Source organism: Burkholderia sp. BKH01 (assembly GCF_025685725.1).
In the GTDB taxonomy this organism is placed as follows: Bacteria; Pseudomonadota; Gammaproteobacteria; order Burkholderiales; family Burkholderiaceae; genus Burkholderia; species Burkholderia pyrrocinia_C.
This window is the reverse complement of the sequence record NZ_JAOTQT010000006.1, coordinates 57,672-112,236: the sequence shown is the minus strand read 5'-3', so window position 1 is coordinate 112,236 and position 54,565 is coordinate 57,672. Positions and strand designations below refer to the sequence as shown.

The window sequence follows — 54,565 nt, the reverse complement described above, 5'->3', positions numbered from 1 at the left end:
CTCGTCACGTTCGCGGTGAACAGGCTCGCGGTGCCGGCGAGCACCGCGTTGGCGAGCGTGCCGTCGATCAGCGTGACGGTATCGGAGCCGAGCTCGTGCGCGCCGTTGCCGCCGCCCTTGTCGTTGTATGCGACCGCGCAGCCGCGCTTGAGCGCCCACTCGCCGGCCGCGGAGATCGCGCCGTACACGCCGCGCGAGCCCGACGACGTCGCGGTGACGATGCACGGCTGCGCGGGATCGAAGCTGGCGGGCACCTGCACGAGCAGCGTCACGTTCTTGCCGCCGCTGCCGTCGTCGGAATACGCGAGATATTCGGTGCCGGGGATCTTGCCTTCGCCGAGCGTGTCGTTGCCGGCGAGGTCGACGTTCGGCCCCCAGAAGCGGCCATAGCCACCGTTCGCGCTCATGTCGACGAGCGCGCGGTAGTTCGACCAGATCGCGAGACGGCGCAGCTCGGCGCTCGTCGGCCGGGACGGATTCGCAAAACCGGGTGCTGCCGCCGCGAGGCCCGTCTTGCCGAGGCCTGCCGTCAGCAGGTCGTCGCTCGCGCCGTCATAGGCCGTCGTGCGCACGCTGCCGGACACGAAGCCGGGCAGCCGGTTGCGCTCGCCCGGCTCGTCGCCGTTGCAGGCGCCGAGCATCGCAACCGCGGCCAGCGCCGCGCCGAAAACCATCCGCCTGCCCCACCCGAGCCTCGCCATCGCCGCCCTCTCGATATCGTTATCGGTCCGCCGCCGCGTCGCACGCGGCGTGTGGCCGGTGAAGCGCAAACGGGCCCCGGCATGCCGGGGCCCGCCCGAAAGCGGGCACCTGCGGCGCTCACGCGCCGCCGCCCGCCATCACTGCTGCTGGACCGTCAGCTTGTTCGTGACCGACGTCACGCCCTTCACGCCCTTGGCCGCAGCTTCGGCCTTGTCGATCTGATCCTGGGCCGGCATCGTGCCCTCCAGCGAGATCGCGCCGCCCTTCGAACGCACGACGAGGTTCGCCACGTCCACGCCGCTTTCCTTCGAAATCGCCTTGCGCACCGCGTAGCCGAGCTTGCGGTTCGCCTTCTTCGCGGTTTTCGCGGCGGCCTTCGGCGCGCTCGTCGCGGCCGCCGGCGCTTCGGTTGCCGCCGCATCGCTCGACTGCGCATACACGCTGCCCGACAAACAGGCCGCCACGGCGGCGACGCCCAACGCTCTCAACACGATCGACTTCATGCTATCTCCTTGTAACTCCGGAACGGCCGTGCACAGTACGGCCGGATACCCCCAAAGACAGCCGGCCCGCGCGCGAACGGGCGGGACAGCCGGTGATTTCCACGGCGATGCGAGAGAGGCGAGACGGGCCGGCAGCCGGCGCGCGCGATAGCGGGCCAGCCGGGCCGGGCAGCCGCCGGCCGGACGCGCCCGGTCTCATTGCGTGCCGGGTCGCGCGCGAATCGGGCGCGGCTGCGTCGCACAATGTAATCCAGCCCCCGCGGAAGCGCAAAGCTTTTGACGCGGCGCCGCCCGCCGCTGTCGCCGCGAAGCCGCGCCGAGGCGCCCGACTCGCGCATGCGCGGCGAAACCGGGTACCATCGCCGCGAGAATGTGCATCGTCCATGACGACCGTCATCGATGCGTCACGCCAGCGTCCTCCGCCGATCCCATGAAGCCTGCCCGCCCTCGCCCGCCTCGCCGCATCCTCGCCCGCTTCGTCGCGGTGTCGTGGCGCGACCTCGCGCTGTCGATCGGCCCGACCGTGCTGCTCGCGGGCGCGGCCGTCTGGCTCGCGGTCAGGCTGATCCAGCCGGCGCCGCCCTCCACGCTCGTGATCTCGGCCGGGCCGCCCGGCAGCACGTACTGGAACGCCGCGCAGAAATACAAGGCCATCCTCGCGAAGAACGGCGTCACGCTCGACGTCCAATCGTCCGAAGGGTCCGCGCAGAACCTCGCGCGGCTGTCGAACCCGAACGCGCCGGTCGACGTCGGCTTCGTGCAGAGCGGCATCGGCCCGAAGGAGCGCGACGAACGACTCGTATCGCTCGGCAGCATCGGCTACGTGCCGCTCGCGATCATGTATCGCGGCCCGGTCGTCGCGCGCCTGTCCGACTTCAAGGGCAAGCGGCTCGCGCTCGGCGCGGAAGGCAGCGGCGCGCGCGAGCTGAGCCTCGCGCTGCTGAAGATGAACGGCATCGTGCCCGGCGGCCCGACCGAGCTGCTGCCGACCGCCGGCGAGGACGCCGCGACCGCGCTGCTCGACGGCAAGATCGACGCCGCGTTCCTGTCCGGCGACTCGACGCAGATCCCCGTGATGGCGAAGCTGTTCCGCGCGCCCGGCGTGCACGTGTATTCGTTCACGCAGGCCGAAGCCTACGCGCGGCGCTTTCCGTACCTGACCGCGATCACGCTGCCGATGGGCGTCTACGATCTCGGCCGGAACCTGCCGCCCTCCGACATCCACACCGTCGCACCGACGATCGAGCTGGTCGCGCGCGACTCGCTGCACCCCGCGCTGTCCGACCTGCTGATCGAGGCCGCGCGCGAAGTGCACGGCCACGCGACGATCCTGCAGCACGCGGGCGAATTCCCGTCGTCCGTCACGCGCGGCTTCCCGCTGTCCGACGATGCCACCCGCTACTACAAGTCGGGCAAGACCTTCCTGTACCGGAGATTGCCGTTCTGGGTCGCGAGCCTCGTCGACCGGCTGCTCGTCGTGATCGTGCCGCTGATCGTCGTGCTGATCCCCGGGCTGCGGCTCGTACCGTCGCTGTACGGCTGGCGCGTGCGCTCGCGCATCTATCGCTGGTACGGCGCGCTGATCGCGCTCGAGCGCAGCGCGCTCGGCGAGCACACGGCCGAGGATCGCGTCCGGCTGCTCGACGAGCTCGACGACATCGAGGAAGCCGTGAACCGGATGAAAATGCCGCTCGCCTACGCCGGGCAGTTCTACGTGCTGCGCGAGCACATCGGCTTCGTGCGCGAACGGCTCACCGCGCACGACCAGGAAACGCCGGCGGGGCCGCCCGGCGCCGGCGGCCAGCCGCACGCACGCACCGATGCCGCGACGCCGGCCGGCGATTCCCCCCGGGCGACTCCCGGTTCCGCGTGAGCGAACGATCCGCGATCATTGCTGCATGCGCGCACCGCCGCGTACCATGGAGGCCGCCGTACGCCCCACCCTCTGGAGATCGTCATGACAACCGGCCTCGACACCGCCCAGCCCGCCTGGTTCTTCGACTTCGTGTCGCCGTTCTCCTATCTGCTGCTCGAACAGCATGACAAATGGCCTGACGTGCCGTTCGAACCGGTCGCCGTGTCGCTCATCGACCTGCAGCGCCACTGGGGGCAGCGCCCGAGCGCCGACGTGCCGGCCAAGCGCGTGTTCACGTACCGTCACGCGCTGTTTCGCGCGGAACAGCTCGGCATCCGCTTCAAGATGCCGCCCGCGCACCCGTTCGATTCCGACAAGGTGTTGCGCCTCGCGATCGCGCTGCGCGCCGATATCGCGACCGTGCTGGAGATGTACCGCTTCATCTGGCGCGACGGCAACGATCCGTCGACGCCGGAAGGCTTCGCGGCGCTGTGCGAACGCGTCGGCGTCGGCCACGGCGACGAGCTGATCGAATTCGAGGAGACGAGTGCGCAACTGGCCCGCAACAACGCCGACGCGATCGCGCTCGGCGTGTTCGGCGTGCCGACGTTCTGGATGAACCAGCAACTGTTCTGGGGTGAAGACGCGCTGCCGATGGTGCTGTACTGCGCGCGCACGCCGACCTGGCTCGAATCGAGCGAGGTCAAGCGGATCAGCACGCTGCCGAAGGGTCGCGCGTGATGGCCGGTATCACGCACGGCAACGCGCGGCTGCGGTAAGGTTACGCTTCGCCCGAATCACCCCGCACCGATGGAAGACGACGACCGTACCGCCTCGCTCGACATCTGGCTCGTGCGCGTATTGCGCACGCTGCTGCTCGAGCGCAGCGTCACGCAGGCCGCGCTGCGGCTGAACCAGACCCAGCCCGCGATCAGCACCGCGCTGCGCAAGCTGCGCGAGACGCTGAACGACCCGATCCTCGTGCGCGGCAAATCCGGGATGGTGCCCACCGAATACGGTGCGTCGCTGCTCGAAGCCGCGCAGCGCGCGCTGCGTGAGGTCGACTTCATCGCGACGCCGCACGGCGACTTCGACCCTTCGTCCGCGCGCCGCACGTTCCGCGTCGCCGCGCCCGACTATCTGAACGATTTCTTCATGCCGACGCTGATCGAGCGCTTTCGCGACGCGGCGCCGCATGCGCACCTGGAAATCGATTCGCTGAATCCCGCGCTCGACCACGCGGGCGCGCTCGAATCGGGCGCGCTCGATCTCGTGATCGGCAACTGGCCGAAGCCCGACCCGCTGTTCGCGCGCCAGGACCTGTTCTCCGACACGATCGTGTGCCTGATGCGCGAAGCGCATCCGCTCGCGCACGTGCCGCTCACGCGCGAAGCCTATGCGTCGGCCGCGCACGTCGCGCCCACGCCGTATACCGGCGACAAGCGCAACGCGATCGAGATCGGCCTCGCGCGCGCGCGCCTCACGCGGCGCATCGTGACGACGCTGCCTTACTTCGGGATCGTGCCGCAGGTGTTGCTGCAGTCGGACCTGATCTTCACGACGACGCGCCGCTTCGCGACGCACTATGCGCAGCTGCTGCCGCTCGTCGTCGTCTCGCCGCCCGTGCCGTTCCCGCGCATCAAGAGCTACCTGCTCACGCATCCGCAGCCCGACCGCCCGACCGACATCGCATGGCTGTGCGCGCTGATGCAGAGCGTGTCCGACGAGCTGACGGTCGCCCGCAGTCGCAAGCGCTGACGCGAGGCGCGGCCGCTCAGGCCGCGCAGAAGGTTTCCTGCAGATGGGTCCAGCGCACGACGCCCGCCGCGTCGCGTTCGAACACCGCGGTCGCGCGCCGCGCGGGCAGCTCGCCCGATGTCGCGTGCTGCGCTTCGAGATAGGTGATCACCGCATGCGATGCGCCGGCCGCAAGCACGTGGATCTCCGACAACGTGATGCGCAGCCCCGGCTTCGCGCCGGCGAGCTTCGCGAACAGCGCGCGCGCGCCGTCGCGGTCGACTACGCGGCCGTCGGTCAGGATCATCGTGAAATCGGTGGAGAACGGCGCGAGCAGCGCGTCGAGCGCCGCTGGCGCGGTATCGACGCCGGACAGCCAGCGCTCGATGGCGACGAGGCTCGCATCGAGCGCGTCGAGATAGATCGGATGATCGGACATGGCGCCTGCACGGAAAGGCGCGGCCCGATGCCGCGCGTTGCCGTGCAGTGTATGCAAAAACGCGCGGCCGTGCGCCGTTACCGCGCGCAGGATACGTCATCGCGCGCACGCCCCGACGCGGCCGCCTTCGCGTCGGCCACCGGCATGCCCGAGCGCACCTGCAGCAGTTCCGCGCACACGGCCACCGCGATCGCGCCCGGCGTCTTGTCGACGATGCCCGCGACGCCGATCGGGCACACCATTTCCACGAGCCGCGCCGGATCGACGCCGCGCGCGGCGAGCCGGCGCTCGAACTTCACGCGCTTGGTGCGCGAGCCGATCATCCCGAAGTACGCGTAGTCGCGCCGCCGCATGATCTGCACGGCGAGCGAAAAGTCGAGCGCGTGGTTATGCGTCATCACGAGGTAGTACGCGCCGGGCGGCGCCGCGTCGACGACGGCCTCCGGCGTGTCGGTCGGCTCCGGCTGCACGTTCGGCGGACATTCGTCCGGGAACAGCTCGTCGCGCGTGTCGACCCACTGCACGACGCACGGCAGCGCACCGAGCAGCGTGACGAGCGCGTGACCGACGTGCCCGGCGCCGAACAGCACGACGTGCATCGGCGCCGGCGCGCCGGTCGCGCGGTTGCGCCGGCCGGTGCCCGGCGCGAACGTCGGAGTCGACGCGGTGCGAAGCGAACGTGCGGGCCCGTTCATGTCAGCCTCCGCCGGGCCGCCCCAAGGAGGCTGACCGCCCCCTCGGAGGGCAACGAACGAAGTAAGCGTGGCGGTCGTTTCATGTCAGCCTGCCTGAACCGCGCGGGCCGCACGCACCGCATTCACCGCGCGCAGGATCGACTCGCCGGTGGCCGGCGCGTCGAGCGGCGGGTTCACCTTGTAGTCGCCGACCGCAGCTACCGCGTCGCGCACTGCGAAGAACACCGAGAACGGCAGCAGCAGCGGCGGCTCGCCGACGGCCTTCGACCGGTGGATGCTGTCCTCGACGTTGCGGTTCTCGAACAGCCGCACGTTGAATTCGGGCGGCGTGTCGTTCACGGTCGGGATCTTGTACGTGGACGGCGCATGCGTCATCAGCTTGCCGCCCTTGTTCCACCACAGCTCCTCGGTCGTCAGCCAGCCCATCCCCTGGATGAACGCGCCTTCGACCTGGCCGATGTCGAGTGCCGGGTTCAGCGACGCGCCCACGTCGTGCAGCGCATCGACGCGCAGCGTGCGCATCTCGCCCGTGAGCGTGTCGATCACGACTTCGGACACGGCCGCGCCGTACGAGTAGTAGTAGAACGGCCGGCCCTGCAGCTTCGACTGATCCCAGTACAGCTTCGGCGTCGCGTAGAAGCCGTCGGACCAGAGCTGCACACGTGCAAGGTAGGCCTTCGCGATCACTTCGCCGAACGGCACGCCCTGGCCGCCGACCCACACGACGTCGTTGCCGAACTTCACGTCGGCCGCATCGGCCTTGCCGTCGCCGAACTGCTTCGCCGCGAACACCGCGAGCCGTTCGCGCAACTGGCGCGCCGCATCCTGCGCGGCCTTGCCGTTCAGGTCCGAGCCCGTCGACGCAGCCGTCGCGGACGTGTTCGCGACCTTGCTCGTGTCGGTCGCCGTCACGCGGATCCGGCCGAAACGGATGCCGAGCTCATGCGCGACGACCTGCGCGACCTTCGTGTTGAGCCCCTGCCCCATCTCCGTGCCGCCGTGGTTCACGAGCACCGAGCCGTCGGTGTAGATATGCACCAGCGCGCCGGCCTGGTTGAAGTGCGTGACGTTGAACGCGATCCCGAACTTCACCGGCGTGAGCGCGATGCCCTTCTTCAGCACCGTGTTGCGCGCATTGAATGCGCGCACGCCCGCGCGCCGCGCGCGGTAGTCGCTCGTCGTCTCGAGCTCGCCGAGCAGCTCCTGCAGCACGTTGTCCTCGACCGTCTGGCCGTACGGCGTCACGTTGCGCTCGGTCTTGCCGTACAGGTTCGCGTAGCGGACGTCGAGCGGATCGCGGTCGAGCGAGCGCGCGACGTCGTCGAGGATGTACTCGATCGCGAACGCGCCCTGCGGGCCGCCGAAGCCGCGGAACGCGGTGTTCGACTGCGTGTTGGTCCTGCCGCAGTAGCCGGCGATGTCGACGTCGCCCAGCCAGTACGCGTTGTCGAAGTGGCACACCGCGCGCGTCATCACCGGGCCCGACAAGTCGGCCGAGAAACCGCAGCGCGACGTCATCTCGAGCGCCACGCCGTCGAGGCGGCCGTCGTCGTCGTAGCCGACGTCGAAGCGGTAATGGAAGTCGTGCCGCTTGCCGGTGATCATCATGTCGTCGTCGCGGTCCGGGCGCAGCTTCACCGGGCACAGCAGCTTCCACGCGGCGAGCGCCGCGCAGCACGCGAACAGGCCCGACTGCGATTCCTTGCCGCCGAACCCGCCGCCCATCCGGCGGCATTCGACCAGCACGTTGTGCGACGCGACGCCGAGCACGTGCGCGACGAGGTGCTGCATCTCGCTCGGGTGCTGCGTCGAACAGTACACGTGCATTCCGTCGTCGTCCTTCGGCACCGCGTACGCGATCTGCCCTTCCAGGTAGAACTGCTCCTGGCCGCCGAGCAGCATTTCGCCCGACTCGCGGTGCGGCGCGGCGGCGAGCCGCGCGGCCGCGTCGCCGCGCGCGAGCTTCAGCGGCGGGATCACGTAGGTTTCGGCCTGACGCGCTTCCTGCGCGGTCAGGATCGCGGGCAGTTCCTCGTAGTCGACCTGCGCGCGGCGCGCGGCGAGCCGCGCGGTTTCATGCGACGTCGCGACGACGATGAACATCGGCTGGCCGACGAACTGCACGATGCCCTTGGCGAGCACCGGATCGTCGTGGATGATCGGGCCGCAATCGTTGACGCCCGGGATATCGTCGGCCGTGAACACGGCGACTACGCCCGGCGTCGCGCGCACCGCGTCGAAGTTCATCGACACGATCTTCGCGTGCGGCTTCGCCGACAATCCGAGCGCCGCGTGCAGCGTGCCCGCGACGACCGGAATGTCGTCGGTGTAGGTGGCACGCCCGCTCACGTGCAGGTGCGCGGATTCGTGCGCACGCGATACGTGCACCTGCGCGGCATCGGCTTGCGGGTCGAGGGTACTCAGGAACGGTTCTGCTTGCTGGTTCATCTTCGATGTTCTCCGTCTTCAGACGCGCGCCGCGTCGGCGCCGGCTTCGGCGGCCACTTCACGCACATTCAGGGCTTGCGGCGGCAGCGGGTCGTGCGGGCGCGTCTCCAGCCAGAAGCGATACATCAGGTTCTTCGCGGTATCGAGGCGATACGTGCTCGTCGCGCGCATGTCGGACAGCGGCTGGTAGTCGCGCTCGAGCGCCTGCATCGCGGCCTGCGCGGTGGCTTCGTGCCACAGCGCGCCGTCGAGCACGGCTTCGGTGTGCGTCGCACGCTTCGGCGTCGCGGCCATCCCGCCGAACGCGATGCGCGGCTCGCGGATCGTGTCGCCGTCCGCGATGAACGCGAACGCCGCGCACACGGCCGAGATGTCGGAGTCGAACCGCTTCGACAGCTTGTACGTGCGGAACTGCAGCTTCTCGCGCGCGCCGGTGCGGGTCGGCACCTTCACGCCGACGACGAATTCGTGCGGCGCCATGTCCTTCTGCTGGTAGCCCGTGTAGAGCGCCTCGAGCGGCAGCTCGCGCACCGTGTCGCCGCCGCGCAGCACGACGCGCGCACCGAGCGCGATCAGGCCGGGCATCGCATCGCCGATCGGCGAGCCGTTCGCGACGTTGCCGCCGAGCGTGCCCGCGTTGCGGATCGGCAGCGACGCGAAGCGCTTCCACATCTCGGTCAGCTCCGGATAGGTGCCGGCCAGTGCCGCATACGCGTTCTCGACCGTCACGCCCGCACCGATCTCGATCCAGTCGCCGCGCTCCACGACACGCTGCAGTTCGGCGATCTGGCCGACGTAGATCAGGTCGTCGAGCCGCCGCATCTGCTTCGTGACCCACAGGCCGATGTCGGTGCTGCCCGCGAGGATCCGCGCGTCGGGCCGTTCGACCTTCAGCGCGGCCAGCGCGTCGAGCGTGCGCGGCGCCGCGAAGCGCGCGCCGTTGGGCGTCGTGTAGTCGAACGTGTCGTCGCGCTTGAGCGACGCGAGCGTGCGGGCGAGCGCGGCCGAGTCGACCGGTGCCGACGGCGCCGGCGCGCCTTCGCCGGTCGCATCGAACATCTGCACGGCGGCATCGACGATCGGGCGATAACCGGTGCAGCGGCACAGGTTGCCCGTCAGCGCGTCTGCGATCTCGGTGCGCGTCGGCACGTCCTTCGCCTTCGCGCACGCGCTGCCGCAGCCTTCGTGGCCGTGCTTCTCGTACAGCGCCCACATCGACATCACGAAGCCGGGCGTGCAGAACCCGCATTGCGAACCGTGGCAGTCGACCATCGCCTGCTGCACCGGATGCAGCGCGCCGTCCGGCTGGCGCAGGTCCTCGACCGTCAGCAGCGCCTTCCCGTCGAGCGTCGGCAGGAACTGGATGCACGCGTTGACGGCCTTGAACTCGACCGCGCCGGCGTCGGTCAGCTCGCCGACGACGACCGTGCACGCGCCGCAGTCGCCTTCCGCGCAGCCTTCCTTGGTGCCGGTGCAATGCGCGTCCTCGCGCAGGTACTGCAGCACGGTGCGGGTAACGTCCGCGCCGCTGACCTCGCGGATCGCGTGACGATGGTAGAAGCGGATCGGCTCACTCATGTCTCGATGATTCTTCAAATGGGGGGCAAGGCGGCCTGCGCGGAGCGCTCGACCGACGTCTTTCTGACAGTTTGCACGCTATCACCGTCAAATTTCGCAACCCATAGCCCATCACGCATGGGGCCCATATAACTGCCGCGATATGAGCGCCGGGGCCGCCCGGCACCCTTTCCGCACGGCCTTCCCGGCGTGCTCGCACCGATCCGTTGCGCGCGAAAACGGGTCGCGATTAACTAAATGGTACCTGCGTGAAAACCGGTTCCATGGGAAAATCCGGATTCCCTTTTGTGCCGTCTTCCGTGTCGTCACGCTCCGTTTCGCTCATTCGTTCCGACCCCATGTCTACCGACTCCGCCACACCACCGCGCAGCGGGTTCGCGGTCACGCTGCAAATCGTGTCCGTCGTCTGCTTCACGTTCATCTGCTACCTGACCATCGGCCTGCCGCTCGCGGTGCTGCCGGGCTTCGTCCATGACGACCTCGGCTTTTCCGCGATCGTCGCGGGCGGTGCAATCAGCGTCCAGTACTTCGCGACGCTCGCGTCGCGGCCGCTCGCCGGGCGCTTCGCCGATACGCTCGGCCCGAAGCAGACGGTGCTGCGCGGGCTGGTCGGCTGCGGCGTGTCGGGTGTGCTGCTGCTCGTCGCGCTGCTGCTCGCGCACTGGCCGGTCGCGAGCCTCGTGCTGCTGGTCGCGAGCCGGCTCGTGCTCGGCGTCGGCGAGAGCCTGTGCGGCACCGGCGCGATCCTGTGGGGCATCGGGCGGGTCGGCGTCGCGCACAACGCGAAGGTGATCTCGTGGAACGGCATCGCGACCTACGGCGCGCTCGCGCTCGGCGCGCCGGTCGGCGTCGCGATCGCGCATACACTGAATCCGGCGCTGATCGGCGTGATCGTGATCGCGCTCGCCGCGATCGGCTTCTACCTCGCGCGCCTGATCGATTCCGTGCCGCTCGTGCACGGCGAGCGGATGTCGTATGCGAGCGTGTTCACGCGCGTGCTGCCGCACGGCCTCGGCCTCGCGCTCGGCTCGGCCGGCTTCGGCTCGATCGCGACCTTCGTCACGCTGTACTACGCGGCGCGCCACTGGCCGAACGCCGCGCTGTCGCTGACCGTGTTCGGCACGCTGTTCATCGGCGCGCGCCTGCTGTTCGCGAACACGATCAAGACCTACGGCGGCTTCCGCGTCGCAATCGTGTCGTTCGCGTTCGAATGCTCGGGCCTCGTGCTGCTGTGGCTCGCGCCGGTGCCGCACGTCGCGCTCGTCGGCGCGGCGCTGACGGGCTTCGGCTTCGCGCTGATCTTCCCGGCACTCGGCGTCGAGGCCGTCGCGCTCGTGCCGCCTGCGAGCCGCGGCGCGGCGCTGTCCGCCTACTCGGTGTTCCTCGACCTGTCGCTCGGCATCACGGGCCCGCTCGCCGGTTATGTCGCGGGTGCGTTCGGCTATCCGCAGGTGTTCCTGTTCGCGGCGGTCGCGGCCGCCGCGGGCGTCGCGCTGTCGATGGTGCTGTACCAGCGGCAGGCGCGTGTAGCGGGGAGCGGCGCGACCGCATGAACGGGCCGCGAGGAATCGCGCGCGCCGTCCCTTCTGGCGGAATGCCGTCCGAAGCCGCCCGTCGGGCGGCCGGCGATACGCGGCTTAACGCGGCAATATGTTGAAGTCCAGCAGCACGCGGGCAGCCTCGGTGTGGTGCCGGAACGGAACGACGCGCCCGAGCTTGAGTTTGGGTTCGGCACGATCGAAGAGCACGAGCGCTTCCGAAGTGTTGAGATGACGTGACATATACAGAAAGCCGTCGACCCGACGACCATGCCCGTGTACGGCGAGCGACCATTGCTGCGGGATATCGTACGGTACGACGGTCGACAGCGCCCCGTCGCCGCCGAGGTTTTTCAGCGGCAGGCCGTGCAGGACGGCCACCGTCAGCGGCGAGCCGGTGAACGAAAGTACGAAGCGCTCAAGCTCGGTCGTCACGAGCGGGAAGCCACCGACTGCGAGATCCGCGACTTCGTCGTGCAGCACCGTCTCGGCAAACGCGCAGTGCAGGTCGAAACCGAAATAGCTGGTGCCATACCGGCGCCGCTGGCGCGGGTCGTCGAAACGGTTGCCGCCCGACTTGCCGAAGTATGGCTCGCCTGTCTCGTATCGGGAGACGCGCACCAGCGCCGACGGCGCAATCTCCCGCGTAACCAGCGTCGCATTCGCGAAGTGTTCGCTCGGTGGCCTCAACGTCGACCGCACCTCCTAGCGCTCCGCGAACGCCGCTGCGGCACGCTCCACCTCTTCGCGCCTTCCTTGCGACAGCGCTTTCAGCGGCGTGACGTTGCCAAGGGACGCCTTGGGCGTCGTCAAGAACTGCCATTTACTCCATCCCGGCAAACCACCCAGGCGTTGCGTCACCTTTCCTAGCGTCTTGCGATCGATATCACCCGTCAGATAAAAGGCCGGGTAGTACTGCAGCGCCCCCACGTCGACCGTGAAGATGCGCCCGGACACGACCGCCTTGCTGAGGGCCTGCCGCGTCATGCCGAGCCTTGCCCAGATCTCCGCGGCCGGCAGCAGCGCGCCCTGCGCGACGAGCGCCCGCCGTTCGGCCAGCGCGCGCCGCTCAAAATCAGCGGCCGCAGCATCCGCGCGTGCCGCCGGCTTCGCATGCTGCTTCGTGCGGCCGGAAGGTTGCCTGTCGCGGGTCGCAGCGGCAGCGATGCCGAACGTGATCGTGCCCGCCAGATCGATGACCTGGGCGATGCCGATCTTGAACAGGTGCCCGAGCTGTTCGTCCGACAGCTTGAGCAGCGCACGCGCCCGATCGGGACCGAGCATGGTCGCGGCACCAACGGCGCTGCGCAACGCCTCCTCGGTCTCGACATCGAGAATCGCAGCCGCGCTTTCAAGTGCATGAGCCTGCCTGACCATCTCCGCCTCCTTACCCAACCGGAGGTTCAAGCCTAGCCCCGAATCGAAACCAAGTCAACCAAGTCAACCGGATACCCGGTCGCGCCATGCAGCGCGTCACCCGTCCGGCCGTCGTCACGCCGTCCGGAGAAACAGCTTCCGCGTCAGGTCGAACGCGACGAGATTGCCGGCCACCACCAAAAGCAGCCCGATCACCGCGAGCGGCGACCACTGGTAGCCCTCGAACACCGTCGACACGGCCAGCGCGACGATCGGGAACAGCACCGTGCAGTACGCGGCGCGCTCCGGCCCGATCCGGCCGACGAGGGTCAGGTACGCGGTGAAGCCGATCACCGAGCCCGGCACGGCCAGGTAGACGAGCGCGCCGAGATAACGCGGGCTCATGTCCAGCGTGAACGGCATCCCGGACACCGCGCTGCCGACGGTCAGGATCGCCGCACCGATCAGCATCGCCCAGCCGTTGGTCGCGAGCGGGTGCAGCCCCATCGACTGCATCCGGCTCGACAGCAGGTTGCCGGCCGAGAAGCACATCGTGCCGGCGAACGCGATCGCAAGCCCGATCCAGGTCGCGTGGTCGTCGAGATGGCCGGCCATCTGCTGCCAGAACAGGCACGCGATGCCGACCAGGCCGAGCAGCGCGCCCGCAATCGCCGACGGCCGCAGCGGGCGGCCCATGAACAGCCGGCCGTTGATCGAGTTCAGCAGCGGCGCGGTCGAGAAAATCACCGCGACGAGCCCGCTCGGCACGACCTGCTCCGCGTAGTAGAAGCACAGGAAATTCAGGCAGAACAGCGCGAAGCCCTGCGCGACGAGGTAGCGCCATGCTTCGCGCGGCGGGCGAACCGGCCGGCGCATCACGCGCAGCAGCGCGAACAGCACGGCGGCCGCGAGCCAGAAGCGCCACGCGATCGACACGGGCGGCGGCACGGAGCCGAGCTGCCATTTGATCGCGATCCAGGTGGTGCCCCAGATCAGCACGGTGACGAAATAAAGCGACAGGTTCATGGCGGCGATGGTCCAGGAATCGGATGAAACGGGATCCCGACTATGCCGCCGCGCGGCGCACGCCGATTGTCCGGAATTGCGGTCTTTTTCCGGTCGCCGCACCCGGTGCGGCGCGCCCGCTTATACTCGCCAAATCATGAGCTTCTCCCTCTCCGCCCCGCCCGTCGACCGCGCCGCCACCCTGGCCGGCGGCGATTTGCCGTTCGGCCTGCAGTCGGTCTGCCGCACGCTCGCCGACGCGAACGCGACGCTCGAGCGCTTCGCGTGGCTCGGCGACCATCTCGCGATCGCCGAATGGACGCGGATCACCGACGAAAGCGAGACGATCTACGAGCAGCCCGGCCACCACACGCTGTCGTGCTACCTCGACGGCGGCTACCGGACCGAGCGCGAACGCGTGCCGCGCTACGGCGCGCCGAGCCTGCTGTGCGCGCTGCCGGGTGACCACGAATCGCGCTGGTGGGTGCGCGGCGAGATGCACTTCATCCATCTGTATTTCCTGCCCGAGCACTTCACGCAGCGCGCGATCCGCGAACTCGACCGCGAGCCGCGCGAGCTGAAGCTCGCCGACCGCACCTATTTCGAGGATGCGCGCGTCGCCGCGCTGCTGCGCTCGCTCGCGCTGGACGGCTGGGACGATGCCGACGAGCGGCTGCGCGTGAACGAGACCGCGCACGAGGTGCTGAGCCTGCTGCTGCGCGGGCAGAGCACGACGCGCACCGACGTGTCGTTCCGCGGCGGACTTGCACCGGCCGTGCGTCGCCGTGTGCGCGACTACATCGACACGTACCTGACGCAGCCGCTGACGCTCGGCGAACTGGCCGACGTCGCCGCGCTGTCCGAATACCACTTCTCGCGAATGTTCCGGCTGTCGTTCGGCCGCGCGCCGCACGCGTGGGTCGCCGAACAGCGGCTCGCGCGGGCGCGCGAACTGCTGCGCACGACGTCGCTGCCGCTCGCGCAGGTCGCGGCCGACTGCGGCTACGCGAACGCCGGCCACTTCAGCCATCGCTTTCGCGACGCGCACGGCACGACGCCGAATACGTACCGGCGCGCGATGCAGGGCCGCTGAGCGCGATCGACCGATCGCGCTCAGCCGGCCGGGCCACCAGGGCCGGTTGCCGCCTGCGGCGTTACGCGCCGCGTTGCGACAGTTCCTGTTCGAGCGCCGCGACGCCGGCCGGCAGGTCGACCGGCACCTTCAGGTCGACCATCGTGCGGCCGAACGCATGCAGCGTGCGGAACAGGTTGTGTTCGCGGCACTGCTCGCCCATCTGCCCGATCCGCACGATCGGCAACCCGAACGAGCCCGAAATCTCGACCTGGTACTGCTTCGAGATATGGCCGCAGACCATCCCGGGCGTGAGCCCTTCCGGCGTCTCGATCCCGACCACCGAATTGAGCCGGCAGTCCTTCGGCGCATAGAGCTTGAGCCCCATCGACTCGACACCCGCCTGCAGCGCGAGCGAGCAGCGCAGGTGGCGCGCGAAGCGGCTTTCGAGCGTTTCCGCGCACACCAGCCGCAGCGCCTCGTGCAGCGCGAGCACGCCCGACACGGGCGCCGTGTAGTGATAACCGGCGTTGTGCCAGAAGTTCTCCGCGAGCGCCATGTCGAGGCACCAGTGCGTATTCGGCTCGGGACGATGCTTCATGCGCTCCCACGCGGCGTCGGAAAACGCGATCAGCGACACGCCCGGGATCGACGACAACCCCTTCTGGCCGCCGGTGATCACCGCGTCGATGCCCCACGCATCCATGTCGAGCGGCATCGTCGACAGCGTGCACACCGCGTCGACGACGACCAGCGCGCCGGCCGCCTTCGCGAGCGCCGCGATGTCGCGCAGGTCGCGGTTCCACACGGTGTTCGACGTCTCGCCCTGCACGATCGTGACGATCTCGGGCCGCTCGCGTGCGATCGCATCCGCGACCTCGTCGAGGCTCGCGACCGCGCGGTCGGCCACTTCGAGCGTCGCGACGTCGGCGCCGACGCGCGTGGCCATCTCGGCCATCCGCGCGCTGAAGAAGCCGTTGCGGATCGACAGCACGCGCGTGCCGCGCCAGGCGAGGTTCGAGATCGCCATTTCCATCGCGGCCGAGCCGGGGCCCGCGACGCCGAGCACCCATTTCGTGCGGGTCTGGAACACGTAGCGCGCCATCTCCTTCACCTGCTCGATGATCTTCGCCATCGTCGCGCCGAGGTGATTGATCACGATCGTGTTCGCCTTCGCGACGGCGGCCGGGATCGGAACCGGGCCGGCCCCCATCATCAGCAGCGGTTCTTCGGGCAGGATCGCGTCGAGCGGCACGACGACGGGACAGGGAATCGGCGAGTAATCGATGGACATGGCAGGTAAAAGTCGAGGAAAGGGAATGCACGGACGCCAGCCGGACTGCATGGCGAACTGATCGATCATTCCCCGTTCCGCGGCCTCGCGCAAGTGGCACGCGCGGCCGGACAGCGCGACGGTGGCCCGGTCGCCGGACCGGGCCAGCCGGCCGCCCAAGCATCGCGCGCCGGCGTTCCGGATTGGAATGGCATTGCCGGCCGGTTGCGAAACGGTTCCATGCGCGCGATTTTCTCCGCCAATATCGCCGCATTTCAGCGACGCCGACGGTTCAGCGCGACTTGCGTATCGAACGAAATAGACCGGATGTTCGATAAAAATCGCCGCACGGAATGCGATACGCAAAATCCGCGCACGGGTAAAAACATCCATTACTGCAGCATGTATTAGGGAGCGATTCCCTAAATTACCGGAGCAAACCTGATCGAATCACGAACAACCAATTGATTAACATACGAATTATTCGCCGCCACGATGCATATTCCAATACTCTTCCGCCTTTGAACGGTAGGGACACGAGACAGCCCGACATTTAACCGGTACTCGCGATTTCGATTTTCCGCAACCCGCCCGTTTTCTCAGGTTGACGGATATCGCAACTGTATTTAACAATCGTCTGCGGAATCGAAAACCGATTTTTCGATACGAAGGAGAACTGGGTGCCGCGCGACGCGTTTTCGAGGTTGCACGGCGAAAAATCACAACCATAATCAATCAACCGGGCCAGAAATACACAAGCCATGAACCAGATTCAGACCATGCGTGTATTCGTCTGCGTCGCCGAGCAGCAGAGCTTCCGGCGCGCAGCGCACCATCTCGGCGTGTCCAACGCGCTCGTCACGCGTTCGATCGCGATGCTCGAGGGCCACCTGAACACACGGCTGATCCATCGCACCACGCGCAACCTGTCGCTCACCGAGGCCGGCGTGCGCTACCTCGACGGTTGCCGTGCACTGCTCGAGGAATTCGACCACCTCGAGTCGTCCGTCGCGCATGCCGTGCGCGAACCGGCCGGCACGCTGCGCGTCGTCGCATCGGGCCTGCTGTCGCCGCTTGCGCTGACGCCGCTCGTCAGCAGCTTCCGGCACCGCTACCCGGAGCTGCGCGTGCAGCTGACCGTCGCCGAAGGGCCGCTCGACGTGCTCGATTCGGGCTACGACGTGGGCATCGTCACGGGCAACCGGCTCGACGGCAACCCGGCGCTGATCGGCCATGCGCTTGCACCGAACCCGTTCGTCGCCTGCGCGGCGCCGGCCTATCTCAACCGGCGCGGCGAGCCGCGCGCGCCCGACGACCTGCCGGGCCACGACTGGGTCACGCTCGCGCCGCACCAGCATGCGCCCGCGTGGCAGCTGATCGGCCACGACGGCGTCGCGCATTCGGTCACGGTGCGCCCGGCCTGCACGGTCAACCAGCTCGCGCTCGTGCAGGCGGCCGCCATTGCCGGCGCCGGTATCGCGGTGCTGCCCGAGCCGTGCGTCGCCGATGCGCTCAACAGCGGCACGCTCGTGCGGCTGCTGCCCGGCTACCGGATCGACGACCCGGACGCGCAACTGTCGCTCGTCTATCCGAACCGCCAGTACGTGCCGGCCCGCACGCGCAGCTTCGTCGAGCACGCGCTCGACCACTTCAGCGCGCAGACGGCCCACGAGCGGAAAGATTACGGTTTCCTGCGTCCGTCGCGCGGGCCCGACCGCTCCGACATCGTCACGGGCCTGCAGTAAACTGCGCGCGTCAGCCATCGGAGGTGCAGCGTGCGCGTGATCCTGTTCAGCAGCCGGCAGTACGACGACGATTCGTTTACCGCCGCCAACCGGCAGTTCGGCTATCGGCTGCACTTCCAGCCGTCGCACCTCGACGCGGAGACCGCGATCCTCGCGCACGGCTATGACGTCGTCTGCCCGTTCGTCAACGACACGGTCGACGCGGCCGTGCTCGAGCGGCTGGCGGACGGCGGCACGCGCTTGATCGCGCTGCGCTCGGCGGGCTTCAACCATGTCGACCTCGCGGCCGCCGAGCGGCTCGGCATCACGGTCGTGCGCGTGCCCGCGTATTCGCCGCACGCGGTCGCCGAGCACGCGGTCGCGCTGATCCTCGCGCTCAACCGCCGCCTGCCGCGCGCCGTCGCGCGCACCCGCGAAGGCGACTTCTCGCTGAACGGCCTGCTCGGCTTCGACCTGCACGGCAAGACCGTCGGCGTGATCGGCACCGGCATCATCGGCAGCGTGTTCGCGAAGATCATGATGGGCTTCGGGATGCATGTGCTCGCGCACTCGGTGCCGCCGTACAACGACGAGCTGATCGCGTTCGGCGCGCGCTATGTCGAGCTCGACGCGTTGCTGCACCAGGCCGACATCGTCAGCCTGCACTGTCCGCTGCTGCCGTCGACGCACCATCTGATCAACGCGCAGACGCTCGCGCGGATGAAGCACGGCGCGATGCTGATCAACACCGGCCGCGGCGGCCTCGTCGATGCGCAGGCGCTGATCGACGCGCTCAAGAGCGGCCAGCTCGGCCATCTCGGGCTCGACGTGTACGAGGAGGAAAGCGGGCTCTTCTTCGAGGATCACTCCGACCTGCCGCTGCAGGACGACGTGCTCGCGCGCCTGCTGACGTTCCCGAACGTGATCGTCACGTCGCACCAGGCGTTCTTCACGCGCGAGGCGCTGGCAGAGATCGCGCACACGACGCTGCTGAACATCGAGGCCTGGCACGCGGGCACGCCCGCAAACGTGGTGAGCCCGAATCGCTGACGCCTGACGCGCGGCCAGCCTCAACCGGCGAGCCCACTAACTTGCGAATGGTGTACTCGACGGGGCAAGGTCACCCGCCACCCGCCGCGCGCTTGCCGGCCGATATCGCGTCCGGGCGCCGCATCCGCGCGCCATCAACAATTCCGGGTTTTGTTTCGACTGATGTAACGCGGCCCGCGCGCGGTCTGCTATCGTTGCGCCGACGTCATCCCCTGCTTTTGCCGCTCATGCGTTTCGACGACTCCGACATCGCCGCCGTCTACCGCGCCATTTTCGAACGGCGCGACATGCGCCACTTCACGCCGGCGCCCGTCGATCCGGCCGTGCTCGCGCGCTTGCTGCGCGCGGCGCACCACGCGCCGAGCGTCGGCTTCATGCAGCCGTGGCGCTTCATCCGCATCACCGATCCCTCGCTGCGCACCGCGATCCACGCGCTGGTCGAGGCCGAGCGCCGCGCGACCGCCGACGCGCTCGGCGAGCGCCAGGACGAATTCATGCGGCTGAAGGTCGAAGGCGTGCGCGAATGCGGCGAGCTGCTGGTCGTCGCGCTCGCCGACGGCCGCGAGCGCCACGTGTTCGGCCGCCGCACGCTGCCGGAGATGGATCTCGCGTCCGCCGCGTGCGCGATCCAGAACATGTGGCTCGCGGCGCGCGCGGAAGGGCTCGGGATGGGCTGGGTGTCGCTGTTCGACGTCGATGCGCTGCGCACGCTGCTGCGGATGCCCGACGGTGCGAAGCCGATCGCGGTGCTGTGCGTCGGACACGTCGACGCGTTCTATGCAAAACCGATGCTCGAGCAGGAGCGCTGGGCCGCGCGGATGCCGATCGAAGCGTGCCTGTTCGAAAACGGCTGGGACGATCCGGCCGCGCTCGACGCCGCCGGATCGCCTGCGTCGCCCGCAAACACGAACGCCGCAGCGGACCCGAATGCGCAACACGCATCGGACGCGATCGCCGAACCCGCGCAATCCGTCGTGCTACCCGACGGTTCACCCGAACGGCTGGCCTGAAGCGCGGCCCGGTAGCCACCATCGTTCCGACCCCGGCACGGTCACACGCTGCAGAAAATCGCCACCAAATCCCACATTGTGAGCTTCCCGCCGGCTGCGCCGTCGCACGCCGGCAACATCCGTTTTGGCCCCGAGCATAAGGGTTTTCACTGAAGTAGAATCGCGCTGTCGTTCGCCTTCCCGTCCGCCCGTCCCGCGCATCCTGCGCCCGCCCGAGCGGCGGCTTTCCCCGAGCCTACCGCGATGCCCTTGCCTCTTTTCGCCCTTGCCGTCGCCGCATTTGGAATCGGTACCACCGAATTCGTGATCATGGGGCTGCTGCCCAACGTCGCGCGCGACCTCGGCGTGTCGATTCCGGCCGCCGGAATGCTCGTGTCGGGCTACGCGCTCGGTGTGACGATCGGCGCGCCGATCCTCGCGATCGTCACCGCGAAGATGCCGCGCAAGCGCGCGCTGATGGGCCTGATCGGGCTGTTCATCGCCGGCAACCTGTTCTGCGCGATCGCACCGGGCTATGCGGTGCTGATGGCCGCGCGCGTGGTCACTGCGTTCTGCCACGGCGCGTTCTTCGGGATCGGCTCGGTGGTCGCGAGCAACCTCGTCGCGCCGAACCGTCGCGCGCAGGCGATCGCGCTGATGTTCACGGGCCTCACGCTCGCGAACGTGCTCGGCGTGCCGCTCGGCACCGCGCTCGGCCAGGCATTCGGCTGGCGCGCGACGTTCTGGGCCGTCACCGGCATCGGCATCGCCGCGGCCGCCGCGCTCGCGGTCTGCCTGCCGAAGAACCTCGCGATGCCCGACACCAGCATCACGCGCGAATTCAGCGTGCTGAAACACCCGCAGGTGCTGATGGTGCTCGGCATCAGCGTGCTCGCGTCCGCGAGCCTGTTCAGCGTGTTCACGTACATCACGCCGATCCTCGAGGACGTGACGGGCTTCTCGCCGCGTCAGGTCACCTATGTACTGCTGCTGTTCGGCCTCGGCCTGACGGTCGGCGGTACGCTCGGCGGCAGGCTCGCCGACTGGCGCCGGATGCCGTCGCTGATCGCGACGCTCGCGCTGATCGGCATCGTCCTCGCGCTGTTCGCGGGCACGATGCATTTGCCGTTCGCCGCGCTCGCGACGATCTTCGTGTGGGGCATCCTCGCGTTCGCGATCGTGCCGCCGCTGCAGATCCTGATCGTCGATCGCGCGAGCGACGCGCCGAACCTCGCGTCGACGCTGAACCAGGGCGCGTTCAACCTCGGCAACGCGACGGGCGCGTGGCTCGGCGGGATGGCGATCGGCTCCGGCGTGTCGCTCGTGAACCTGCCGTGGGTCGGCGTCGCGATGGCCGTCGCGGCGCTGGCGCTCACGCTGTGGTCGGCGTCGCTCGAACGCCGCCCGCTGGCCGCGCCGACCGAATACGTGTAACGCAACGACACGCATTCGTTGCGTGCGCAACGCCATTCGAGCCTGACGGCCTTCATGGACCTTTCAAGGTCCGCGGTGTAGCATCCCGGCCGATGAAAGCCATTCTCAATCGTGATTTCCTCGCGCTCATCCTGAGCGTCGCGGTCGTCGGCCTCGGGACCGGCGCCACGCTGCCGCTCACCGCACTCGCACTGACCGAAGCCGGACACGGCACCAACGTCGTCGGCATGCTGACGGCCGCGCAGGCGCTCGGCGGCCTCGCGATCGTTCCGTTCGTCACCGCGCTCGCGCGGCACATCGGCTCGCGCCGCGCGATCGTCGTGTCGGTCGTGCTACTCGCGGCAGCCACCGCGCTGATGCAGTTCACGTCGAACCTGCTCCTGTGGGGCGTGCTGCGCGTGCTGTGCGGCGCCGCACTGATGCTGCTGTTCACGATCGGCGAGGCGTGGGTCAACCAGCTCGCCGACGATTCGACGCGCGGCCGCGTCGTTGCGATCTACGCGACCAATTTCACGCTGTTCCAGATGGCGGGCCCCGTGCTCGTGAGCCAGATCGCCGGTGCGACGAGCATCCGATTCGCGCTGTGCGGCGCACTGTTCCTGCTCGCGCTGCCGACGCTCGCGACGATCCGGCGCGCGCCGCTCGCGGGCGACGACGCGCATCACGAGGCACACGGTCGCTGGCTCGACGTGCTGCCGCGCATGCCCGCGCTGATCATCGGCACCGGATTCTTCGCGCTGTTCGATACGCTCGCGCTGTCGCTGCTGCCGCTCTACGCGATGGATCACGGCGTCGCGAGCGCGACCGCCGTGCTGCTCGCGTCGATCATGCTGTTCGGCGACACCGCGATGCAGTTCCCGATCGGCTGGCTCGCGGACAAGCTCGGCCGCGAACGCGTGCACCTCGGCGCGGGCTGGGTCGTGCTGGCCGGCCTGCCGCTGCTGCCGCTCGTGATCGCGAACCCGTGGCTGTGCTGGCCGCTGCTGTTCGTGCTCGGCGCGGCGGCCGGCAGCATCTACACGCTGTCGCTCGTCGCATGCGGCGAACGCTTCCGCGGCGCGGCGCTCGTCACCGCGAGCTCGCTCGTGTCGGCGTCGTGGAGCGCCGCGAGCTTCGGCGGCCCGCTCGTTGCGGGCGCATTGATGGAGCAACTGGGCAGCAACGCGCTAGTCGGCGTGCTGGTCGTCTGCGTCGCGGCGTTCGTCGCGGCCGCGCTGTGGGAACGCCGCGCCGCGTTGCAACGCGCGGTCTGACGCCGGCATACATCGCACTGCATCGCAATACATCGGCGCGTTCGCGCCGCCGTCCGCCGCCAAAACGAAAGCGGCCCGCGCAATGCGGGCCGCCCTGTCCTGCCGGACCACGCGCGACGCGCCGTCGTCCGTTACGCACTCCGCGCCGGCAGGATCTTGCCGGCGCAGGTGCCGAAGCCGACGCGATAGCCGTCGCCCTGGCACCATCCGGCGAGCGTCAGCTCGTCGCCGTCCTCGATGAATGCGCGGCTGCCGCCGCCGTGCAGCGCAACCGGCTCCTTGCCGTTCCACGTCAGTTCGAGCAGGCTGCCGAACGAATCCTTCGTCGGCCCGCTGATCGTGCCCGAACCCATCAGGTCGCCGACCCGCGTGTTGCAGCCCGCGACCGTGTGGTGCGCGAGCTGCTGCGCCATCGTCCAGTACATGTGCTTGAAGTTGGTGCGGCAGATCGACGTCGCTTCTGCCGCGCCCTCGGCGCGCAGCGTCACTTCGAGCGCGATGTCGAACGCATGCTTGCCCGCGTGCCGCAGATACGCGAGCGGCTGCGGCGCCTGCTCCGGCTGCGCGGTGCGGAACGGTTCGAGCGCGTCGAGCGTGACGATCCACGGCGAGATCGTCGTCGCGAACGTCTTCGCGTTGAACGGGCCAAGCGGCACGTATTCCCACTGCTGGATGTCACGCGCGCTCCAGTCGTTCAGCAGCACCATCCCGAAGATATGCGCTTCCGCGTCCTCGCACGCGATCGGCTCGCCCAGCGCGTTGCCCTGGCCGACGATGAAGCCCGTCTCCAGCTCGATGTCGAGCTTGCGGCACGCGCCGAACACCGGACGCTCCTGGTCGGGCAGCTTCAGCTGCCCGTTCGGGCGCCGCACCGGCGTGCCGCTCACGACCACCGACGACGCACGGCCGTTGTAGCCGATCGGCATCTCCGACCAGTTCGGCAGCAGCGCATTCTTCGGATCGCGAAACATCGAGCCGACGTTGGTCGCATGCTCTTTCGACGAATAGAAATCGGTGTAGCCGGGAATCTCGACCGGCAGATGCAGCGTCGCGTCGCGCTGCGCGACGAGCACCTGCGCGCGCAGCGCCGCATCGTCACGCAGCCGTGCGTTGTCGCGCGAGAACAGGTCCGACAGTTGCACGCGCACGCTGCGCCAGGCATCGCGGCCGAGCGCGATGAACGCGTTCAGCGTCGGTGCGGCGAACGCATCGGCGCCGGCCGGCAGCGTCACGAGGCCCGCGCGCGCGAGCGCCGCGAGATCGACGATCTGGTCGCCGAGCGCGACGCCCGCACGGCGCGCCGCCTGCTTCGCATCGCTGAAGATCCCGAACGGCAGGTTCTGGATCGGGAAATCGCAGGCGGGATCGTTCGCCGTGTCGACCCAGCTCTTGCGGGCCGGGTCGAGCGTCGCGCGCCAGTCTTGGGTGTCGCTCATCGTTGCTCCGGGTTGAAGTGTTTCTTGATGCCTTGCCAGCATTCGAAGTAGTCCGCCTGCAGTTGCGCGGTGTCGAGCGCGTAGCGCGTCGGCCGGATCAGCGTGCGGGTCTCGAACATGAACGCCATCGTCGCGTCGACCTTGTGCGGCTTCGTCGTGTCGCTCGCGGACGCCTTCTCGAACGTGTCCGCGTCGGGCCCGTGGCCCGACATGCAGTTGTGCAGGCTCGCGCCGCCCGGCACGAAGCCTTCCGCCTTCGCGTCGTACGCGCCGTGCACGAGCCCCATGAACTCGCTCGCGACGTTGCGGTGGAACCAAGGCGGGCGGAACGTATCCTCGGCCGCGAGCCAGCGCGGCGGGAAGATCACGAAGTCGATCGTGTCGACGCCCGGCGTATCGCTCTGCGACTGCAGCACGAGGAAGATCGACGGATCGGGATGGTCGTAGCTGATCGAGCCGATCGTGTTGAACAGGCGCAGGTCGTATTTGTACGGCGCGTAGTTGCCGTGCCACGCGACGACGTCGAGCGGCGAATGGCCGATGTCCGCGCGCCACAGTCGCCCGTTCAGCTTCGCGATCAGCTCGAACGCGCCTTCGCGATCCTCGTAAGCGGCCTGCGGCGTCAGGAAGTCGCGCGGGTTCGCGAGACCGTTCGAGCCGATCGGGCCGAGATCCGGCAGCCGCAGCTGCGCGCCGAAGTTTTCGCAGATGTAGCCGCGCGCGTCGCCGTCCGGCAGCGCGACGGAAAAGCGCACGCCGCGCGGGATCACCGCGATCTCGAACGGCTCGACGTCGAGCCGGCCGAATTCGGTTGCGATGAACAGCCGCCCCTGCTGCGGCACGATCAGCAGTTCGCCGTCCGCGCTGTAGAAGAAGCGATCCTGCATCGAACGGTTCGCCGCGTACAGGTGGATCGCGCAGCCGTTCATCGCGGCCGCCGAGCCGTTGCCGGCCATCGTCACCAGCCCATCGACGAAATCGGTCGGCTCGACCGGCATCGGCAGCGGATCCCAGCGCAGCTGGTTCGGCGGCGTCGGCGGCACGTCGGCCGAGTCACCGAATTCCGACACGAGCCGCTGCGGGCCCGCGTACGGCTCGAACGGCCGGTGCACGGCGGCCGGGCGGATGCGGTACAGCCACGAGCGACGGTTATGGCCGCGCGGCGCGGTAAACGCGGTGCCCGACAGCTGCTCCGCATACAGCCCGTACGGCGCGCGCTGCGGCGAGTTGCGGCCGTGCGGCAGCGCGCCGGGCAGCACCTCGGTCGCGAATTCGTTCGCGAAACCGCTCAGGTAGCCGGCGGTCGCCGGTTTCGACAGGTCAAGCGTCATCGTTTCCTTTCTCCATCAATTCATCGCGGCGTTCGGCGCGTGCGCACCGTTTCGCCGCGTCACACCGGCCAATCCGAGGACGAACAGCGCCGAGCACAGCACGGGCACCGCGGCCGCGTGGAACAGCGCACCGTTCGACCAGTTGAGCGCAATCAGTTGTCCGCCGACGAGCGGCCCGAGCACCGAGCCGATCCGGCCGATGCCGAGGCTCCAGCCGATGCCCGTCGAGCGCAGCGACGTCGGGTAATACTGGCCCGCGAGCGCGTTCACGGCCGGCTGCCCGCCGACCACGCAGAACCCGCCCGCGAACACTACGACCAGCAGCCACGGCAGCGCATGCGCGACCGAGCCGATCAGCCCCACCGACACGGCCGCGCACGCGAAGCAGGCGAACAGCACGCGCACGAAGCCGTAGCGTTCGATGAACCAGCCGAGCGACAGCGTGCCGATCACGCCGCCCGTCTGCAGCACCGTGCCGACGATCACCGCCGTGCCCGGCGAATAGCCCGCGTCGCGCATCACGGTCGGCAGCCAGTTCGACAGGAAGTACAGATCGATCAGGTTCATGAAGCTGATCGCCCACAGCAGCAGCGTGACCGGCAGGCGGCCGTGGCTGAACAGCTCGGCGACCGGCGCGCCGGTCGCGGCGCGCTCGCGCACGACGAGCCGCGTGTTCGCATCGATGCCGGCCTGCGGCGCGAAGCGCGCGAGCCAGTCGCGCGCCTGCGCGACGCGCCCTTTCAGCACCAGGAACTGCAGCGACTCGGGCAGCCGCGCGACCATCGCGATCGTGAGCACGAGCGGCACCGCGCCGCCGACGAAGAACACCGAACGCCAGCCGAGCGCCGGAATCAGCGCGGCACTGATGAAGCCGCCGATCGCCGCGCCGAGCGTGAAGCCGCACGACACCATCATCATCCGCTTCACACGATGCGCGGCCGGACTGAACTCACCGACCAGCGCCATCGCGTTCGGCATGATGCAGCCGAGGCCGAGGCCCGTGACGAAGCGCAGCGCCATCAGCGCGGGAATCGAGCCCGCGAACGGCGTCGCGAGCATCGTCACCGCGAAGAACAGCGTCGAGCCGATCAGCACCGGGCGCCGCCCGATCCGGTCGGCCAGCACCGACAGCCCGAGCGCACCCAGCAGCATCCCGAACAGGCTCGCGCTGAACACCGGGCCGAGCGCCTGCTTCGGCACGCCCCATTCGGCGATCACGCTCGGCGCGACATAGCCCATCGCCTGTGCATCGAAACCGTCGATCACGAGGCACAGCCCGCACAACACGAGCAGCATCCAGTGAAAGCCCGGTCGATGGGTCTCGTCGATCACGCGCTCGACTTCGAGCACGCGTGCGTCGGCCGGCGCCGCGCTCATTGCGCCACCTCGGCGGCCGGATGCACGGGCGGCGTCACGCCCTGGCGCGCGAGCGCCATCGCTTCGCGCAGCACGTCGGCATCGCCGATCTGGTTCGCGAGCAGCAGGATCAGCTTCGCGTTGACGAGCTGGCTGTCGGCGTCGGACAGGTCGCGATGCATGTCGATCAGCGCTTCGTAGAACGCGTCCGGATCGGCCAGGCGCGGGCGGGTGTCGAGTGAGGGCATGACGGGGTCTCCGGTGTCTTTATCGTATTCAGCGTGCGCAGGTCGCGCGCGCCAGTGCGTCGGCAAGCGCCTGACGGTCGAGCGTGCGCATCCGTGCGCAGACATGCTGGTCGGGACGCAGCAGGTAGAACGTGCCGGGCTTCGCGTCGTAGCGTTGCGCGGCGAAACCGTCAACGTCCTCCACGACGTCGACGCCGGCCACCGGCTGCGCGTGCCCGGCCGGCACGACGAGCACCGGCCGCACCGGCAGCGCGAGGCCGTCGACGGCCTGCGCGAGCGCGGCCGCATCGCCCGGCAACCCGAACAGCACGCCGGTGAAGCCGCCGCGCAGGTGCTGCAGCAGCCAGCCCGCCGCACCCTGCACACGCACCGGCGCATCGGCTGCTGCCGCGCCCGGCCGCATCGCGCACGCGAATGCGTCGCCGCCGCGGTCCGGCGTGTTCAGCGGCGAATCGGCCAGCACGGCCGGCACCGACAGGCGGCCGCTGTTCACCAGCTTGCGCGCGAACTCGCAGTCGCGCGCGAGCTTCAGCGTCGCGTCGCGAAACACACGCGACACCGGGCTTTTCGGCGTGATGAAATCGGTCGAGCGCGTCGAGTTGCGGATGTTTTCGTCGGCCGCGAACTCGCGTTCGCTCGCGTACGTATCGAGCAGGCGGTCGGCCGAGCGGCCGTCGAGCACGAGCTTCAGCTTCCATGCGAGGTTGTCCGCGTCCTGCACGCCGCTGTTCGCGCCGCGCGCGCCGAACGGCGACACGCCGTGCGCGGAGTCGCCCGCGAACAGCACGCGGCCGTGACGGAACGTGTCCATCCGCTGGCAGCGGAACGTGTAGACGCTCACCCATTCGAGCTCGAACTCGACGTCCGGCCCGAGCAGCGCGCGCACGCGCGGGATCACGCGCTCCGGCTGCTTCTCGGCGACGGGATCGGCGTCCCAGCCGAGCTGGAAATCGATGCGCCACACGTTGTCGGGCTGGCGGTGCAGCAGCACCGACTGGTTCGGGTGGAACGGCGGATCGAACCAGAACCAGCGTTCGGTCGGAAACTCCGCCTTCATCTTCACGTCGGCGATCAGGAATCGATCCTTGAACGTGCGGCCGCGGCTTTCGAGGCCCATCATCGCGCGCATCGGGCTGCGCGAGCCGTCGGCCGCGATCACGTATTGCGCACGCAGCGTCGCTGCACCTTCCGGCGTCTCGATCGTCAGTACCGCATGCTCGGCCGATTGCTCGATGCCCGTCACCTTGTGCTTCCAGCGGATGTCGATGTTCGACAGCTCGAACGCACGGTCGGCCAGATAGCCTTCGACGTAGTACTGCTGCAGGTTGATGAACGCGGGGCGTGCATGCCCTTCCTCGGGCAGCAGGTCGAATGCGTAAAGTTGCTCGTCCTGCAGGAACACCTTGCCGACGTGCCAGCTCACGCCCTTGTCGACGAAGCGCTCGCCGCAGCCGAGCCGGTCGAAGATCTCGAGCGTGCGCTTCGCGAAGCAGATCGCGCGCGAGCCGGTGGACAGCGTGTCGTCGTCGTCGAGCAGCACGACGGGCACGCCCTGCTGCGCGAGATCGATCGCGGCCGACAGGCCCACCGGGCCCGCGCCGACGACGATCACCGGGTGAACGGCCGCGTCATGCGCGCGCGGACGGTACTCGAACTTCAGCGTCTGGTAATCGGTGCTCATGGTCGCCATCCGCTCCTCAACCCTGCCGTGCGCGCGCCAGCGCGCCTGTCGTCCCGCCCGTCGCCTGCCGGCGCTCCCGCCCGCCTTTCCTGTCAACCGCCACGTCTCGCTCCTTGCTTCCTGTTGATTCGCGAACGGCGCCGTCGAGCGGCGCCCGAATGCCGCATTTCTTGATCGGCGACAAATCCTGGATTTACGAATAGTAAAACCAATTACGAATAGTGAAATCAACGTAAACCCTAGGCGCGGGCTCGAGAACGGGATAACCATATGAGCGAAACGCCAAGCCGAGCGTGGCGCGCGCTGCTAATATCCAGATACGAGGCGGCCCGTTCGGCCGCCGTTTTTCCTTCTTACGCCGATGATTCCGCCCACCATTCCCGAGCTGGTCGCCCGTGCCGGGCAACTGCCGTATCTGCGGGATCACCTCGCGCTTGCCGAAGGCGGCACCGCGAGCGCGAATCTGCCCGAGCGCACGCTCGGCAGCGCCTACGAACCGATCTACGACGTGACGATGCCCGGCGCGCCGCAATCGACGTCGTTCACCGACGCGATCGAGCGCTACGGCGACGAACTCGGCTTCCAGGCTGTTACGGTCGTCACGGGTGCCGCGCACGATCCGGTCGACTCGGCGGTCGACGACCAGACGCTCGTCGCGATCGACCGCCTGTCGCGCGCGCTGCACGCGATCAACTTCTTCGGCGCGCAGCGCCACGGGCTGCTGTTCCTGCGCGTGCACGAACGGCTGCTCAAGAGCGTGAAGTACGATCACGGCAAGCATTTCTCGTCGGTGCTGCAGCGCTTCGGGCTGCCGACCGAGCGGATCGTGATCGAGCTGCCGGCGGTCGCGGTCGCGCACAAGACCTTCCTCGGCTACCTGACGCGCAGCTACCAGCATCACGGCTTCAAGGTCGCGGACAAGCTGCCCGATCCGGGCCGCATCCTCGCGGTCGAATCGGACATGGCACGGCCCGACTACATCAAGATGGATGCGGGCATCGCGTTGCGCGACGGGATGGTCAAGGCGCTCGTCGCGTATGCGCAGCGCGTGCGGATTCCGCTGATCTTCGACGGCGTCGTCGACGAGACACAGTGCGAGCTGCTGCGCCAGCATGACGTGCGGTTCATGCAGGGGCCCGCGTTTGCGAAGGTCGTGACGGCCTGAGCGGATGGGGGCAGGCGCGCGCGGAGAGCTGCGCGCCGGATGCCGGATGCGGGTGTTGGCCTGCTTGCCGGACAGCGAGAGCGGGTCGCGTGGCGCACCCCGCTGCCCGACGCCTGCCCGTCGGTGCCGATGGTTACCGCTTACGCTCGTCCGCCATCGTCGTACTTGGGCAGATCGTCGCCGATCTCGATGCCAGGGAAACGGTCCCCATACCAGACGTGCCACGCCGGACGCAGCCGCGACGGCTCGTCGAGCGTCGCGTAATTGATTTCTACCGTCTTCGGCGCGTCACCAAGCCGGTATTCGAGCTGCGCGCCGCAACGGCCGCAGAAGCGCCGCTCGCCCCACTCGCTCGACGCGTAGACGGTCGGCTCGCCCTGCAGGTATTCGAACGCGTCGATCGGCACCGATGCCGATGCGACGACCGCCGCGCCGGTCGTGCGCTGGCAGAGCCGGCAGTGGCAGAAGCCGGCATCGGTCGGAACGTGGGCGATACGGTAGCGGATCGCGCCGCACGCACATCCGCCTTCCATTGATTCCGGGTGAGACATCGCAAACCTCGCCGTCGGGAAGCTGGCGAACGATGATGAGCGCGGTTCGACCGCAGCACAAGAGACGGCGGCAGCCCTCACCCGCTCTCACCAACACCGGAGACGAAACGGTTGCGGCGCGACGCCGATAGCCGCGCGCCGCGTTGCTCACGCCGTCTGCCCGAGCCGCTGCGCGAGCGCCTTCAGCTTCGGCCCGACCTGCGTACGGAACACATCCTCGTCCATCGACGATGCGGGGCCGCTGCAGCTCAGGATCAGCCAGCGCCCCTCGCGCGGCTCGCGAAACGGCACGGCCGCCGCGTTCACGTCCATGTGCCACGCGCGAAACGAATAGCAGCAACCGCCCGCCGAGAATTCGGCCACCGCTTGCTGCGCGGCGGCAACGAGCGCGTCGGCGTCGGCCGCGCCGCCGGCCGCGCGATGCAATTCCGCATAAAGCGCGCGACGCACGTCCTCCGGCTGCACGGCCAGGTACGCGCGCCCCATCGAGCTCGTCAGCATCGACAACCGCGAACCGGGCGCGAGCCCGAGCGTCAGCGCGGTCTCGCTGCGGATCGTCTCCAGATAGATCATGTCGAGCCCGTCGCGGCAGCCGAGCGACACGGCCGCGCCGATCTCGCGCGCGAGCGCCTGCATGTGCGGCCGCGCGAGATCGATCGTCCCCGAGCCCGACAGCAGCGCGTAGCCGAGCGACAGCACGCCGGCGTCGAGCGCATACTTTCCGAGCGTCTCGTCGTAGCGCAGGTAGCCGAGCACGGTCAGCGTATAGGCCAGCCGGTTCACGGTCGCCTTCGGCAGCCCCGTGCGCTCCGCGAAGTCGCGGTTGCCGAGCATCGTCTCGCCGGGCCGGAAGGCGCGCAGCAGGTCGAGCCCGCGCGCGAGCGCGACGACGAACTTGCGTTCGTCGATCGTGGTTTCGTCGATGGTTGAAAGTGTCATCTGATGCTACACTGGGTTTGATTTGCAAAACATTGTTCCGCACAGCGGAACTTCAGTCAAGCAATCATTTGGCATGAGCCCGGCCAGACCGGGGACGACCGCAAAGCATGGATCAGCGCAAGTGCCGAAGCGCTAACGCTGACCGACCGCAAAGCATGGGGTCATGCGTAAGCAGTGAAGCGCTAACGCGGACCGACAGGAGATGAGACGATGAGTGCTGCAACTTTTCATTGGGACGATCCGCTGCTGCTCGACCAGCAACTGACCGAGGAAGAGCGGATGGTGCGCGATGCCGCGCAGGCTTACGCGCAGGACAAGCTCGCGCCGCGCGTCACCGAAGCGTTCCGCCACGAACGCACCGACGCAGCCATCTTCCGCGAGATGGGCGAAGTCGGCCTGCTCGGCCCGACGATTCCGGAGGAATACGGCGGCCCTGGCCTCAATTACGTGAGCTACGGCCTGATCGCGCGCGAAGTCGAGCGCGTCGATTCGGGCTACCGGTCGATGATGTCCGTGCAGTCGTCGCTCGTGATGGTGCCGATTCACGAATTCGGTTCGGACGCGCAGAAGCAGAAATACCTGCCGAAGCTCGCGACCGGTGAATGGATCGGCTGCTTCGGGCTGACCGAGCCGAACCACGGCTCCGATCCGGGCAGCATGGTCACGCGCGCGAAGAAGGTGCCCGGCGGCTACTCGCTGTCCGGCACGAAGATGTGGATCACGAATTCGCCGATCGCCGACGTGTTCGTCGTGTGGGCGAAGCTGGAAGAGAACGGCAAGGACGCGATCCGCGGCTTCATTCTCGAGAAGGGCTGGAAGGGCCTGTCGGCGCCCGCGATCCACGGCAAGGTCGGGCTGCGTGCATCGATCACCGGCGAAATCGTCCTCGACGAGGTGTTCGTGCCCGAAGAGAACCTGATGCCGAACGTGAGCGGCCTGCGCGGCCCGTTCACCTGCCTGAACTCGGCGCGCTACGGGATCGCATGGGGCGCGCTCGGCGCCGCCGAATCGTGCTGGCACACCGCGCGCCAGTACGTGCTCGATCGCAAGCAGTTCGGCCGGCCGCTCGCCGCGAACCAGTTGATCCAGAAGAAACTCGCCGACATGCAGACCGAAATCACGCTCGGCCTGCAAGGCGTGCTGCGCCTCGGCCGGATGAAGGACGAAGGCACGGCGGCCGTCGAGATCACGTCGATCATGAAGCGCAATTCGTGCGGCAAGTCGCTCGACATCGCCCGGCTCGCGCGCGACATGCTCGGCGGCAACGGCATCTCCGACGAATTCGGCGTCGCGCGCCACCTCGTGAACCTCGAAGTGGTCAACACGTACGAAGGCACGCACGACATCCACGCGCTGATTCTCGGCCGCGCGCAGACGGGCATCCAGGCATTCTTCTGATCGTCCGGATGCGGCGCGCCCGGCAGCGGTGCCGCGTACGCGCAAAAAGATACGGCTCGCCCGGCATGACTGCCGGGCGAGCCGTTTTTTCATCGGATATCGGATCCGCGATCCGGGCCGCCGGCCCGGTACCGCGTTCACGCGCCGCCGATGCTTACTTGTTCGGCTGCGGCGTGAGGCGCAGATACGGACGCACCGCGTTGAAGCCCTTCGGGAAACGCTTCTTCAGCTCTTCCGGATCCTGCAGCGACGGCACGATCACGACGTCGTCACCGTCCTTCCAGTTGCCGGGCGTCGCGACCTTGTAGTTGTCGGTCAGTTGCAGCGAGTCGATCACGCGCAGCACTTCGTCGAAGTTGCGACCCGTGCTGGCCGGATAGGTGATGGTGAGCCGCACCTTCTTGTTCGGGTCGATCACGAACAGCGAACGCACCGTCAGCGTTTCATTCGCGTTCGGATGGATCATGTCGTACAACTGCGAAACCTTGCGGTCCGCATCGGCGATGATCGGGAAGCCGACGACCGTCGACTGCGTTTCGTTGATGTCGTTGATCCAGCCCTTGTGCGATTCGACGCCGTCGACCGACAGCGCGATCACCTTCACGTTGCGTTTCTCGAATTCGCCCTTCAGTTTCGAGGTCAGCCCGAGTTCCGTCGTGCACACCGGCGTGTAGTCGGCCGGGTGGGAGAACAGGACGCCCCAGCTGTCGCCGAGCCACTCGTGAAACTTGATGGGCCCCAGGCTCGATTCCTGCTCGAAATCCGGTGCGATGTCGCCAAGACGCAGACTCATGATGTTCCCTCCTCGAACGATGCTGGTTGAAACCGCGCGCGGTATGGCGCGGGGCAGTCCATCAGCTTACGGGAAGCAAGGGACCGTGCGAACGATTATTCCGTTTGATATTCATACTTTTTTGTCATTTTTGCCTGCTGTCGGGGCAGGACGAACGGCCAGGACGGAAACTTTCCACCCCGTTTGCCGCTCTGTTGACGATTACAAATCGTTTACCATGCGATTTTGCACTGCCGCCGTGTGTCTTCCCGGCTCGCCAGCAGGCAGGCGTTTCGCTACGATGTGAACCTGCAGCATGACAGCACGAAGGGAGTTGCAATGTCGGAAATCAACAAGGAGAAACTGATGTCGGATATCAAAACCGTTCTCGCAGACGCCGAAGACCTGCTCAAGCAAGCCGCCAGCAGCACGGGTGACCGTGCGGCCGAGCTGCGCGAGAAAGCCATGTCGCGCCTGAAGCAGGCCAAGGACAAGGCAGCCGACGTCCAGGTCGTGGTCGTCGAGAAAGGCAAGAAGGCCGCTCGCGCGACCGACGACTACGTGCACGAGCATCCGTGGACGTCGATCGGCGTTGCAGCCGGCGTCGGCGTGCTGATCGGCCTGCTGATCAACCGCAAGTAACGCGCGCTGCGCCGTTCCGTCCCGTGGGCCGCGTTGCGCGGCCCACGGGCGTCGAAGCCGGTTGGCGGTTGCCGCCGGCCGGCTTTGTCCTAGCTGCTCACTGCACGCGCAAGCACCTCACCCATGACGACAGACACCACCTCGCAGCCGTCCGGCCAAGGACCGCTGCGCCGCCTCGTCGGCTCCGCGATCGGGCTTCTCCAAACGCGCCTCGAACTGGTGGGCATCGAGCTTGCCGAGGAGAAGGAACGCCTGATGGGCGTGCTGTTCCTCGGGCTCGCCGCCATGATGCTCGCGACCATGGCGCTCATCAGCCTGACCGTGCTCGTCACGATCGCGTTCTGGGACACCTATCGCTGGCAGTCGCTCGCGGCGATCACCGCGCTATATGCCGTAGGCGGCATCGTGTGCGCACTGAAGGCGCGCTCGGGCCTGCGCACCGCGCCGACCGTGTTCGAGGCGACGCTCGCCGAACTCGAGAAAGACCGCGAGCTGTTCCGCGGCAAGCCGTGAACGCAGTCGTGTTCCCTCCTCCCACCTACTTCGCCGACGCGCCATGAGCCAGAACGTCACGGGCAATGCACACCGCCCCCATTCGTCGCGATCGAACTGGAGCGCGTCGCAGCATCGCGCGCTCCGCAAGGAATTGCTGATCCTGCGATCCGAAGTCGAGCGGCTCGAACTCGCGGAAGCCGCCGGCGAAATGCGCCAGGCTGTCACGCGCTTCAGCTGGCTCAAGGTATTCATCCCCGGCCTTTCCAGCAACAAGTTCAGCCAGTCCGCAAAGAACCTGAACGCGAGCCTCGGCCACCTCGTCAACCAGTATCCGATGCTGAGTTCGCTCGCGTCGCTCGTGCTGGCGAAACCCGTTCGCTCGCTGCTGCGCGCGAGCGCGGGCCCCGCGCTGAAGTGGGGCACGCTCGGCTTCGCCGCATGGGAGGTCTACCGGATCTGGAAGGAATCGCGCGACGAGCGCGGACTCGACGCGCACGACGACTGACAATCGACATCCCGCACGCACGGCCATGTGCCGTTGCGCGCCTGTCGTGCGCGTTCAACGTACGCCCCAGCAAGCAGCGCCCTGTTCGTCGGTACCATCCGGCCGCGTTTTGCCCTTCGTCCCGTCCGAACGCAGCGTGAAAGCGCCGCAGGCATCGTCGTGCATCGGGCCCGTGTCGAGCGGGATTGCTTCCAACTCGTAGGTGACCGGCGAATCGTCGCCGTCCGGCCGCCTGAGCGTCAATCGATAGACCGCCCGCCCGTCCGGCGGCGCCTGCGCGAGCGCGTCCGGTAATACCGGCGGCGGCGCACCGTCCAGCGTTTCGAGATATTGGGCCGCCCGGTACAACGCGGACACCGCCGACGCGCGATGGACGCGCACGACATGCTCGCGGTACGACGGGATGCCCCATCCAGCCAGCACCGCGACGATCGCGAGCACGATCATCAGCTCGAGCAGCGTGAATCCCTCAGATCGGTGCATCGGCGCGCAACCGTTCATCGAAGCACCACCGCGACGCGCCGCCAGCGCAGCGCAACGATGCGTCCATCGCGGATCGCGACCTGGTGTTGCAGCCAAACGGCACTCGACGCATGCGCACCGACACCACGCGCAGTGACGAGGTAAGCGCGGCCGCCGGCCGGCCCTGCCCCGCGCCATGCCTCGATCAGGCATCGCGGCGGCTGCGCGGCCATCGGCCATCCGGTGAACGGCGCGAACGCTTCGGCGGCCGCCATCGCCGGCATGCGCCGCCACGCGTCGGGCTCCGCGCGCGATTCGCCTTCGTTCACGTAGGGTGCCGAGCCACGGAGCAATCGCGCGGTGCATGCAGCGAGCGCGGCATCGGCCGCATGGAATGCGATCACTCGATCCGACAACATACGCGTACGGCGCGATTCCGTCAGCGCGGATTCGAACCACGTGCCTGTCAGTGCCGCAACGGCCGCACCAACCGCGATCACCGCGGGCAATGCAAGGCCCGCGTCGCGACGCCAGTCGCGACCGGCAGGCCGGAAGCGTGTGTGCGGCTCGCGCCGGTTCGTTGCCACGGCTCCCGTGCGCGCAGCCTGCCTCAGTTCGTCACGGTTCGCCACAATGCACCCATGCATGTCGCCTGCCGCGACGCATCGCGATATCTCCCGCGCGCACTGTCCTGCTCCGCTCATCGCAACACCTCGCGCGCGTGCGTTGCGTCGCGCGACGAATCGTCGAATGCGATCGCGGAATTCCGCAACGCGACGACGCGATGCAGCGTCAAACGTGCACGGCCGTCCTGTGCAACCGCAGCGCGACCATCGCAGTCGACGTGGCGGGCCGGCTCGCGCATCGGTTCGCCGCGCGCCCGTACGCAGACATGCACGGCCACCACATCGCGCCAGTCATCGGCACGCATTGCATCGGCATCGACGAACTGCATGCCGCCGCGACGAAGATAGCGCGCACGCAACTGATCGATTCCCGACACAACCGGCTGTGGCGTGCCCGGGCGGCCGTTTCCTTCGCAGTACAGTTCGGGCTCGCCCGTCGACGGGCTGACGTGCGCATCGAAGCGACTCTCCACCTGCGCCCGTTCACCCGACACGCCGACACCCTGCCCGAGACAATCCGACACCTGGCCGCTCGCCGTCGGCCATGTCGACACGGCATCGCCGACATACCGGATCAGCAACGCGTCCGATGAAGCGCGTACGGGCTCGCACCGCGCCTGCGCACCGTCGCCCCGCACGCGCGCCATCGAACAGCCGAACACCAGCGGCAACGATGACGCGCCTTCGGCATCGAGCGGCCGAAATCCTGCCATCTGGAGCTGCTGGCCGATCAGCATCAGCGCGGTGCCGGCCGCATCGCGCATCCGGAACCCGTCCTCCGCGCGCCGCTGCGCAATGCGCTGCGCGTGGTACAGCGCACCGGCCGCCGCGAGCACGAGGAGACCAACCGTCATCGCGATCAGCACCTCGAGCAGCGTATGCGCACGCATGCGGCGATCAACGTTCATCGGCACCAGCCTCCCGAAACGGAATCCGGACGCACGACGGCGGCTGCGCCGACGCACCTGCGGCTTCGCATCGCGACGAAACCGCCGCATTGCCGCCACGCCAGCCGACCATCGCGTACCGGACGCCGCCCGGCCCGTCGTCGAGCGTCATCGCCCCGCCGGGCAACGATGCGGCCGCCAGCGCCGCGAGACCGTCGTCGGCCCCCGCGACAGCGCGCGCGCGCTCGATACGCGCATCGGCCAGCCACAGCGCGCGTTCACGCCAGATCGTCGCGCGCTGCGTGCGTGCCATCGCGAGCTGGCTGCCGGCCACCGCCAGCATCACGGTCGCGAGCAGCGCGATGGCCAGCATTGCCTCGATCAGCGACGTGCCGCGCATTGCGTCGCGCATGGCCATCACGCCGCGTCGCAACGGCCGGCGGCAACGCGCGCGCGGCCGCCCGCCGCAATCCGCACGCAACGCGACGCACGTGCGTCGTCAGCCCCGGACGGGCCGCGTCGCGGACGCAATTCGAAACGCCGGATTCCGCCGATCGCCTGACCGACCGGCGGCGCAAAAGCCAGATCGTGCGCAGCGCCCGCGACAGCCACTTCGGTATCGCGCGGATAGCGCCGCAGCACGCGCGACTGCCCGTCGAATTGCCCACTGACGAGCCAGTCGCACGACCATTCGGCCGAATCGCACCGCTCGCCGGCACGCAGGCAAACGCCGTCGTTTCCGGCCCGGCACAGCGTGACGCGCACGCCGAGACGCGTCGCCTCGGTACGCGCAAACGACAGCGCCCCGAGCAGCGCAAGCGAGCGCGCATCCACGCGTTCGCGCATGCGCCACTGGTCGAACGCGGGTGCCGCATAGAGTGCAAGCCCGGCCGCCAGCGCGATTGCGACCATCAGCTCGACGAGCGTGAACCCGCCCGAGCATCGCACCACATTTTTCAAGGATGGATAACGCAGTCCCATCGCAGTCGTTCTCCGCCAAGGTGATGCGACGACTGTAGCGACACGTGCGGACGCACGCCATTTGCCGAACGGCCGACTGGCGACATGCAATCGCGACCGACACAATCGGCGCGAACTGAACCAACGGAGAAGACGATGAACGGACGCAGCGCGTCAGCGCTTACGCGGAGTCTTGGCGGGAGAGGCGCGACGGAACTCTTCGATCACGTCGGCAAATTCGGAAACGTCCTCGAACCGGCGATACACCGATGCGAAGCGGACATAGGCAATCGTATCGAGGCCGCGCAACTCGTTCATCACGAGTTCGCCGAGCTTCTCGCTACGCACTTCACGCTCGCCTGTCGCGAGCAGTTGATATTCGATGCGGGCGACCGCCGCGTCGATCGCGTCGGCGGCAACCGGCCGCTTGCGCAGCGCGAGTTGCATGCTGGCGACGATCTTGCGACGGTCGAATTCCGTGCGGCTGCCGTCCTTCTTCACGACGAACGGCAGGGACAGCTCGACCCGCTCGTACGTCGTGAAGCGCTTGTCGCAAGCCGAGCAGCGACGGCGCCGCCGAATCGCGGCGCCATCTTCGGACACGCGCGAATCAACGACCTGCGTGTCGTCATGCCGGCAGAACGGGCAGCGCATCGTCGATCAGCGATAGACCGGGAAACGCTTGGTCAGCTCGGCGACCTGCGCGCGCACGCGCTCGATCGTCGCGGTGTCTTCCGGGCTCTCCAGCACGTCGGCGATCAGGTTGCCCACCTGCTCCGCTTCCGCCGGGCCGAAGCCGCGCGTCGTCATCGCCGGCGAACCCAGGCGCACGCCGCTCGTCACGAACGGCTTTTCCGGGTCGTTCGGGATCGCGTTCTTGTTCACCGTGATGTGCGCCGCGCCGAGCGCCGCTTCCGCTGCCTTGCCCGTGATGTTCTTCGCGCGCAGGTCGACCAGCATCACGTGGCTTTCCGTGCGGCCCGACACGATCCGCAGCCCGCGCTTCACCAGCGTTTCAGCCAGCACGCGTGCGTTCTCGACCACCTTTTCCTGGTATGCCTTGAACTCCGGCGACAGCGCTTCCTTGAACGCCACCGCCTTCGCCGCGATCACGTGCATCAGCGGGCCGCCCTGGATGCCCGGGAAGATCGCCGAGTTGATCGGCTTCTCGTACTCGGACTTCATCAGGATCACGCCGCCGCGCGGGCCACGCAGGCTCTTGTGCGTCGTCGTCGTCACGAAATCTGCGTGCGGCACCGGGTTCGGGTACACGCCGGCCGCGATCAGGCCTGCGTAGTGCGCCATGTCGACCATCAGGTACGCGCCCACCGCCTTCGCGATCTTCGCCAGGCGTTCGAAATCGATCTTCAGCGAGAACGCCGACGCGCCCGCGATGATCAGCTTCGGCTTGTGTTCCTGCGCGAGCTTCTCGGCCGCTTCGTAGTCGATGTCTTCGTTCTCGTTCAGGCCGTAGCTCACCACGTTGAACCACTTGCCCGACATGTTCACCGGCGAGCCGTGCGTCAGGTGGCCACCGTGCGCGAGGCTCATGCCCATGATCGTGTCGCCCGGCTTGAGCATCGCGAAGAACACGCCCTGGTTCGCCTGCGAACCCGAGTTCGGCTGCACGTTCGCGGCTTCCGCACCGAACAGCTGCTTCACGCGGTCGATCGCCAGTTGCTCGACGACGTCGACGTACTCGCAACCGCCGTAGTAGCGCTTGCCCGGATAACCTTCCGCGTACTTGTTCGTGAGCTGCGAGCCCTGCGCGGCCATCACGGCCGGGCTCGTGTAATTTTCCGACGCGATCAGCTCGATGTGATCTTCCTGGCGGCGGTTTTCCTGCTCGATCGCTGCAAAGACTTCGGGATCGACGTTCGCGATGGTGCTTTGGGCTCTGTCAAACATACGGTTTCCGTTAAGTGTGTACAGGTTGACCGGAGTGGCCGAGTACGGTGCGCTGCTGGGGGGACCAGCTCGACGTGGCGGAAGAATCCGTATGACGCGAGGCAGGACAGCCACCGGCGATGCACGCGACGGCGCACAACGGCTGCCCAGGCGAACGGCAAAAACGGCGCCCCGCGCTTCACGGTGGGATGCTCCACCTTGAACCCGAAGGGTTCTATCGCCAGTCACGCAGGGGTGATGAGCGCATTAGTGTATTGGATGCGTCATGAATAGGCAACCGCACGGCAGTGCGCCGGAAGCAATTGGGGCCGGACTCTACGTGCCCGTGCCGAAACGCTTTGCCGCCTTGCCGCGGTGCGGCAATCTCAGTAGGCTTGCGGGATACCACCCGCTATTTTGTCATCGACCAGGAGCAGCAATGATCGTGTTCGTCACAGGCGCGTCCGCCGGCTTCGGCGCCGCCATCGCCCGTGCCTTCGTCAACGGAGGACACCGCGTAGTCGCCACCGCGCGCCGCAAGGATCGTCTCGATGCGCTCGCCGCCGAACTCGGCGATGCCCTTCTGCCGTTCGAGCTCGACGTGCGCGACCGCGCGGCCGTCGAAGCCGCGCCGGCCGCCCTTCCCGCCGAATTCGCGGCGCTCGACGTACTCGTCAACAACGCCGGCCTCGCGCTCGGCGTCGAGCCGGCCCACAAGGCCAGCCTCGACGAATGGCAGACCATGATCGACACGAACTGCTCGGGCCTCGTGACCGTCACGCACGCGCTGCTGCCCGGCATGATCGCGCGGGGCCGCGGCCATATTTTCAATCTCGGTTCGGTTGCCGGCACCTATCCGTATCCGGGCGGGAACGTATACGGCGCAACCAAGGCTTTTGTCCGACAATTCAGCCTGAACCTGCGCGCCGACCTGATCGGCACGCCGTTGCGCGTGACCGACATCGAGCCGGGCCTGTGCGGCGGCACGGAATTCTCGAACGTCCGCTTCCGCGGCGACGACGCGAAGGCGGCGAACGTCTACCAGAACGTCCAGCCGCTCACGCCCGAGGACATCGCCGACACGATCTACTGGATCGCCACGCGCCCGGCACACGTGAACATCAACACGATCGAGATGATGCCGGTCGCCCAGGCGCCGGCCGGCCTCACGATCCATCGCGGCTGACCCATCGCGCACAGCCGCGGCCGGCCTCCGGCCGGCCCGCGGTGTGCTGCGTCGTACTACATTCCGTTACGAAACGGTTACGAATCGGGTTCCTGCCTTCCGGTAGAATGCGCGCCATGACTCAGCCTACCCGCTCCCCGGAAGGGCGTTCCGGCTTTACCTGGCCGGTGCGCGTGTACTACGAGGATACCGATGCAGGCGGCATCGTCTTCTATGCCAACTACCTGAAGTTCTTCGAGCGCGCCCGCACCGAGTGGCTGCGCGCATGCGGCATCGACCAGCGCCAGCTCGCCGACGATACCGGCGCAATCTTCATCGTCCGCAGCACGTCGCTCGACTACCGCGCACCGGCGCGACTCGACGACACGCTGGCGATCACGAGCCGGCCGGGGCGCATCGGCCGCGCATCGGTGGAATTCAGGCAGGAAGCCTGGTGTGGCGACACGCTGCTCGTGGCCGGACATATCCGTCTCGGCTGCGTCGACCGTAACGGTATCCGGCCCGCGGCCATCCCGCAGGCCGTGCTCGACGCGCTGCACCGCGGGCCCGTCATCGACGCCGGGCAGACTGCTGTATTGTCAACGAAGCTCGCATGAGCGCCGTTTAGACAAAGCCTATGAACTTGCCTTTCTGATTCGATACTAAGCAAGGTTCGGCGCCAGGCTTGGCCGGCGCGCCGCGCCGCACGCATACCGGGCGCCCCGAAGGGACGTTACTCAAACCTCTATGAACACTTCTCAAGACCTGTCGATCATTTCCCTCGTCCTCAACGCGAGCGTGCTGGCCCAGGCCGTGATGGGGCTGCTGCTGCTGCTGTCGCTGATGTCGTGGACCTTCATCTTCCGCAAGTGGTTTGCGATCCGCCGCGCACGCGCGCAGACCGAGCGCTTCGAGAGGGATTTCTGGTCGGGCGGCGACCTGCAGGCGCTGTACCAGAGCGCGGCCAACAACCGCCACACGATCGGCGCGCTCGAGCGGATCTTCGAATCGGGGATGCGCGAATTCCTGAAGGCGAAGGAAAAGCGCCTCAGCGACCCGGGCCTCGTGCTCGACGGCGCACGCCGCGCGATGCGCGCGTCGTTCCAGCGTGAAATGGACGTGCTCGAGGCAAACCTCGCGTTCCTTGCGTCGGTCGGTTCGGTCAGCCCGTACATCGGCCTGTTCGGCACGGTCTGGGGGATCATGAACTCGTTCCGCGGCCTCGCGAACGTGCAGCAGGCCACGCTCGCGAACGTCGCGCCGGGCATCGCCGAGGCGCTCGTCGCCACCGCGATCGGCCTGTTCGCCGCGATTCCGGCGGTGGTCGCGTACAACCGCTACGCGCACGACATCGACCGACTCGCGATCCGCTTCGAGACCTTCATCGAAGAGTTCTCGAACATCCTGCAGCGTCAGGCCCAGTAAGGAGCGCGCCATGGCAGGAAGTCCCATCCGATCCAGCATGCGCGGCGGCCGCTCGCGCCGTGCAATGGCCGACATCAACGTCGTGCCGTACATCGACGTGATGCTGGTGCTGCTCGTGATCTTCATGGTCACCGCACCGCTCGTCGCCCCGTCGATCATCAACCTGCCGACCGTCGGCAATGCCGCGCCGCAGGAGCAGACACCGCCCGTCGTCGTCAACATCAAGGCCGACCGCACGATGAGCGTCAAGTACAAGGGCGACGCGGGCGCGACCCAGGAAGACACGATGACGAAGGCCGAGCTCGACAGCTTCATCTCGGCCCGGCAGGCCGATCATCCCGACCAGCCGGTCGTGATCGCGGCCGACAAGACCGTGCAGTACGATGCGGTCATGACCGTGATGTCGGATCTGAAGGCGCGCGGCGTCAAGCGCGTCGGCCTCCTCGTCAAATCGCAATGAACCGGCAGCAATCCACGCGCGGCACCGGCTACCCGTCTCAGCCTCCTCGCGAGCGCGGCACCTGGCGTGCTTTCGCGCTCGCCGCGCTGATGCACGTGCTGCTCGCGCTGTTTCTCTATCACGGCGTGCAGTGGCAGAACAGCACGCCGGCCGGCGCCGAAGCCGAGCTGTGGACCGAGGTGCCCGACGTCGCCGCGCCGCGGCCCGTCGTGACGCCGCCCGCGAAAGTCGCGCCGCCCCCTCCCCCGGTGCGCGACGAGCAGGCCGACATCGCGTTGCAGCAGAAGAAGCGGCAGCAGGAAGCGGCCGCGCGCGAAGCGCAGCTCGAGCAGCAGCGTCGCGCGCAGCAACTGAAGGCCCAGCAGGAAGAGGACGCCCGGCGCGCGCAGCTCGCCGCGCAGGCTGCCGCGCTCGCCGCGCAGAAGGCCGCAGAACGCGACAAGCAAAAGCAGGCCGACAAGCTCAAGCAACAGCAGCTCGCCGAGCAGCAGAAGCTCGAACAGCAGAAACTCCAGCAGCAGAAGCAGGCGCAACTCGAAGCTCAGCAGGCGGCAAAGGCGAAGTCCGATGCGGCCGCGAAGGCAAAGGCGGAAGCCCAGGCCAAGGCGAAGGCCGAAGCCACGGCGCGCGCGAAGGCCGAGGCGGCGGCGAACGCGAAGCTCGACCGCGAACGCAGCGCGCGTCTCGCGCAGATGCAGGGCCTGTCCGGCGCTGGCGAAGGCGGCGGCGAAGGCCTCGCGAAGAGCGGCACGGGCACGGGCTCCGGCGGCAATGCCGCATCGCCCGGCTATGCCGACAAGGTGCGCCGCCGCGTCAAGCCGAACATCGTTTGGGGCGGCGAACGAGCAGGCCTGACCACCGTCGTCAAGATTCGGTGCACGCCGTCCGGTGACGTATTGAGCGCATCGGTCTCCCGCTCCAGCGGGAATTCGGGGTGGGATCAAGCCGTGGTCAATGCGATCCACGCATCGGTCCCGTTGCCGCCCGATTCTAACGGTCGTACCCCGTCGGACATTACGATTACCTTCAAGGCGGCGGAGTGAAAGGAAATACGCTTACACTCCGGGCGTCGCTGTCGGACGGGAACGAATCGGGTATTTTTACTGTCTCTCTGCGGTTGCGCAGCGATCCAAGTCATACGGGAAGCAAGAAGCATGAGTTTGATGACAAAACTAGGTTTCAGGGCACTCGTGGCCTCGTGTCTGATTGCGGCGGGCAGCGCCGCTAACGCCCAGGTCAACGTGCTGATCACCGGTGTCGGTTCGACCCAGTTCCCCATTGCCACCGCGAATTTCGCGAACGAGGCAGGCCTGCCGCAGCAGGTCACGTCGATCGTCCGCGCCGACCTCGCCCGCAGCGGCAAATTCACCAACATCGACGCGGGCAGCACGCCCGTGCCCGAGACCGCCTCGGTCGATCTCGGCGCATGGAAGGCCAAGGGCGCGAATGCGTTCGTCGCCGGCAGCGTGAACCGCGACGCGAACGGCCAGTACAAGGTCAACTTCATCCTGTACGACACCGTGAAGCAGCAAAGCCTCGGCGGCCTGTCGCTGACGGCCACCGACACCACGCTGCGCACGGCCGGCCACAAGATCGCCGACTACATCTACCAGAAGCTGCTCGGCGTGCGCGGCGTATTCGCCACGCGCCTGTCGTACGTGATCAAGACCGGTAATCGCTACCAGCTGCAGATTTCGGATTCGGACGGCCAGAACCCGCGCATCGCACTGTCGAGCGCCGAGCCGATCATCTCGCCGGCCTGGTCGCCGAACGGCACGAAGGTCGCGTACGTGTCGTTCGAGCGCAAGAAGCCGATCGTCTATATCCACGACCTGCCGACCGGCCGCCGCTACATCGTCTCCGACCAGAAGGGCAACAACAGCGCACCGGCGTGGTCGCCGGACAGCAACACGCTTGCCGTCGCGCTGTCGCTGACGGGCAATACGCAAATCTATACGGTCAACTCGACCGGCGGCGGCCTGCGCCGACTCACGCAGAGCAGCTCGATCGACACCGAGCCGTTCTACTCGCCGGACGGCCGCTGGATCTACTTCACGAGCGATCGCGGCGGCGCGCCGCAGATCTACCGGATGCCCGCACAGGGCGAAAGCGCCGGTGCCGCGCAGCGCGTGACCTTCACCGGCAGCTACAACACGAGCCCGCGTGTGAGCCCGGACGGCAAGCTGCTCGCCTACATCTCCCGCACCGGTGGGGGCTTCAAGCTGTACGTTCAGGATCTGCAATCCGGCGCAGCGAACGCCATCACGAATACGAATCGCGACGAATCGCCGAGCTTCGCGGCAAACGGCCAGTACCTTCTGTACGCTACCCAGTCGGGTGGTCGCAACGTTCTGGCTGCAGTGCCCTCCGACGGCAGCGCGCCGCCGCAAATCCTGTCCGTCCAGGGCAGCTCCGTTCGTGAGCCGTCCTGGGGGCCCTTCATGCAATGACCACAAGGAGAGTAACCATGATGTCGAATAAGGCTCGTCTGGCCCTGGCCGTGATGATGATCAGCGCGCTCGCAGCGTGCAAGTCGGGCGTGAAGCTCGACGACAAGGCAAACGCGGGTGCGGTCAGCACGCAACCGAGCGCCGACAATGTCGCGCAAGTGAACGTCGATCCGCTGAACGACCCGAACAGCCCGCTCGCGAAGCGCAGCATCTACTTCGACTTCGACAGCTATTCGGTGAAGGACGAGTACCAGCCGCTGATGCAGCAGCACGCGCAGTACCTGAAGAGCCACCCGCAGCGCCACGTGCTGATCCAGGGCAACACCGACGAACGCGGCACGAGCGAGTACAACCTCGCGCTCGGCCAGAAGCGTGCGGAAGCCGTCCGCCGCGCGATGGCGCTGCTCGGCGTGAACGATTCGCAGATGGAAGCCGTGAGCCTCGGCAAGGAAAAGCCGCAGGCAACGGGTCACGACGAAGCATCGTGGGCGCAGAACCGTCGCGCCGACCTCGTCTACCAACAGTAAGTAACGGAAGAATCGCCGTATGACGCATCGTTCAACCTGGCTGCGCGCAGCCGCAGCTATCTGCGTCGTCGGCGCGGCGTGGTCGGCCGCGCCGGCGCACGCCGGCGTGTTCGACGACAACGAAGCGCGCCGCGCCGTGCTCGACCTGCGCAGCAAGACCGACAACCTGGCGAGCCAGTTGTCCGCCGCCCAGCGTACGATCCTCGATCAATCCGGCCGTCTCGACCAGCTGAACCAGCAGGTCGCGACGCTGCGCGGCGAGAACGAGGACCTGACGAACCGGCTGACGACGCTCGAGCGGCAGCAGAAGGAGTACTACCAGGATCTCGACACGCGGCTCAAGAAGTTCGAGCCGCAGCAGGCGACGATCGACGGTGTCGAAGGTACCGTGCAGCCGGGTGAAACGGATGCGCTCAGCGCGGCGCAGCAGCAGTTCCGCAACGGCAACTTCAAGGCGGCGGCGGCTTCGTTCCGCAGCTTCATCGCGAAGTATCCGCAGAGCCCCTACCAGCCGACCGCGCAGTACTGGCTCGGCAATGCGCAATACGCGCTGCGCGACTATCGCGGCTCGACGGCGACGTGGCAAGGGATCGTCAGCAAGTACCCGCAGCATCCGCGTGCGGCCGACGCCCTCGTGGCGATCGGTACGAACCAGCTCGAACAAGGCCAGAAGGCGGCCGCGAAGAAGACGTTCGAACAGGTGGTGTCGCAGTACGCCGGGTCGAACGCGGCGCAGACGGCGCAGGGCAAGCTCGAAACGATCAAATAATTATCGTGGCGGATTGTTGACAGGCCAGCAATCCGTCGCTATAATTTTTTGCTCTTTGGGTCGCTAGCCAAGCCGCATCGGCTACAGCCTGAAGCCGTTTTTCTCGTTCTCGAGCAGTTTTGAGAACGTGGGGTGGTAACTCAGTTGGTTAGAGTATCTGACTTTTAATCAGAGAGTCGAGGGTTCGAGTCCCTCCCACCCTACCATCTATCTTTTCGATAGTTGCAATTGAAGCCTCCCGCGTGGAGGCTTTTTTGCGTCTGCCTGTTGCCGTGTCGGGCTCGAATTTTCCACTTCCCGTATCGGCCCGTCCTTCATCAGCCCGGTGGCCCATGGCAAAACGGCTTCGTCGAAAGCGTCAATGGCAAGCTGCGCGACGAGTTGCTGAATCGCGAATGGTTCTGCAGCCGCGCCGAAGCCACGACACTCATTCAGCGTCATGCTCGGCGCGCATTCAGTTGCGTCGAGCGCCATACCTTGGCCGGAACGATTCACCTGTCAAGCCGGCGTACATAAACGCAATCGCGAAAGCGACCGACAGGATCGACTCGAGCCAATTGTTCATGAACGTATCGACTTTCGCGGTGGCGCTCGGCCTGGCCGGGTCATAGCGAACCGGAACCGCGTCGCCGACCGCCACTGTCACGAAACTCGCCGGAAACGAAACGTGCTCGCCGCTTTGCGTCACGAACGCAATCTCCGGATGATGCGCACCGTAGTTCAACTGAACGACCGTTCCCTGCACGGCGACGGACGTCCTGACGAAAGCGAACCGTTCGTTGATCGAGGCTGCGCTCCAGACCGCCATGGCAACGCCGATCGCCAATGCCACGTAATTGAACCTGCCAGCCTTGCCGGTCATCCTGTTTCCCGATATCGAACGGCAGACGGCCCTCGCACCATCCGGCACGCATCGTCACCTTACCGCAGGCTCCATATCCGTCACGGCCAACGCACGGTCGCCGCCACGCCCCTCCTCCACCGTCGCCACTCCCGGCGCACGCAACCGCACGATCCCTCGCCTGCCAGTCAACGCACGCTCACGGCGCGCAGCACCACACCGTATCCCGCGTACAGATTGCCGTCAGGCAACAACTGCTGCTGCGCGAGTTGCCGATGCACGACCGGCAGGTTATGGAACGGCATCCGCGTGTACAGATGATGTTCGATATGGAAATGGATCGCGTGCGGGCCGAACAGGAACGTCTGCCACGAACGCCGGACGATTGTGCGCGCGTTGCGGCTCTGGTCCTCGCAAGCCGGCAGCCCCGCGTGCTCGAAGATCGCGCGCACCTGCCCGGCGAGCGGCAACAGCGTAACGGACGGCACGATCCACAACCCGATGTACAGCAGCGGATGTCCGGCCAGCACAAGCGCGCCGAACAGCAGGCCGTTGCCGGCCAGCATCGATGCGATTTCCCACGCCGCATACGCGCGCGATTTCCGGACCTTCGGCAACGCATGCGCAAATTCGCCGCGTGCGAGCTTCACGACGCTCGTCACGTAGCCGATCCCGCACGCGTACGCGAGCAGGCGGCCGATCAGCCGCCCACGCGTCACCGGATAGTCGTGAACGCCGAACAGCAGCGCGACGGGATCGTCCGGCTGCATCGGCGCGCGATGGTGCTTCAGATGGCCCGCACGATACGTGCGCAGCGACAGCCACAGCGGGCCGGCCGCGAACAACTGGCCCAGTACGTCGTTGACGCGCCGGTGCCGTGCCAGCAACCCGTGCGCGCCCTCGTGCATCATGACCGCGAGCGCAAGCTGGCTGCGTGCGATCACGACCGCGCCAAACGCGTACACGAGCGGATGCGGGAACGCGATCGCCATCGCGAACGCAACGGCGATCATCAGCCAGTCGCCTGCCAGCGCCGCGCCGACACGCAACGCGTTCACGCGAAACAGCGCGGGATCGGGCACGAACCGTGCAAGCCCGACATTCTGGCCGGCATGATGAACATGGGCATCCGTCGTCATGCGAGCCTCCTGCGCAGCGAACGCCGCTCGCCCCACAGCGCGCCGACCATCGCCAGCGCGACACCACCCAATACGTCGGCGACCGTATGCTGCTTGAGCGTCAGTGTCGACGCACAGATCAGCAGGCCGATCGCTGTCGCCACGATCCGGCGCCGGTCCGTCAGCATCCGGCAGGCAAGACATGTCACCGCGACATGCAGGCTCGGAAAACCGTTGGCCGCGAGATCGAGCTGCCACATGCGCACGAGACGGTGGCGCACGAACGTATTGCCGATCTCCGCGACGTCGGGCCGCGGCACGGCTTCCGGAAACAGCAGGAAGCAGACGACACCGAGCACGAACGCGATCAGCACGGCCTCCTTGAACGCGGCGAACGCGGGCGGTCGTGCATACGCGGCAAGTGCAATCACGAACGGAAAGAAGCCGACATAGACGAACCACGACCATGCGATGAACGGAATCCGCGCATCGATCGCCGTGGCAAACACATAGCGCGGCGTGACACTGCGCTCCAGCAGAAAGAAGATCGCGAGGCCCGCGGCCATGCCGAACGTCGCGGCCAGCATCTGCCGGATATCGGGTCGGCGATCGTCACGAAGCGACACCGTATTCATCGCGGCGCCGGCGCCTCGCATCGGGGATCCGCATCGGCCGTCCGCGCATGCGGACGCAGCGCGTGGATGTGCGACGTCCACGCATCCACGCGCGCACGCGCATGCTCGCGACCGGCGATCGTTCCTGCCGGCGTGCCCGGATTGCGCATCAGGTCCGCCGCGGCCTGTCCGACCTCCCGCCGGAACGCGGCCGCATCACCGCGCCACGTGACGATGCGATGCACGAGTTGCAGCCGCGCCGCGCGCGCGGCATTGCTCGCCTGCTCGGGCTGATCGGTCAGCACGAGCAGGATCGGGCGGCGATACACGCGCGCGATCGACAGCGCGGCCATTCCGGGTGCGGACACGATCAGCGGCGCGTGCGCGGCACGCATCGCCCAGTCGGTATCGACACCGGTCCAGCCGTCGTGCCCGGCGTAACCCTCGCCCACTCGGTGCGCGGCGAGCCCCGCGTCGCACATGCCGGCCGACAGCGCATCGGCGAGCGCGACATCGCGAAAGTGTGGATTCAGATACACGGCGGCGGCAGCCGGCTCCGATGCCGGCAGTTCGGCGACGACCGGCACCGGCGTCGGCAACCGGCAATGCCCGCGCGATCGCTGCGCATCGTCGGCCATCTCGTACGCAAAGTCGTGCTCGATGCAGCACCGCGCCGAATCGATCTGCCAGTCGACGATCCGCGCAAACGCACGCGCCAGCGCGCGCGGCAGCCGCGCGTCGAAATTCGCGGTCAGCGCGCGGCGCAGGCTGCCGCCGTACACGTGAACGATGCGGCGCCGCCAGCCCGGCATCGCGCCCATGAACAACAGCGCCGGATGAAACGAGTCGTTGATCACGAGATCGGCATCGCGAACGAGCGATCGCAGCCGCGCGATGTCGCGCAGCATGCGCGTCGGCCTGAACACGTAATGCGCGACATTGCGATCGGTCGCGTCGCGCAGCATGTTCTGCCGCGCGTCGAACTGCACCGCGTAGTGACGGGACAGCACGGGAGCGTCGATGCCGAACGCGGACAGGAATGCCTGCCCCGCATCGGACGTCGTCAGCACGTCGACCTGCGCGCCGGCCTTGCGCAGCGCATGCACGAGCAGTTGCGCGCGCATCAGGTGGCCGCGTGCGTCGGCCGTCGCGAGATAGGCGATCCGCGGCATCATGCGCGCGGACGAAGCGACTGGATCCATCCGGCCGCGTACATCGCCAGCGCGCCCGTCACGCCGAAACCTGCTTCGATCGCGCGGATCTCGTCCAGCAACGCGGCGAGATGCGCGGCCTCGGACGGCGCGACGAGACGGCGCAGCGTGTCCGAGCAGAGCCGGACGTGCCGCGTCTCGTCGGCGAGCACGCGGGCGAGCAGCGGATACAGCGGATGCGCGTCGCCGATCGTCCCGCAGTGGCGCGCCAGCACGCGCATCGCCATCTGTTCCGCGCACAGGCCGGTCGCATAGGCCGGCACGAGCACGCCCTGCGCGAAATGCGGCGCATAGCGCTGCGCGAGCCGGCGCCATCGCATGATCTTGCGCCGGCTCAGCCAATCGGGTTCGTGCGGCTCCGTCGATGGCGCCACGCCGCGCACGCGCAGCGCATCGGCAAACGCGGCCGCATGGCGGCGCTCGTCCGCGAGATGCTGCTCGATGCGCGGCGCGAGCCAGTCCGGCGGCTGTCCGGTCCAGTCGTCGTGCAACGCGCACTCGGTCGCTTCTTCGCCGATCAGATACATGCGCAGCATCCAGCGCTCGCCATGCGTGCTGCGATGAAGCTGCCGGATCGCCGCCCGCTTGATGCGATCGACGAGATACGCACGTACCCGCGCCGCGCCGCGCCGTATGGGTGCATCGAGACAATCGAAGCGCTCGCCGTGCGCCGCCTGCGGCGATGCGGGCAGTTCGCCTGCCGCGGTCATGCCGGCACGCCCGGTGCGGACGCGGATCTCGTCGCGGATGCCGCAGCGGCCGCCGGATCGCGACGCCAGCCGAGAATCAGGCCGACGAAGCTTTCCTGCATGAACGCATGCGCGGACGCGGCCGCGCCCGCGAATGCCTCCTCGCGGCCGTTCACGCGCAGATAGCCGTTGCCGTCGCGCGCGCCGAATTCGATCCGGTCGTTCTTCCTGAAACCGCGCTCGCGCATCTCCTTCAAGAGCGAGCTGCCGTCGAGACCGAACAGGAACAGCTCGCGCTGCGCGACCCACACCGGAATGTGATTGCTCAGTGCTTCGAAACGAATCGACCACGTGCCGGCCGCGAGTGCGCGATCGACGTCCGCATCGTGCGGCGCGTTCGACGTGAAGCTCGCACGTGCGACCGGCTTCGTCAGGCCGCCGACACCGAGCGCGATCGTGATGTCGTCGGCTGACGGCTGCTTCGGATCGGTCGCGCTCACCTTCACGAGATGCCGCGCAAGCCGCGATGCCAGCGACGGATGCGCGAACAGCGCGAGCGTTTCGTCCGGCGTCAGCACGTCGCGCTCGCTGTCGCCCTCCTTCACGCGCACGCGATACGGATCGATCCGGACATCGGTGAACTTGCCGTGCACCGGCGCATGGACATACACGTCGCGGTCCCATTTCGCACCATCGCGATGCAACAGCACGTGCACGCTCAACGGCACGCGCCGGCCGTCGCCGTCGACGCCCGTGCCCTGCAGCAGCACGTCGCCGCGCACGTCCTTCGTGCGGCGATTCGCGTCGCTCGAAAAGACGATCGCGTGCGCGTCGGTATCGATGCTCGCGTGAACGTCTGGCGCATCGAGCGCGACGCGATTGCAGTCCGTCGCGGCCGCGCTCGCGAACGGGCAGCCGCTTTGCGACGCGAAGTGGACGATCCCGCGCCCCGCGTGATCGACCGGCGCGGCATGGGCGCCGGCGCAGGCGGCAAACAGGGCGAGGCAGGCAACACGGGTGGCGAATGAAGGCATGGTCGTCGTCGGGATGAATGCAGGGAGTCGGCGTGTCGGCGCCGTTTCAATGACGGTGATAGGACAGCGCTTCGAGATCGCGCCGGGCCGACGCCCGTCCCGCGAGACCGAAACCGCGTGCGAGCGCGCCGAGCGTATCGACGGCGGACGCGGCGATCGTGACGCCGACGGCCGCGAGATAACGGACGGCGCCAAGCCGCGGCAGTTGCTGGCGATCGAGCGCGCGCAGGCTGTAGCCGAGCCGCATCGCCATCACGCAGAACGGACCGAGCGGGCCGCTGCGGCCGAGCCACTGCCACTGGCGCGGCAGGTACGCGTTCACGAGATACGGCGTCAGCCCGACGCTGTCCTCGCCGCGCATCCAGCGCAGCTTCAGCGATTCGCGGTGCGTGTCCGGCAGCCGATGCTCGGTGTGCGCGGCCGGCGCGAACTCGACGGCCACGCCGGCCGCCTGCATCCGCAGCCCCATCACCTGGCAATGCGCGCGATAGACGCCGTCGAGCGGCTCGTAGCGGAATTGCGCGAACACGTCGCGCCGGAACGCGACGTTGTTCGCGTAGAAGTTGCGTGTCGCGCCGTCGCGCAGCGGGCTCGGGAAATACATGAAATCGATCGACGTCAGCGCGGTGCCGAGCACGTTCGGCGCATAGCTGGTCCGCCCCGCCACCGCGGCGGGCACATCGTCCGCATCGCGCGCGAACGGCGCGAGCAGGTGCTCGAGCCAGTCGTCGGCCGGCCGGCAATCGGCATCGCCGAACACGACGATGTCGCAGCGGGCCGCGTCGACGCGATCGAAGCCGTCGTTCTTCGCATCGTAGTAGCCGGTGCTCGCACCGATCTCGACGAAGTCGATCGGCCGGCCAGCCAGCGCGGCAATCTGCGCGCACGCATCGCCAGGCAGGCCGTCGTGCGTGATGATCCATTGCGCGAGTGCCGCGGGCGGCACGGTCTGCTTCGACAGCGCCGACACGAGGCGCTTCAGGCTGTCGACGGCCTGTGCAAGGCCGGCGCCGCCGCGCAGGTTGTTCGTCTCCAGCACGAACGCGGCCTTCGCGGCCACGGCACGGGCTGCCGCGCGCGTGCGCGGTGCGGTGTCTGTGATGTCTGGCATCCTGAATATCTCCATCGTCATGCGCAGCGGCACGGATGAAACGAATGGACTGGGAGCCTGCGGCGCGCCGGCGAATGCGGGGCGCAGCCGGCGTCGTCTCGAAACGGGCGGCCTTCGCAGGCGCCCGCCCCGTGTGCCGTTACTCCTGGACGGACGGCGCGGAATCGGCGTCGGTATAACGCGGCTTCGCGCTCTGCAGGTCGCGCGTGTTCTTCTGCACGGCCACCGCGCCGAACAGCGCGAGCACGAACGACATCGCGTAGAAGCCCTTCTCGCTCAGTTGCAGCGTTGCGTTGAAGAGGCCGACGACCAGCAGCGCGATGGACAGCAGCAGCGCGATCCAACTGATGCCGTAGTAGATGCCGGTGACGGGGATGCCTTCCGCGCGGTCGCGGACGCTTTTCTGCAGCGAGATCGCCGCATAAAGGCCGAACGCCAGCACGGTGAAGTAGTAGCCCTTCTCGTTGAGCTGCATGCCGGCGTTCCAGAGCCCGATCAGGAATGCCGCGAAACCTGCGATCAGTGCGGCCCACGATGCGGCCACGAACGCGAACGACGGCTGCTGGATGGTGGTCTGGTTCATTTGCTTTGCCCTCTCTTTCTTGTTGTTCGAAATCGTTTTCGTTGAACTGCGTTTCGCGCATGGTAGCAGCTTTGGCGCGCGCCAAGACGGCCGCGCTTGCACTCTTACATGCCGCGCTGCGCGCGCCGCCAGCGCCCGGGCGTCGTGCCGAGCACCGCGCGAAACGCCTTGCCGAAGGCCGCCTCGGACTGGTAACCGACCGCCTGGCCGATCTCCGCCTGCCCGCGCTGCGTATCCTGCAGCAGCGCGCACGCGTGCATCATCCGGATCTGCGCGACGAACGCGCCGACGCTCATCCCGGCTTTCTCGCGGAAATGCCGCGCATACGTCGCGCGCGACATCGCCGCTGCGTCGCCGAGCGACTCGACCGTCCACGGCTGCTCCGGCGCCTGCAGCACGGCCTGGACCGACGGGCCGAGCCGCGCATCGGCCGCGAGCGCGAGCCAGCCGGACGGCACGCGCGCGTCGCGGCCGTACGCGCGCAACGCATACGCGAGCAGCGCCTGGCCGAGCGCATTCACGATCGCGCCGGCGCCCGGCTGCACATTCGACGCCTCGGTGCGCAGCACGCTCGTC

Annotated in this window: 58 protein-coding genes, 1 tRNA gene, 1 pseudogene and 1 riboswitch (2 of these 61 only partly in view); of the genes and pseudogenes, 26 read left to right on the top strand and 34 right to left on the bottom strand. The window is 67.8% G+C overall.

Annotated elements, in window-relative coordinates; genetic code table 11:
* Nucleotides 1-701: the beginning of a D-(-)-3-hydroxybutyrate oligomer hydrolase gene (locus OEJ37_RS12430; protein ID WP_263344438.1), read on the bottom strand. The gene continues 1,387 nt to the left of window position 1, outside the view; only the first 701 of its 2,088 coding nucleotides appear in the window; the start codon lies at nt 699-701; the stop codon falls past the left edge of the window.
* 138 nt (nt 702-839) lie between these two features.
* Entirely contained in the window at nt 840-1,205 is a 366-nt protein-coding gene (locus OEJ37_RS12425) for a BON domain-containing protein (protein ID WP_034182860.1), read from the bottom strand.
* A 430-nt stretch (nt 1,206-1,635) separates the two neighbouring features.
* On the opposite strand from OEJ37_RS12425, the gene OEJ37_RS12420 reads away from it, so the two are divergent.
* The 3 genes from OEJ37_RS12420 to OEJ37_RS12410 all read left to right on the top strand — a co-directional run bounded on the left by OEJ37_RS12420 (nt 1,636) and on the right by OEJ37_RS12410 (nt 4,818).
* On the top strand, nt 1,636-3,078 hold the full coding sequence (locus tag OEJ37_RS12420) for a TAXI family TRAP transporter solute-binding subunit (protein WP_263344437.1): 1,443 nt from the start codon (nt 1,636-1,638) through the stop codon (nt 3,076-3,078).
* A gap of 84 nt (nt 3,079-3,162) precedes the next feature.
* Nucleotides 3,163-3,801, top strand: coding sequence for a DsbA family protein (locus tag OEJ37_RS12415; protein WP_174421334.1), 639 nt, complete (start codon nt 3,163-3,165; stop codon nt 3,799-3,801).
* Between the two features lie 69 nt (nt 3,802-3,870).
* Nucleotides 3,871-4,818, top strand: coding sequence for a LysR family transcriptional regulator (locus tag OEJ37_RS12410; RefSeq protein WP_263344436.1), 948 nt, complete (start codon nt 3,871-3,873; stop codon nt 4,816-4,818).
* A gap of 16 nt (nt 4,819-4,834) precedes the next feature.
* Here the strand turns inward: OEJ37_RS12410 and OEJ37_RS12405 are convergent, their stop codons facing one another.
* The 4 genes from OEJ37_RS12405 to xdhA form a co-directional block, all read right to left on the bottom strand.
* Nucleotides 4,835-5,236: a nuclear transport factor 2 family protein gene (locus tag OEJ37_RS12405; protein ID WP_263344435.1), complete on the bottom strand. Its 402-nt coding sequence runs from the start codon at nt 5,234-5,236 to the stop codon at nt 4,835-4,837.
* Between the two features lie 77 nt (nt 5,237-5,313).
* Nucleotides 5,314-5,931, bottom strand: coding sequence for a xanthine dehydrogenase accessory protein XdhC (gene xdhC, locus OEJ37_RS12400; protein ID WP_263344434.1), 618 nt, complete (start codon nt 5,929-5,931; stop codon nt 5,314-5,316).
* Between the two features lie 84 nt (nt 5,932-6,015).
* On the bottom strand, nt 6,016-8,379 hold the full coding sequence (xdhB, locus tag OEJ37_RS12395; protein ID WP_174421330.1) for a xanthine dehydrogenase molybdopterin binding subunit: 2,364 nt from the start codon (nt 8,377-8,379) through the stop codon (nt 6,016-6,018).
* A gap of 18 nt (nt 8,380-8,397) precedes the next feature.
* Nucleotides 8,398-9,957, bottom strand: a complete 1,560-nt coding sequence (xdhA, locus tag OEJ37_RS12390) for a xanthine dehydrogenase small subunit (protein WP_263344433.1) — start codon at nt 9,955-9,957, stop codon at nt 8,398-8,400.
* A 338-nt stretch (nt 9,958-10,295) separates the two neighbouring features.
* Here xdhA and OEJ37_RS12385 point away from each other — a divergent pair, with 338 nt between their 5' ends.
* On the top strand, nt 10,296-11,510 hold the full coding sequence (locus OEJ37_RS12385) for an MFS transporter (protein WP_175919027.1): 1,215 nt from the start codon (nt 10,296-10,298) through the stop codon (nt 11,508-11,510).
* Nucleotides 11,511-11,594: 84 nt separating this feature from the next.
* On the opposite strand, the gene OEJ37_RS12380 is transcribed toward OEJ37_RS12385, so the two are convergent.
* The 3 genes from OEJ37_RS12380 to OEJ37_RS12370 all read right to left on the bottom strand — a co-directional run bounded on the left by OEJ37_RS12380 (nt 11,595) and on the right by OEJ37_RS12370 (nt 13,877).
* Entirely contained in the window at nt 11,595-12,197 is a 603-nt protein-coding gene (locus OEJ37_RS12380) for an RES family NAD+ phosphorylase (RefSeq protein WP_263344432.1), read from the bottom strand.
* Between the two features lie 3 nt (nt 12,198-12,200).
* The gene (locus OEJ37_RS12375) at nt 12,201-12,872 is read right to left on the bottom strand and encodes a hypothetical protein (protein WP_263344431.1); all 672 of its coding nucleotides are present in this window, start codon (nt 12,870-12,872) and stop codon (nt 12,201-12,203) included.
* Between the two features lie 114 nt (nt 12,873-12,986).
* Nucleotides 12,987-13,877: a DMT family transporter gene (locus OEJ37_RS12370; RefSeq protein WP_263344430.1), complete on the bottom strand. Its 891-nt coding sequence runs from the start codon at nt 13,875-13,877 to the stop codon at nt 12,987-12,989.
* A gap of 136 nt (nt 13,878-14,013) precedes the next feature.
* On the opposite strand from OEJ37_RS12370, the gene OEJ37_RS12365 reads away from it, so the two are divergent.
* Nucleotides 14,014-14,949 (top strand): helix-turn-helix domain-containing protein, encoded by a 936-nt coding sequence (locus OEJ37_RS12365; protein ID WP_174421326.1) that lies wholly within the window; start codon nt 14,014-14,016, stop codon nt 14,947-14,949.
* A gap of 61 nt (nt 14,950-15,010) precedes the next feature.
* Here the strand turns inward: OEJ37_RS12365 and OEJ37_RS12360 are convergent, their stop codons facing one another.
* The gene (locus OEJ37_RS12360; RefSeq protein ID WP_174421147.1) at nt 15,011-16,222 is read right to left on the bottom strand and encodes a pyridoxal-phosphate-dependent aminotransferase family protein; all 1,212 of its coding nucleotides are present in this window, start codon (nt 16,220-16,222) and stop codon (nt 15,011-15,013) included.
* Nucleotides 16,223-16,315: 93 nt separating this feature from the next.
* Here OEJ37_RS12360 and OEJ37_RS12355 point away from each other — a divergent pair, with 93 nt between their 5' ends.
* From OEJ37_RS12355 to OEJ37_RS12330, 6 genes are all read left to right on the top strand, one after another.
* Nucleotides 16,316-16,612, top strand: coding sequence for a hypothetical protein (locus OEJ37_RS12355; protein ID WP_263344429.1), 297 nt, complete (start codon nt 16,316-16,318; stop codon nt 16,610-16,612).
* Nucleotides 16,613-16,962: 350 nt separating this feature from the next.
* Nucleotides 16,963-17,946: a LysR family transcriptional regulator gene (locus tag OEJ37_RS12350; protein ID WP_174421148.1), complete on the top strand. Its 984-nt coding sequence runs from the start codon at nt 16,963-16,965 to the stop codon at nt 17,944-17,946.
* 30 nt (nt 17,947-17,976) lie between these two features.
* Nucleotides 17,977-18,975: a 2-hydroxyacid dehydrogenase gene (locus OEJ37_RS12345; protein ID WP_174421149.1), complete on the top strand. Its 999-nt coding sequence runs from the start codon at nt 17,977-17,979 to the stop codon at nt 18,973-18,975.
* A gap of 227 nt (nt 18,976-19,202) precedes the next feature.
* Nucleotides 19,203-19,985: a 5,6-dimethylbenzimidazole synthase gene (gene bluB / locus OEJ37_RS12340; RefSeq protein ID WP_175919030.1), complete on the top strand. Its 783-nt coding sequence runs from the start codon at nt 19,203-19,205 to the stop codon at nt 19,983-19,985.
* 243 nt (nt 19,986-20,228) lie between these two features.
* The gene (locus tag OEJ37_RS12335) at nt 20,229-21,398 is read left to right on the top strand and encodes an MFS transporter (RefSeq protein WP_034182844.1); all 1,170 of its coding nucleotides are present in this window, start codon (nt 20,229-20,231) and stop codon (nt 21,396-21,398) included.
* A gap of 92 nt (nt 21,399-21,490) precedes the next feature.
* Nucleotides 21,491-22,651: an MFS transporter gene (locus tag OEJ37_RS12330; RefSeq protein ID WP_174421151.1), complete on the top strand. Its 1,161-nt coding sequence runs from the start codon at nt 21,491-21,493 to the stop codon at nt 22,649-22,651.
* 131 nt (nt 22,652-22,782) lie between these two features.
* Here OEJ37_RS12330 and fahA read toward each other — a convergent pair whose 3' ends face one another.
* From fahA to OEJ37_RS12305, 5 genes are read right to left on the bottom strand one after another with little or no spacing between them, the layout of a single operon-like run.
* Nucleotides 22,783-24,087 carry a fumarylacetoacetase gene (gene fahA, locus OEJ37_RS12325; protein WP_175919031.1) on the bottom strand — a complete coding sequence of 435 codons (1,305 nt, stop codon included), beginning with the start codon at nt 24,085-24,087 and terminating at the stop codon, nt 22,783-22,785.
* Nucleotides 24,084-25,418, bottom strand: coding sequence for a homogentisate 1,2-dioxygenase (gene hmgA, locus OEJ37_RS12320; protein WP_174421153.1), 1,335 nt, complete (start codon nt 25,416-25,418; stop codon nt 24,084-24,086). The genes fahA and hmgA overlap by 4 nt, the downstream gene beginning before the upstream one ends.
* Before the next feature lie 15 nt (nt 25,419-25,433).
* Nucleotides 25,434-26,795, bottom strand: coding sequence for an MFS transporter (locus OEJ37_RS12315; RefSeq protein WP_263344428.1), 1,362 nt, complete (start codon nt 26,793-26,795; stop codon nt 25,434-25,436).
* The gene (locus OEJ37_RS12310) at nt 26,792-27,022 is read right to left on the bottom strand and encodes a DUF2783 domain-containing protein (protein ID WP_021157152.1); all 231 of its coding nucleotides are present in this window, start codon (nt 27,020-27,022) and stop codon (nt 26,792-26,794) included. Before OEJ37_RS12310 ends, OEJ37_RS12315 begins: the two co-directional genes overlap by 4 nt.
* A gap of 28 nt (nt 27,023-27,050) precedes the next feature.
* Nucleotides 27,051-28,712, bottom strand: a complete 1,662-nt coding sequence (locus OEJ37_RS12305) for an FAD-dependent oxidoreductase (RefSeq protein WP_174421155.1) — start codon at nt 28,710-28,712, stop codon at nt 27,051-27,053.
* Between the two features lie 352 nt (nt 28,713-29,064).
* Between OEJ37_RS12305 and OEJ37_RS12300 the strand changes: the two genes are divergently transcribed.
* Nucleotides 29,065-29,868: an EAL domain-containing protein gene (locus tag OEJ37_RS12300; RefSeq protein WP_034182837.1), complete on the top strand. Its 804-nt coding sequence runs from the start codon at nt 29,065-29,067 to the stop codon at nt 29,866-29,868.
* Between the two features lie 140 nt (nt 29,869-30,008).
* On the opposite strand, the gene OEJ37_RS12295 is transcribed toward OEJ37_RS12300, so the two are convergent.
* Together OEJ37_RS12295 and OEJ37_RS12290 are read right to left on the bottom strand one after the other, a co-directional pair.
* Nucleotides 30,009-30,419, bottom strand: coding sequence for a GFA family protein (locus tag OEJ37_RS12295; RefSeq protein ID WP_174421156.1), 411 nt, complete (start codon nt 30,417-30,419; stop codon nt 30,009-30,011).
* A gap of 147 nt (nt 30,420-30,566) precedes the next feature.
* The gene (locus OEJ37_RS12290) at nt 30,567-31,358 is read right to left on the bottom strand and encodes an IclR family transcriptional regulator (RefSeq protein WP_034182835.1); all 792 of its coding nucleotides are present in this window, start codon (nt 31,356-31,358) and stop codon (nt 30,567-30,569) included.
* Nucleotides 31,359-31,568: 210 nt separating this feature from the next.
* On the opposite strand from OEJ37_RS12290, the gene OEJ37_RS12285 reads away from it, so the two are divergent.
* Nucleotides 31,569-32,756 (top strand): acyl-CoA dehydrogenase, encoded by a 1,188-nt coding sequence (locus tag OEJ37_RS12285; protein ID WP_175919036.1) that lies wholly within the window; start codon nt 31,569-31,571, stop codon nt 32,754-32,756.
* A 154-nt stretch (nt 32,757-32,910) separates the two neighbouring features.
* Here OEJ37_RS12285 and OEJ37_RS12280 read toward each other — a convergent pair whose 3' ends face one another.
* The gene (locus OEJ37_RS12280) at nt 32,911-33,549 is read right to left on the bottom strand and encodes a peroxiredoxin (protein WP_034182833.1); all 639 of its coding nucleotides are present in this window, start codon (nt 33,547-33,549) and stop codon (nt 32,911-32,913) included.
* A gap of 318 nt (nt 33,550-33,867) precedes the next feature.
* Here OEJ37_RS12280 and OEJ37_RS12275 point away from each other — a divergent pair, with 318 nt between their 5' ends.
* The 3 genes from OEJ37_RS12275 (at nt 33,868) to OEJ37_RS12265 (ending at nt 35,170) form a co-directional block, all read left to right on the top strand.
* Nucleotides 33,868-34,170 carry a YqjD family protein gene (locus OEJ37_RS12275; RefSeq protein ID WP_026044969.1) on the top strand — a complete coding sequence of 101 codons (303 nt, stop codon included), beginning with the start codon at nt 33,868-33,870 and terminating at the stop codon, nt 34,168-34,170.
* A gap of 123 nt (nt 34,171-34,293) precedes the next feature.
* Nucleotides 34,294-34,683, top strand: a complete 390-nt coding sequence (locus OEJ37_RS12270) for a phage holin family protein (RefSeq protein WP_174421158.1) — start codon at nt 34,294-34,296, stop codon at nt 34,681-34,683.
* A 43-nt stretch (nt 34,684-34,726) separates the two neighbouring features.
* Nucleotides 34,727-35,170: a DUF3318 domain-containing protein gene (locus OEJ37_RS12265; RefSeq protein ID WP_152861901.1), complete on the top strand. Its 444-nt coding sequence runs from the start codon at nt 34,727-34,729 to the stop codon at nt 35,168-35,170.
* Between the two features lie 54 nt (nt 35,171-35,224).
* Here the strand turns inward: OEJ37_RS12265 and OEJ37_RS12260 are convergent, their stop codons facing one another.
* The 7 genes from OEJ37_RS12260 to glyA all read right to left on the bottom strand — a co-directional run bounded on the left by OEJ37_RS12260 (nt 35,225) and on the right by glyA (nt 40,013).
* Complete coding sequence (locus OEJ37_RS12260) at nt 35,225-35,671, bottom strand: type IV pilin protein (RefSeq protein WP_174421159.1); 447 nt, start codon at nt 35,669-35,671, stop codon at nt 35,225-35,227.
* On the bottom strand, nt 35,668-36,129 hold the full coding sequence (locus tag OEJ37_RS12255) for a pilus assembly protein (protein ID WP_263344501.1): 462 nt from the start codon (nt 36,127-36,129) through the stop codon (nt 35,668-35,670). The genes OEJ37_RS12260 and OEJ37_RS12255 overlap by 4 nt, the downstream gene beginning before the upstream one ends.
* 203 nt (nt 36,130-36,332) lie before the next feature.
* Nucleotides 36,333-37,166, bottom strand: a complete 834-nt coding sequence (locus tag OEJ37_RS12250) for a PilW family protein (protein WP_263344426.1) — start codon at nt 37,164-37,166, stop codon at nt 36,333-36,335.
* The gene (locus OEJ37_RS12245) at nt 37,156-37,563 is read right to left on the bottom strand and encodes a hypothetical protein (protein ID WP_174421161.1); all 408 of its coding nucleotides are present in this window, start codon (nt 37,561-37,563) and stop codon (nt 37,156-37,158) included. Before OEJ37_RS12245 ends, OEJ37_RS12250 begins: the two co-directional genes overlap by 11 nt.
* Nucleotides 37,563-38,126, bottom strand: coding sequence for a GspH/FimT family pseudopilin (locus tag OEJ37_RS12240; RefSeq protein ID WP_174421162.1), 564 nt, complete (start codon nt 38,124-38,126; stop codon nt 37,563-37,565). Before OEJ37_RS12240 ends, OEJ37_RS12245 begins: the two co-directional genes overlap by 1 nt.
* Before the next feature lie 153 nt (nt 38,127-38,279).
* Nucleotides 38,280-38,759 carry a transcriptional regulator NrdR gene (gene nrdR, locus OEJ37_RS12235; RefSeq protein WP_006476792.1) on the bottom strand — a complete coding sequence of 160 codons (480 nt, stop codon included), beginning with the start codon at nt 38,757-38,759 and terminating at the stop codon, nt 38,280-38,282.
* Between the two features lie 6 nt (nt 38,760-38,765).
* Nucleotides 38,766-40,013, bottom strand: a complete 1,248-nt coding sequence (glyA, locus tag OEJ37_RS12230) for a serine hydroxymethyltransferase (protein WP_174421163.1) — start codon at nt 40,011-40,013, stop codon at nt 38,766-38,768.
* Nucleotides 40,014-40,150: 137 nt separating this feature from the next.
* A riboswitch (ZMP/ZTP riboswitch) is annotated at nt 40,151-40,251 on the bottom strand.
* A gap of 180 nt (nt 40,252-40,431) precedes the next feature.
* Here glyA and OEJ37_RS12225 point away from each other — a divergent pair.
* The 10 genes and pseudogenes from OEJ37_RS12225 to OEJ37_RS12180 all read left to right on the top strand — a co-directional run.
* Nucleotides 40,432-41,178 (top strand): SDR family NAD(P)-dependent oxidoreductase, encoded by a 747-nt coding sequence (locus OEJ37_RS12225; RefSeq protein ID WP_152861915.1) that lies wholly within the window; start codon nt 40,432-40,434, stop codon nt 41,176-41,178.
* A 107-nt stretch (nt 41,179-41,285) separates the two neighbouring features.
* Nucleotides 41,286-41,774, top strand: coding sequence for a tol-pal system-associated acyl-CoA thioesterase (gene ybgC, locus OEJ37_RS12220; protein WP_263344424.1), 489 nt, complete (start codon nt 41,286-41,288; stop codon nt 41,772-41,774).
* Nucleotides 41,775-41,904: 130 nt separating this feature from the next.
* Nucleotides 41,905-42,582, top strand: a complete 678-nt coding sequence (gene tolQ, locus OEJ37_RS12215) for a protein TolQ (protein ID WP_034182824.1) — start codon at nt 41,905-41,907, stop codon at nt 42,580-42,582.
* A 10-nt stretch (nt 42,583-42,592) separates the two neighbouring features.
* Entirely contained in the window at nt 42,593-43,042 is a 450-nt protein-coding gene (gene tolR, locus OEJ37_RS12210) for a protein TolR (protein ID WP_057926179.1), read from the top strand.
* On the top strand, nt 43,039-44,085 hold the full coding sequence (gene tolA / locus OEJ37_RS12205) for a cell envelope integrity protein TolA (protein ID WP_174421165.1): 1,047 nt from the start codon (nt 43,039-43,041) through the stop codon (nt 44,083-44,085). Before tolR ends, tolA begins: the two co-directional genes overlap by 4 nt.
* A gap of 111 nt (nt 44,086-44,196) precedes the next feature.
* Nucleotides 44,197-45,492: a Tol-Pal system beta propeller repeat protein TolB gene (tolB, locus tag OEJ37_RS12200; RefSeq protein ID WP_263344423.1), complete on the top strand. Its 1,296-nt coding sequence runs from the start codon at nt 44,197-44,199 to the stop codon at nt 45,490-45,492.
* A gap of 17 nt (nt 45,493-45,509) precedes the next feature.
* Entirely contained in the window at nt 45,510-46,019 is a 510-nt protein-coding gene (pal, locus tag OEJ37_RS12195; RefSeq protein ID WP_034182820.1) for a peptidoglycan-associated lipoprotein Pal, read from the top strand.
* 19 nt (nt 46,020-46,038) lie between these two features.
* Nucleotides 46,039-46,788 carry a tol-pal system protein YbgF gene (gene ybgF, locus OEJ37_RS12190; RefSeq protein WP_152861923.1) on the top strand — a complete coding sequence of 250 codons (750 nt, stop codon included), beginning with the start codon at nt 46,039-46,041 and terminating at the stop codon, nt 46,786-46,788.
* A 129-nt stretch (nt 46,789-46,917) separates the two neighbouring features.
* Nucleotides 46,918-46,994, top strand: a tRNA-Lys gene (locus tag OEJ37_RS12185).
* A 95-nt stretch (nt 46,995-47,089) separates the two neighbouring features.
* Nucleotides 47,090-47,226: pseudogene (locus OEJ37_RS12180) on the top strand (integrase core domain-containing protein); the annotation flags it as partial.
* A 16-nt stretch (nt 47,227-47,242) separates the two neighbouring features.
* Here the strand turns inward: OEJ37_RS12180 and OEJ37_RS12175 are convergent.
* The 9 genes from OEJ37_RS12175 to OEJ37_RS12135 all read right to left on the bottom strand — a co-directional run.
* Entirely contained in the window at nt 47,243-47,650 is a 408-nt protein-coding gene (locus tag OEJ37_RS12175) for a DUF3592 domain-containing protein (RefSeq protein WP_263344422.1), read from the bottom strand.
* Nucleotides 47,651-47,817: 167 nt separating this feature from the next.
* Entirely contained in the window at nt 47,818-48,768 is a 951-nt protein-coding gene (locus OEJ37_RS12170) for a fatty acid desaturase family protein (RefSeq protein WP_263344421.1), read from the bottom strand.
* On the bottom strand, nt 48,765-49,382 hold the full coding sequence (locus OEJ37_RS12165) for a phosphatase PAP2 family protein (protein ID WP_175919041.1): 618 nt from the start codon (nt 49,380-49,382) through the stop codon (nt 48,765-48,767). Before OEJ37_RS12165 ends, OEJ37_RS12170 begins: the two co-directional genes overlap by 4 nt.
* Complete coding sequence (locus OEJ37_RS12160; RefSeq protein WP_263344499.1) at nt 49,379-50,536, bottom strand: hypothetical protein; 1,158 nt, start codon at nt 50,534-50,536, stop codon at nt 49,379-49,381. Before OEJ37_RS12160 ends, OEJ37_RS12165 begins: the two co-directional genes overlap by 4 nt.
* A complete protein-coding gene (locus OEJ37_RS12155; protein WP_263344420.1) occupies nt 50,533-51,282 on the bottom strand; it encodes a hypothetical protein in 750 nt (249 codons plus the stop codon). Before OEJ37_RS12155 ends, OEJ37_RS12160 begins: the two co-directional genes overlap by 4 nt.
* On the bottom strand, nt 51,279-52,295 hold the full coding sequence (locus tag OEJ37_RS12150; protein WP_263344419.1) for a hypothetical protein: 1,017 nt from the start codon (nt 52,293-52,295) through the stop codon (nt 51,279-51,281). Before OEJ37_RS12150 ends, OEJ37_RS12155 begins: the two co-directional genes overlap by 4 nt.
* Before the next feature lie 46 nt (nt 52,296-52,341).
* A complete protein-coding gene (locus OEJ37_RS12145) occupies nt 52,342-53,406 on the bottom strand; it encodes a glycosyltransferase (RefSeq protein ID WP_263344418.1) in 1,065 nt (354 codons plus the stop codon).
* Nucleotides 53,407-53,545: 139 nt separating this feature from the next.
* On the bottom strand, nt 53,546-53,989 hold the full coding sequence (gene yiaA, locus OEJ37_RS12140) for an inner membrane protein YiaA (RefSeq protein WP_174421173.1): 444 nt from the start codon (nt 53,987-53,989) through the stop codon (nt 53,546-53,548).
* A 104-nt stretch (nt 53,990-54,093) separates the two neighbouring features.
* Nucleotides 54,094-54,565, bottom strand: the final stretch of a protein-coding gene (locus OEJ37_RS12135; RefSeq protein WP_263344417.1) for a cupin domain-containing protein. The gene runs 476 nt beyond the window's last position; only the last 472 of its 948 coding nucleotides appear in the window; its start codon lies beyond the right edge, outside the window; it ends in the stop codon at nt 54,094-54,096.

Excerpts from the sequence above, each read along its gene's own strand:
- OEJ37_RS12225 (WP_152861915.1), top strand. The coding sequence starts at position 40,432 with ATGATCGTGTTCGTCACAGGCGCGTCCGCCGGCTTCGGCGCCGCCATC.
- bluB (WP_175919030.1), top strand. The coding sequence starts at position 19,203 with ATGCGTTTCGACGACTCCGACATCGCCGCCGTCTACCGCGCCATTTTC.
- OEJ37_RS12295 (WP_174421156.1), bottom strand. The coding sequence starts at position 30,419 with ATGTCTCACCCGGAATCAATGGAAGGCGGATGTGCGTGCGGCGCGATC.
- tolQ (WP_034182824.1), top strand. The coding sequence starts at position 41,905 with ATGAACACTTCTCAAGACCTGTCGATCATTTCCCTCGTCCTCAACGCG.
- OEJ37_RS12365 (WP_174421326.1), top strand. The coding sequence starts at position 14,014 with ATGAGCTTCTCCCTCTCCGCCCCGCCCGTCGACCGCGCCGCCACCCTG.
- OEJ37_RS12175 (WP_263344422.1), bottom strand. The coding sequence starts at position 47,650 with ATGACCGGCAAGGCTGGCAGGTTCAATTACGTGGCATTGGCGATCGGC.
- ybgF (WP_152861923.1), top strand. The coding sequence starts at position 46,039 with ATGACGCATCGTTCAACCTGGCTGCGCGCAGCCGCAGCTATCTGCGTC.
- OEJ37_RS12145 (WP_263344418.1), bottom strand. The coding sequence starts at position 53,406 with ATGCCAGACATCACAGACACCGCACCGCGCACGCGCGCGGCAGCCCGT.
- OEJ37_RS12160 (WP_263344499.1), bottom strand. The coding sequence starts at position 50,536 with ATGATGCCGCGGATCGCCTATCTCGCGACGGCCGACGCACGCGGCCAC.
- OEJ37_RS12350 (WP_174421148.1), top strand. The coding sequence starts at position 16,963 with ATGAACCAGATTCAGACCATGCGTGTATTCGTCTGCGTCGCCGAGCAG.
- OEJ37_RS12265 (WP_152861901.1), top strand. The coding sequence starts at position 34,727 with ATGAGCCAGAACGTCACGGGCAATGCACACCGCCCCCATTCGTCGCGA.
- glyA (WP_174421163.1), bottom strand. The coding sequence starts at position 40,013 with ATGTTTGACAGAGCCCAAAGCACCATCGCGAACGTCGATCCCGAAGTC.
- OEJ37_RS12275 (WP_026044969.1), top strand. The coding sequence starts at position 33,868 with ATGTCGGAAATCAACAAGGAGAAACTGATGTCGGATATCAAAACCGTT.
- OEJ37_RS12385 (WP_175919027.1), top strand. The coding sequence starts at position 10,296 with ATGTCTACCGACTCCGCCACACCACCGCGCAGCGGGTTCGCGGTCACG.
- OEJ37_RS12310 (WP_021157152.1), bottom strand. The coding sequence starts at position 27,022 with ATGCCCTCACTCGACACCCGCCCGCGCCTGGCCGATCCGGACGCGTTC.
- OEJ37_RS12415 (WP_174421334.1), top strand. The coding sequence starts at position 3,163 with ATGACAACCGGCCTCGACACCGCCCAGCCCGCCTGGTTCTTCGACTTC.
- nrdR (WP_006476792.1), bottom strand. The coding sequence starts at position 38,759 with ATGCGCTGCCCGTTCTGCCGGCATGACGACACGCAGGTCGTTGATTCG.
- tolR (WP_057926179.1), top strand. The coding sequence starts at position 42,593 with ATGGCAGGAAGTCCCATCCGATCCAGCATGCGCGGCGGCCGCTCGCGC.
- OEJ37_RS12240 (WP_174421162.1), bottom strand. The coding sequence starts at position 38,126 with ATGGGACTGCGTTATCCATCCTTGAAAAATGTGGTGCGATGCTCGGGC.
- hmgA (WP_174421153.1), bottom strand. The coding sequence starts at position 25,418 with ATGACGCTTGACCTGTCGAAACCGGCGACCGCCGGCTACCTGAGCGGT.
- OEJ37_RS12270 (WP_174421158.1), top strand. The coding sequence starts at position 34,294 with ATGACGACAGACACCACCTCGCAGCCGTCCGGCCAAGGACCGCTGCGC.
- OEJ37_RS12285 (WP_175919036.1), top strand. The coding sequence starts at position 31,569 with ATGAGTGCTGCAACTTTTCATTGGGACGATCCGCTGCTGCTCGACCAG.
- OEJ37_RS12155 (WP_263344420.1), bottom strand. The coding sequence starts at position 51,282 with ATGACCGCGGCAGGCGAACTGCCCGCATCGCCGCAGGCGGCGCACGGC.
- OEJ37_RS12425 (WP_034182860.1), bottom strand. The coding sequence starts at position 1,205 with ATGAAGTCGATCGTGTTGAGAGCGTTGGGCGTCGCCGCCGTGGCGGCC.
- OEJ37_RS12290 (WP_034182835.1), bottom strand. The coding sequence starts at position 31,358 with ATGACACTTTCAACCATCGACGAAACCACGATCGACGAACGCAAGTTC.
- OEJ37_RS12300 (WP_034182837.1), top strand. The coding sequence starts at position 29,065 with ATGATTCCGCCCACCATTCCCGAGCTGGTCGCCCGTGCCGGGCAACTG.
- xdhB (WP_174421330.1), bottom strand. The coding sequence starts at position 8,379 with ATGAACCAGCAAGCAGAACCGTTCCTGAGTACCCTCGACCCGCAAGCC.
- OEJ37_RS12370 (WP_263344430.1), bottom strand. The coding sequence starts at position 13,877 with ATGAACCTGTCGCTTTATTTCGTCACCGTGCTGATCTGGGGCACCACC.
- OEJ37_RS12375 (WP_263344431.1), bottom strand. The coding sequence starts at position 12,872 with ATGGTCAGGCAGGCTCATGCACTTGAAAGCGCGGCTGCGATTCTCGAT.
- tolA (WP_174421165.1), top strand. The coding sequence starts at position 43,039 with ATGAACCGGCAGCAATCCACGCGCGGCACCGGCTACCCGTCTCAGCCT.
- OEJ37_RS12245 (WP_174421161.1), bottom strand. The coding sequence starts at position 37,563 with ATGGCCATGCGCGACGCAATGCGCGGCACGTCGCTGATCGAGGCAATG.
- OEJ37_RS12170 (WP_263344421.1), bottom strand. The coding sequence starts at position 48,768 with ATGACGACGGATGCCCATGTTCATCATGCCGGCCAGAATGTCGGGCTT.
- yiaA (WP_174421173.1), bottom strand. The coding sequence starts at position 53,989 with ATGAACCAGACCACCATCCAGCAGCCGTCGTTCGCGTTCGTGGCCGCA.
- xdhC (WP_263344434.1), bottom strand. The coding sequence starts at position 5,931 with ATGAACGGGCCCGCACGTTCGCTTCGCACCGCGTCGACTCCGACGTTC.
- OEJ37_RS12335 (WP_034182844.1), top strand. The coding sequence starts at position 20,229 with ATGCCCTTGCCTCTTTTCGCCCTTGCCGTCGCCGCATTTGGAATCGGT.
- OEJ37_RS12420 (WP_263344437.1), top strand. The coding sequence starts at position 1,636 with ATGAAGCCTGCCCGCCCTCGCCCGCCTCGCCGCATCCTCGCCCGCTTC.
- OEJ37_RS12330 (WP_174421151.1), top strand. The coding sequence starts at position 21,491 with ATGAAAGCCATTCTCAATCGTGATTTCCTCGCGCTCATCCTGAGCGTC.
- OEJ37_RS12405 (WP_263344435.1), bottom strand. The coding sequence starts at position 5,236 with ATGTCCGATCATCCGATCTATCTCGACGCGCTCGATGCGAGCCTCGTC.
- OEJ37_RS12360 (WP_174421147.1), bottom strand. The coding sequence starts at position 16,222 with ATGTCCATCGATTACTCGCCGATTCCCTGTCCCGTCGTCGTGCCGCTC.
- fahA (WP_175919031.1), bottom strand. The coding sequence starts at position 24,087 with ATGAGCGACACCCAAGACTGGCGCGCGACGCTCGACCCGGCCCGCAAG.
- pal (WP_034182820.1), top strand. The coding sequence starts at position 45,510 with ATGATGTCGAATAAGGCTCGTCTGGCCCTGGCCGTGATGATGATCAGC.
- OEJ37_RS12280 (WP_034182833.1), bottom strand. The coding sequence starts at position 33,549 with ATGAGTCTGCGTCTTGGCGACATCGCACCGGATTTCGAGCAGGAATCG.
- OEJ37_RS12315 (WP_263344428.1), bottom strand. The coding sequence starts at position 26,795 with ATGAGCGCGGCGCCGGCCGACGCACGCGTGCTCGAAGTCGAGCGCGTG.
- xdhA (WP_263344433.1), bottom strand. The coding sequence starts at position 9,957 with ATGAGTGAGCCGATCCGCTTCTACCATCGTCACGCGATCCGCGAGGTC.
- OEJ37_RS12150 (WP_263344419.1), bottom strand. The coding sequence starts at position 52,295 with ATGCCTTCATTCGCCACCCGTGTTGCCTGCCTCGCCCTGTTTGCCGCC.
- OEJ37_RS12410 (WP_263344436.1), top strand. The coding sequence starts at position 3,871 with ATGGAAGACGACGACCGTACCGCCTCGCTCGACATCTGGCTCGTGCGC.
- OEJ37_RS12165 (WP_175919041.1), bottom strand. The coding sequence starts at position 49,382 with ATGAATACGGTGTCGCTTCGTGACGATCGCCGACCCGATATCCGGCAG.
- OEJ37_RS12305 (WP_174421155.1), bottom strand. The coding sequence starts at position 28,712 with ATGGCGACCATGAGCACCGATTACCAGACGCTGAAGTTCGAGTACCGT.
- ybgC (WP_263344424.1), top strand. The coding sequence starts at position 41,286 with ATGCGCGCCATGACTCAGCCTACCCGCTCCCCGGAAGGGCGTTCCGGC.
- tolB (WP_263344423.1), top strand. The coding sequence starts at position 44,197 with ATGAGTTTGATGACAAAACTAGGTTTCAGGGCACTCGTGGCCTCGTGT.
- OEJ37_RS12250 (WP_263344426.1), bottom strand. The coding sequence starts at position 37,166 with ATGAACGTTGATCGCCGCATGCGTGCGCATACGCTGCTCGAGGTGCTG.
- OEJ37_RS12260 (WP_174421159.1), bottom strand. The coding sequence starts at position 35,671 with ATGAACGGTTGCGCGCCGATGCACCGATCTGAGGGATTCACGCTGCTC.